Below are 57,671 nucleotides of genomic sequence, written 5' to 3' on the forward strand. Positions count from 1 at the left end.
GCGGTGGCGGAGATGGCCGGCCCGGCCACCAACAGGCTGACGGCGGCGACCAGCACAGCCGCCAGCCGCTGCTGCGGCCCGAGCACCGGAAGGCGCCGGGCGACCCGGCCGCGCACGTGCGCGACCACCTCCCTGACCACCGACACGGCGAACGTCGCCCAGGCCAGCCAGCCGACGACCGCGACAGCGGCGATGAACAGGGTGCCGCTCTCGTCTGGTCTGATCATGGCCTGGCCTGCTTCGGCCAGGGTGGGAAGCCGTTCCGGCACGCCGGCGAGTTGGACCAAGGCGATCGGAATACCGACCAGCAGGGCGATCAGCGTGATCAGCGCTGCAACGCCAGATACGATCTGGCCGGCGCTACGGGCAGGGCCTCGCATCACGCACCTCCTCTTTCACCAAGCGCGAAGACCCTGATCCCACCATCGATCCGCACGGGCGGGAAACCGGGCGCACCCGTTCGCCCGGTTTCACCCGGTGAGCAGTTGCGCCGTGCTCTCTCCGGTCACCGGGAGTTCGCCGATACCGATCAGCGACAGCATCTGGGTTTGGTAGGTGATGGTGACGGTCACCGTCACGCGCTGCCCGTCCGCGCTGGGAATCACCTCGCCGTCCACCCCCGCGCTGGCCAGGTAACTCTCGCCGGCCGCAACGGCCGCTGCGGGGTCCACGACCTTCTCGCCGCCCGGTACGGCGAGCTGGAACTGGATCGACTGCCCTGCTGCCCGGGCGGCCTCCATCGCGATGGAGTCGGCCCGCTTCAGGGCGCGCATCTTGCCCCCGCCGTCCACCGCGAGTCCGATCATCGCGAGAACACCGAACGCCAGGACCAGGACGAGCAGGGCGACCCGGCCGTCATCGCGAGCTGCGGCACGTAGATGGCGTCTCATTGGCGGGCCCGGTACCAGTCGATGGGCGAGGTGAAGGACGCCTCAAGCGTTCTCGATCCTGGCATGCCGGGAGCTGCGATGTCCGCGAAGCTGACGGCGCAGGTGATGTCGACAGTGACGGCGGCCGGCGTGCCGACCTGCCGAGCGAACTGGGTGGTGTTGACCGCGACCACCGGGTCGCACGACAGCCCCTGGTTGGACAGGGATGCGTTCGCGGTGGCGTTGGCGTTGGCCTGCGCCTCGGCCGCCGTCCGCGAGATCGACGCGGCGCGGGCCGCGTCGTGTGCTGCGGCCTCGATCGCGCCGGCGGCGACCTCGATCCGCATGCCGATGACGGCGAACGCGAGGAAGGCCAACAAGGGCGGGGCGAGGATCACCGTCTCCAGTGCCGCCGACCCGTCGTCGGCGGGCCGCCGCGCCCGCCACCAGGTGATAAGGATGCTCATCGGGTGAACCGTTCGACCGGGCCAGTGGCGGTCTGGCTGACGTTCCAACCGGGGATCCAGGGCACCAAGGACGGGCTGAGGCCGGTCACGGTCACGCTGACCTGCTCGGGCCCGGCGTTCACCTGGACGTTGGTGTTGGACAGGCTGCTGCCGGCAGCCTGGTCGACGAAGTCGTTGGCGGCCGCGAACGCCTCGCCAGGGCCGCCGGTGTAGGCCCGGCCGGCGTCGACGCCCTGCTGCGCAGCGGTCAACGCGATCGACCGCGCGTAGGAGTATTCGGCGATCTGGATCGCCAAGAACAGCAGGGCGAGCACCACCGGGGCGACGATCATGAACTCGACTGCGGCTGCTCCGTCGTCGGCGCGCAGCCGCGCGCCGAGCCGCCTGCACCACCGGGGTACGGGCAGGCTCGGCGCGTGGCCATCGTCGCTCATGTTCAGACGATCTGGGGAAGCCGGTTGTTGATGGCCAGGGTGATCGCGCCGGCGACCAGGCCAGCGATCAGAAGGGCCAGGATGGCGAAGATCGCCCATTCGATGGCGGTGGCGCCTCGGTCGTCGCTGACCTCGGCGGCTCGTGCCCGGACGTATCCGACCAGGATCTCGATGAGGGGCATGTTGTTTCTCCTTTCAGGTGGTGACGAGGCGGATGAGGAACGGGTAGCCAGCCACGACGAACAGCACGAGCACGGTCAGGCTGGTCGGTACGTAGAGCCAGGTCGTCGCGGTGTTGGCCCGGTCCTGCTCTGTGGTGCGCAGGGCCACCCGCAGGGACTGGGCCCGGCTGATCAGGGTCTGGTACACCTGGGCTCCCTCCGTCCCGGACAGGCGCATGATGTCGCCGACGTCGCCGAGCTCCGGCACGCCGATTTCCTCGGCGACCTGGCTGAGGCCGTCCCAGGGCGGGATGGAGGCGAACCGGGCGGCGTCGAGAGCGGCCTGGATGCGCTGGAACACCCAGCTGTCGCTGACCCGCGCGGCCCGCTCCAGCGACTCGACCGGCCCGTGGGACGCGGCGCGCTCGAGGGCGACCAGGTCGAGGTACGCCGCGACCGCGCGGGTGAACTGCTCGCGGGCCTCGGCGGCCTTCTGCTTGATGCTGACGTCGACGAGCAGGAAGAGCAGCACCGCGAAGACGATGGACGCGATCGCGGGAATGGCGATCGGCAGGGTGAGGCCGAACATCGCCAGCATGAGGGTCATCAGCGGCGGGAACAGCAGACCGACCGCGGCGTATGCGACCTTCTCCAGCGCGTACCTTTCTACGCTCTGCCCGATGAGCTGTAGTTCCTGATGGGGTGGTCGCAGCCGGGAGCCGAATCGGGTGGCGACCCACTGGGCCAGAAGCCCGTCCGCCCCGCCGGCCGTGGTCGTCGTGCTGACCAGGGGAGGGTGCATGCGTTGCAGGGCCGGACCGAGCGCCGGGACCGCGGGCAGGACGCCTCGAATCACGAGGTAGGCACCGAACCCGGCGAGCCCGCCGAGAACCATCGTGACGGCGATACCCGCGTTCACGCCGCACCTCCGTTGTCCGCCCGAGCGAGCAGACGCGGTACCCGGGTGGGCTGGCTGAGCCGGCGAATCCACACGAGCAGTCCGACGAAGACGGTGATGGACAGCAGCAGCACGAGTTGCCCGAGGATGGTCCCGAACGGCGCCATGTAGGTCCGGTTGGAGAACAACAACACCAGGGTGACCACCGAAAGGATGGTCATGAACTTCGTGGTCAGGCGGGGGTCGGCCCGGTCGGCCCAGATCTCCCGCCGCATCTCGACCTCCTGGGCGATACCGGCGCTGATCCGCTCCAGCACATCGACGAGGCGCGGCCCCCGGTCCGTGGAGTGCAGCTTGAGCCTGACCAACACCTCGTCGGCGCTAGCGTCGGCGAGTTGCGCGCCGAGCCGGTCAAGGGCGTCGGTCGTGGGAACGCCGGCGCGCAGGTTCGCGGCAAGGTCGCTGAGTTCGTCGGCCAGCGCGGGCGGCGCGTCGCGGGTGCTTCGGATGATCGCCTGGGTCAGGCCGACGCCGGTACCGACCAGGTCGTGAAGGCGCCTGGTCCAGACCTCGACCGCAACGAGCCGGTCAATGGCCCGCTGCTCCTCGCGCCCGGCGGTGAACAGCCACGGCACACCGATCACGGCCACACCGGCGATGAACGCGGCCATTGGAATGCCGGTGTAAAACCAGACCGCCACCACCGCCGCGGCGGCGACCAACTGCGTGACGTGGCGCCGTCGACGCCGGCTCGGAGACAGCCCCTCCCCCACCCACACCCGACGCATAGCTTGGCCGAACCGCGACGGTGGGCGGGCTGGTCGTCGGGTACCCACGAGCCCGGTGCCGAGCAGAAGGAGGCCACTGACGAGGGCGGCGGCCGCGAACGAGGCCAACAACTTCAGCATCAGCGGCCGCCCCACTGCTGGTGCCCACCGAGCAGTTGCAGATCGAATCCCCCGTAGGCAAGCGCCTCGGCGACCCGACCGCTGGGCATGACCTGGGTGGGCATCGCAACGGCGCCACGCTGCGGCGGGGCGAACAACTCGCTCCGGGCGATGGTCCCGTTCTCACTGAGCCCGTTGATTTCGAGGACGTGCGAGACGTACCGCAGCGGCGCCATCCCGGGCCGCCGCTCCATGCCGACGAAAACGACCAGATCGAGCGCGTTGGCGACCGTCAGGTAGGCGCCTTCGCGGTTGCGACTGGCACCGTAGCGCATGAGCAACTCGGCCAGCCGGTCGAACACGGCGTGCGGGTGCCGGGCGTGAATCGTGGACAGGGAGCCGTGTGTGGTGTTCATGGCGTCGAACATCGGCACGATCTCCTGGCTGCGGACCTCGCCGACGATCACCCGGGTCATGCTCATCCTCAGCATGTGCGGGAAGAGGTCGCTGAGCGAGATTTCGCCCTGCGGCCGGCCGTCCGGTCCCAGCTCGCCGTGGCCCTCGCGCTCCTCGAACGGCACGACCCACGGATGAGTACCGTGCTCATGCAGGCCGAGTTCGTAGACCGTCTCCAACGTGGCGAACCATTCGTCACGCGGGATGACACTGGCCATGGCGCGCAGGAGGGTTGACTTGCCGGCGTTGGGCAACCCGGCGATCATGATGTTGAGGTAGCCGCGCACCGCTGCGGTGAGGAACTGAGCGAGGTCGTCTGTCATCGCGTGCCGGGCAACCATGTCGTCCAAGGACACCTTGCGGATCCGGTGCCGGCGAATCGCGACCGCCGGCCTCGGCGTGACCACGTAGATCACCGTCAGCCGGGCACCGTCCGGTAGCCGCAGGTGCAGGATCGGCTTGGAGGTGGACAGGGTCCGCTCCGTCGCAGAGGTACGCGAGGCCGCCCGCTGGAAGTGCTCGATGAGTTCGTCGTCGCTGTCGGCAGCCGTGAAGCTCTTCTCATCCACGCGCCCGTCGGCGTACTCGACGCGCACCCGGTCGTGTCCGTTGACCTGGATGTTCTCGATTTCGGGGTCTTCAACCAGTGCTTGCAGCCGCGGCCCGAGCCCGAGCAGGTACGCCACGATCGCCGTGAACAACTGCTCCTCGAACCCGTCGGGCAGCCGTTCGCCCGCACCGTGACGGTTGTCGGCGTGCTCGCGCACCAGACTGCGCGCCGCCTCGATCGTGACCTGGCGCTGCTCCTCGTATCCGGTCTCCCGGCCGCGCAGTTGCGTGCCGACTCGCTCACTTACCAACGCCTGCAAGTCGCGTACCAACGCCTCGTCGATGACCGGGGCCGCCGGCACCTCAGCGGGCGGGGTCCAGATGCGAGGCTCCAGCGAGGTGGCAGCGGGCTCCGGAGTGGGGAGGTTAGCGGGGGTGAGCCGGCGCGGGCGCCGTCCGTTGGCCTGCTGTTCTGGTGTCCAGCCGGACTGGAACACGGGGGTGTTACTGGGCACGTCCGGCCTCCGTGAGCTCGACAGCGGCCTCTCGCCGACCCTGGATGAGTTGGTCGAGGGGCTCCTGCATGGATCGGGCCGCGCGCAGCAGGTCTGCGTTCTGCCGTGGCGTGCCGTCTCCGCTGGTGAGAATTCGGGCCGTCCGCTCGTCATGCGGAAGATCGGCAAGCACGGGCACCTGCAACTGCTCCGCGATCTCCTTGCTGCTGTACGGGCCACGCCCGCGAACCAGCAGGCGCAGTACGCCAACGCCGTGCTGCTCGAGTTCGCGCTGCAGCATCAGTACCCGCGGGCGAGCCGAGGAAATGGACTGCATCGTTCGCTCGACCACGAGCAGGACGACCTCAGCGTGGTAGATCAGCCCGATGGGCGCGTTGAGCGCAGGGATCCGTCCGCAGTCAGCGATGGCGTCGAACGCCGGGTCGCTGTCCTCAAGCCCGGCCAGGTAACCGCCCAGGCGAGTCCACATCGCCGGCGTGACGCTGCCGGCCTGCGCCGGGTCGGTGACTCCGGGCAGCAACCACCGGTGATGCTGTTGGGAGTCGACGCCTAGGTCGACCAGCTGCGCGCCGACGTCGGCGTCCAGGCGCCCATGCCGCTCGGCGATGGCCAGCCGGGCCAGTCCTCTGTCGGCGGTCAACTGGCCGGCCAGGTAGCCGGCTTGGATGGTGCCGCCAGCGGGGTCGCATTCGGCCAGGATGACCGATCGCGGCCACGCCAGGGTGAGGGCGAGGCTGGTGACAGTGACTCCGGGTGCGCCCTTGGCGGACGCGATCGCGATGAGGGCCATGTCTCAGTTCCGGGGCAAGACGGAGAGCGCCAACCGGCTCTGCGCGGACAGCGCCACGAGGTTCGGCCCATCCCGCCGCGGCACGACGACGTCGACCACGACCTGACCGTCGGTCTGCGGGGCGCCGACGTTCGCCACGGTTGCCTCGATGGTCTGCGGTGCCGCCGGCGGCTGATTGGTGGGCTTGGCGTCCGGCACGACGGCCACGCGCGGGTCCGGGGTCACCACCAGAAGCACCTTCTCGCCACGCCGCAGCGGTGTGGCCGGCATCTGCGCAGGTTTGAGCTCGATGCCGAACAGTTGCTGGCCGGGCCCGGGGATCGGCGCGTCGGTGATCTGCTCCGCGGTCAGCAGCGTGCCGGGAACCAGGTCGACCCGCGCATACCGGCCGACGTACTTGCCGCGATCACCTGCGGGAATCGGTTGTAGGCCCGGCGCCTTGTTGACGTCGACCACCCGCAGGTCGTCCTCGCCGATCTGCACGCCTACGGCCACCGGCCGGGCGATCGCGAGGAACGACGCAGGCCCGCTCGCGGCGGTGTACGCGTAGGCGCCGAGCGTGCCCAGCACAGTCAGGACCACGCCGAGGGCGACCAACATGGGGCTGCGGCGGCGGGGCTGAACCCGGGCGACGGTGGGCGCGGTCGGCGCCGTTGGCGCGGTCGCGCTGGCGGCGCCCGGACGGGTGGGGGCGGTCAGGCTCATCGGGTTACCACCTGCAACTCGTCGATCTGAACTGTGGTTTGCGACTGGCGGGTGGCGGTGGCGTCGCCGCGCTCTCCGCCGCCAACGACCCACCACTCGATGGTCCAAGTGGCGGTGGCCGTGACGCCGAACGTGCCGCCGGGCGGAGTGGGGCGCTCGTACCGGTATCCGCAGTCTGGTGACATGCTGCCGCCGAAGGCGGGCTTGTACGCCGTGCCGGGGGTCGTGCAGGTCACGCTTCCGCCGTCACCCATGGTCCAGACGACCTGGGTCACCTCGGCCCGGGCGGTGACGGCCAGCCCAGGGACAGCGGCCGTCCGGCTGACGGGGCCCCAGCTCGTCGGGGTCTGCGCGGTCCACATCCAGACCGGCAGGCCCACGAGGCCCCGGCCGGTGGACTGCGGCGCCATGCTGATCTGGGGTTTGCCCATCGGCAGCGCTCGGATCGCCCGCGCGGCGAGCTGGGCGGGCGTGATCGTGCCGGGCTGCCCGGGCGGGGGCGTCTGCCGCCACAGGGGCGTGCCCATGAAGTCACCGAAGCAGCGTTGGCGGTAGATCGCTCCGTCGCCGGGCGCGTGGCCCTCCCACACCGGGTCTCCAGCGGGCGGCTGCGGGGACTCCAGGATGTAGTAGCAGCCATCGGACTCGTTGAACCACCCGAAGCCCTCTTGGAAGCAGCTCACCCACTGGCCCTGCCACTCGCACGTATTGGTGCTCCCGCCGCCGGGGTCGCCGTCGTCCCCGCCGCCACCGCCACCGGGACCGCCGGGCGTCTCCACCACCAGCCAGCAGTGTTCCCCGTCGGGCGTGCACTGGTAGTAGTCCGCGTAAGCGGGACCGGCCGCGACCAGCGTGAGGGCCGCCGTGGCGATGACGGTCGAGACGACGGCGGCAATCCGGCGGGTCAGCACGACCGGCTCCGATCGCCGTTGGACTCGAAGATGTACCACCGGCTGTTGACGCTCTTCGCCTTGCTGACCACGACGTACTTCTTCGCCTGGTTACTCGGCGCCGGCATCGGCTTGCCCGTCTTGGCGTTGACGGTCACGACTGCGGTGGTGTCCCGGCAGTCCTCGATCGTGACGACCGCCGGGCTGGCCTCCAGGTCGACGTCGACGACCGTCGGATTCCAGATGGACTCGCCGCGGCTGACGACGCCGGCCTTGCTCATCTGGGCGAACGAGTTGACGAGTTGACCGAGCAGCGGCTCGGCGACGTACTTCGGCAGCTCCTTCGACTTGAAGTCCGCCTTGGTGGCGGCAGCCTGGTACGCCTCGCGGTACAAGGCGTAGACGGCCAGGCTGTCCTTCCCGGCCTGAGCCTGGGCTGGGTCCTCCGTGGTGCTGGGCGCCACGACGACCGGCGGATCCGTTGGCTCCGCAGCGGGCTCTTCATCGGAGCAGGCGGTAGAGATGATCAGCAGTGCGCTTGCGGCCGCAACGAGCAGCAACCTGGTGCGTTTGGTCCGTTGGCCCATGATGTCGTCTCCTCCCCCGCGCGGCATCAGGTCACAAGACTCGGTGCGTCGCCGGCTTCGGTCGTCGAGGTGTGCTCGTCGCCGACCCGAGACGCAGTCCACGTCGTCGGTCAGGTCGACGGAAAAGATCAGCGGCAGCGCGATGGCGTTCTGCGCGCCCTACCGTTCCGTGGAGGCGACGCCGCCCATCGCAGGCAAGGCTGTCTATATGCACGTCCGCCCTCCCCCGAAGTGCGGTACCACCGAATCGCAGCGTGCAACTTCCACGACCGGCGTTGATCAGGGAGCCACCATATTCACTGATCAGGTGCTTGTGTCAACAGTATTGCGGACGGTGATCATTGAAAAAGTCTCGCAATTGTGGTCAGGAGCCGCGAATCCCGTCTTGCCGACTGGCAGAAATCTTGGTGCCGCCGACCTCGGGTATCTAAGCTGACCCGTCCGGGGGGTGACGTGAATGACAGTGGAGAATCGAGATGTTTCGCTGGCCAGGCGGCGGTCTCGGGGGCCGGCCTCGTGGTGGCTGGCGGCGGCGATCACGCCACCGCTGCGGGCGGCGGTGGCGTTCTTCGCGGTTCCGACGGGCAACCCCTGGCGCCGCTCCTGCGACCACTGCGCGCACCCATTGACATACCCGTGGCGGTCGACCGCGTTCCTGCCGTCGGCCCGCTGTCCCTCCTGCCGGCAGCGGGTCGGGGCACCCGCCGGATCGGTCGAGTTGGCCACCGTGGCCACTGGCATCGTCGTGGCCCTCTCTCATCGCGCTGGCTGGGAACTCGCGGCCTACGTCTGGTTCGCCGTCGTCGGCGTGGTGCTGGCCTCGGTTGACGCTCTCGTTCGCCGGTTGCCGAATGTGCTGACGGGGCTGGCCGCTGGCGGGTTGGTCGCCGCGTTCGGTGTCGTGGCGCTCATTGAGGACCGCGGCGCCGACTGGACGCGGGGATTGCTGGCCGGCACGCTCGTCACAGGTGTGTTCGGCCTGGTCGCGGTGCTGCGGCCGAGGATGATGGGGTGGGGTGACGTCAAGCTCGCCTTCTCCGCTGGGCTGGTCACCGGCTGGGTCAGCTGGGTGGCGGTCTACGCCAGCGTCTGGCTGGCGTTCCTGCTGGCCGCAGTGTGGGCGTTGGCTCGGCGGCGCCGTCGCGGCGACCAGGTCGTTCTCGGGCCCGGCCTCGTTGCCGGCGCCCTGCTCGCGGCCAGTCTGCTGCCCTGACCGATGCCCAGCATGCCGGGCTGGCTGGGTCGCCGTGTCCGTATCACCGGGCCATGAGGCGGTGCGCTCAGACATTCGGGCCGCTCCGCGCGGTCGCCGTTGATGCGGAACTCGAGTACGCGCTTGATTGCCGAACTGGCGTGACCGGACCGGACGGCGAGGCCGTGGCGGTGTCCAGTCGGGCCAGTCGCGGCGGGGTCGCCGGCGCTGCTGTGGCATCAGCGAGGGTTGGTGGTTGCGGGCGAGGCGCGGGCGGCTCTGGCTGTTCTCCGCGGTGGCTGCTGATCGCGTCTCGGATGTCGGCCCAGCTCATCCCGTAGGGGCGCCGTTCGCTGCGGCTCGGCCGGTAGAGCGGGTCGACCAGTTCGCCCTGCTCGGCCAGAGCCAGGGCCTGGTCGTAGTCCGCCTGCTTGAACGCCGTCAACGCCTGCCGGGAGAACCCTTCTGCCTGCGCCTCCCGTTCGACGCGTGCCTGTTCCCGCTCGTCCCGGGTGCGGTGCAGCACCGTGGTGTCGGAGTCAATCACTGCCGCCACGGCTTCCCAGATGAAGTCCCGGCCGTGCACCTTCTCCAACTCCTCCAGGTGCCCGTCAGCGACGTAGCGGGGCACATCCGAGCGCGGCACCGCGAGCGGGCCACCGTAGTAGCCGGCGGCGTGATCGGCCACAGCGTTGCAGATGATGGCCTGCTCCCGGGCGGTGAGTCGGGCGGGTTCGCTGTCCGCCTCCTCGGGGCGCCGGTCGCCGTTGGGCTGGTCCACCGACACGTCCGAGCTCGGGTTCGTGCCGGCGGTGGGGTTGGCCGGTTCGTCCGGCTGAGAAGCGGCGGGTGGGTCGGTGGGGTCAGGACCTGCCTCGATCAGCTTGTGCCTGCGCTCGGGCAGCGTGCGGCCGCCGAGTAGGTACGCCTTGCCGTCGAGTCCGACCCGGTCGACGGTGACTTCCCTGCCGGACAGCACGACGCGGTCACCGGGATTGAGGTTGGCGGCGAAGATCCCCTTGCCGACCATCGGGGCGTTGCTGGCGGACGGCTTCGGACCGGCGATGATCCGGCCCAGGATGGCCTTGGCCGCGTGGACGTGGTTCGCGGTCACGCCTCGAATCGTCGTCCCCATGCTGGTGCGGTTGCTCGGAATCGTCCGGGTGGCGCCGCTGTCCGCGATCGCCCGTAGATCGGCTTCGATTGCGTCGCGGTGTACCGGCTCCAACGCCGCGTACTCGGCCGCCGACATCCGTCCGTAGGCTTCCACCCGGGCGGAGTCCTTCGCGTGCGAGGTGATCCCGGCCTTCGCCAGCGCTTCCGCCTGGGCCTCGCTGTGCCCGGCATCGACACCCGTCCAGCGGTCGAGCTGCCGGCGTGCGGCGGACCGCTCACGCGGTTCTCCGCTGGTGATGATGCCTTCCAAGTCGGCGAGCAGACCGTTGCGCACCTCGTCGGGCAGCCCGGTCACCTCGCTGGAGGAAATCTGCCAGTAGACGTTCAGTCTCGACTCTGGACGGCTGTAGGGCGTTTGCGCCTGCGCCAGTGTGTTGGCGGCGTAGCGCTGCATCGTGGTCATCTCGGCCGCTTGCGGCTCATCGTTGTCGGGGCCGTCGGACGCCGGCTCACTGGCCCCGGGCGACTCGGGCATGGGTTCGTCGGACGCCGGCTCGCTGGCGCCGGGCGGCTCGGGCATGGGTTCGTCGGATTGCGCGGCCGCTGCCGCCTCCTCGCCTACCCAGATCCGATATGCGGACCACTGGTCGACGTGACTGTAGAGCGGCTCGGCCGCGTCGATGATGTTCAGGGCTTCCTCGAAACGGCCTTCCTCGACCGCCCGGGCGGCGCGCTCGGATAGCGCGTCGGAGGCCGCCCGGTCTCGGGCGTCCAACTCCTCGGGGCGCAGTGGCTTTGCCGTCAGGATGTCGGGGTGCGCGTCGACGTACTCCTTCATCCAACGGCGCTCCGCCTCGGTGACCCCCTCCTTGAGGTGCCCGTCGACAACAAAGCGCACGACTGACCCGTCGCCGAGGTAGCCGTTGGTGTTGTTGCTGGTGTAGCGGGGGCCGAAGTCGTCGAGCGCCTTCGCCAGCCGGGCCTGGCGGGCAGCGCTGACCACATCGTCGGACACGGCAGGCTCGCTGGCCAGATTCGCCGTCGTGTCGGCACCGTCTGCCGGGGCTGCCGCCGGCTCGGTGTCCCGAGGCTCAGGTTCTGCCGTGACCTGAGCCGCTGGCCCGGACCAATCGGCGACCAGACGGCCGGCCGCGGTGGCCTCGTCGATCCGTCGCTGCTGGAACACCGGCCGGGCCCGACCTTCCCAGGAGCCGTAGGTGCCGCCGAACAGCCACCACGCGACCTCTCCACCGATTTGCTCCGGGCAACCCTCGACCTGCCACAGCTCGTTGTGCGGCCCGTCGATGACCTGGACCGACAGCCCGAGCACCGATCGGGCCGCGAGGATCTGCTGCGCCTCGGGCATACGCGTCCATGGCTCGACCTCACCGGCCGGTTTGCCCATCGGCGGCTGTCGTACGGTCAACCGGCCATCCAGATCGGTCTGCACCGTGGTCGCCACCGGGCCATCGGGCACGTCAGCCAGCCGCACCACCACAGCCCGGTCATCGCCCCGGCCACGGATGCCGCCGCGCCAGGGCTTCGCGTCGAGCACGTAGCCCTCGCCGGTGATCGGATTGCCGTTCCCGTCGACACCGTGCACCTGGCCGTAGGTGCCGGTCGCCACAGCGGTGAGCAGCACTGCTGGCTGACCGTCCTGCGTCCTGGTGACGGGGTTCTGGGGCAGCCGGGCGGCGACGCGTTGCAGCAGGCGGGCCTCTGCGCCGTCGTCGAACAGCGATGCCTGACTTGGGCCGGCGCCGGCTGCCGGCGGGCTCAGTCGGGACGCCTCGGCCGGGTGCGGATCAACGACGTCCGGTTCACCGGCCTGGGCGACCGGCGCGGACGCTGCCGGCTGCTCGTTGGCTGCCGGTTCCTGACTGGTCGGGGCGGCGGGCACCGGGTGCGTCTCGCGGCGCGTTGGTCCCCTGCTTGAGGCATCGGCGAGCTCGGGCGGTAGATCACGGATCCAGGACAGCCCGCCGAGCTCAACCGTCTCGCGGGCCCTCGTGGCCGCGACGTACGCGAGCCGCAGTTCCTCCGGGTCGGGCAGGCGCACCTTGCCGTTGCTCTGGTCCTCCTCCGGCGCCGGAAAGTCCTCAGCGATCCGAACTCGCGGCCACTCCCGCCCCTTGCTCTTGTGTACCGTCGAGACGATCACGTCGTACGCCGGAGTGCCGTCCTCCCGGGTCGCCTCTTCCGGCACCAGGTCGCCGGCCATCCGGATCAGTTGGGCGGCGCCGCGCCGGTCGATGAGGCGAACGAACGCGCGCAGCGACTGGGCGTTCTCGTCGTTCTCGACGTAGTCCTGGACGGCTTCCCAGTCGGGGAACCGCGACAACTCGGGGTGTTTGGTGCGGCGACCGTTCTGCAGGTCCTGGGCAGCCTTCGCGATGTCCCGGATCTCGCGGCCGCCGCCGGCGAGGGCGACCTGGCGGCCGTCGTCGAAGGCGTCGAACACCGCGGCGACCGCGCCGGCGTTGGTGCGGGCGAGTACCGCGTCAGGCTGGTGGACGAGCCCGACCGTGCTGGTCATGCCGGGGTTACCCGTCAGCAGGTACGGCGACTTGAGCAGCCGAAGGAAGTCGTTGCCGACGTCGGCGATCTGCGGGCCGAAGCGCCAACTCTGAGTGAGTGGCAGCGTGACGTCGCCGGGCCAGCGGCTCAGCGCGTCGATCGCACCCCTGAAACCGTAGATCGACTGGTTGGAGTCGCCGACCACGACGGTCGGAACAGGCTGGTCCTGGATGACCTTGCGCAGCACGTCGTTGATGTCCTGGGCCTCGTCGAAGAAGATCACCTCGTAGGGCAGCCGAGGGTTGCCCAGCGCCCAGATCTTCAGGTAGTCGTCGTGCTCGAACAGCAACTCGCCGTTGGGATCGGTGATGTCGGTCCAGGCGTGGCGGGCGTACTCGAGGATCGTGTCGGCGAGCGGGCCGGCGCCCGGTTCGCGCAGGTTCCCCGGCAGGTGCTGGGGGCCGAGTGTGTCGGCCGCGCTCTCCCGGAAGTTCCTGATGGTGGCCATCGCCATGCGGGCTTGCGATTCGGCGGCAAGCACGTCGTCGCCGTGTGGGATGTCCCGGATATCGAGGATCCGCGCCCACTCCTCCGGCCAGCGAGCGCCCTGGTTGACGCGCGCCACCTTGTTTCGCAGCGGGCTTGTTTGCAGGCCTGCGCGGGCGAACCCGTGGCTGGTGTCGGCGACCACGTTGCCCGGGAACTTCGCGGCGGCCTCGTTGGCGATGGATCGGTTGAACGCGATGTAGGCGATGCGCGCTGGCCGGGCGGCGGCGAGCATCTGCAGCGTGCTGGTCTTGCCGGTGCCGGCCAGAGCTTGGACCACGATGTTCTGGCCGGCCAGGTAGGCGTCGATGATGCTCTGCTGCTGAGCTGTGGGCGGAAACTGGGCGGCGGGCGCCCGGTTGGCGGCGCCCGATTCGGCCTTGGCCCGTGCGGCCAGCCAGCGCTGGACGTCGGCGATCGCGGCCTCGCGGTCCGCCCGGCGACCGGTGTAGCGCCACTGGCCGCCCCGGTACTGGAACCGGTGCTGCTTCAGTAGGCCGCGCAGGCCATCCTCCCGGGGGTGCCCGGTGGTGCCGGTGACGAGCGTGGGGGGTCCGACCTCAATCTTGATTCGGTCGACCCAGGTGGGCGTTGGAGTCGGTCCGGCCGAAGCGGCTTCCTCGCCCGGCATCGGAGACGCCGCCGCCGACTGCTCGACTGGGGCAACCGGCTCGACCGGAGCAACCGGAGCAACCGGAGCAACCGGAGCAACCGGAGCAACCGGATCGACTGCGGCCGCCGGGACTGGTGCAGGGCTCACCCGGGTCGACTCGGCCGGCATCGCCGGTTTCCGTTCACCGGCGGCTACCGTGTCGTCGCTGTGCTCGGATGCTGGCGCCGGCGCTTCGGGGACGGATGTCGGTTCCGCCGGCGCGGCAGCGGGTTCGTCGTCGGGCGTGACGGTCGGCGCGGTGTCAGCTCGCCAACCGGGCAGGTTTACTTCCCGCGCTGGTCTGGGGGTCCAATACAGGTCGCGCTCGATGATGAGCAGGCCCCTGTTGATCCGTTCGAGTTCGGGCAGGTCGACGTAGCCCCACTCGGCCATGTCGGTGTCGCCGCCCACGCAGGAGTATCCGTAGCCCTCTCCGGTGGCGGGGTCGTACTCCACCAGCCAGAAGTCGTTGCTGCCGCCGAAGTAGTGCAGGTGGACGACCTTGTCGCCGTTGGCCTGCTTCTCGGTGGCGTACAGCGGTGGAATGGTGGCCGCGAGTTCGGCCGGCGGGTAGAAGGGGTGCCCCCGGCGCCGCCGCTGCGTCTCTGGCAGCGCAGCCTCGCTCGTCTCCGGCGGGGCAGGCCGGGCGGCGCCCGGGCCAACCGGCCCGCTTTCGGCTGCTACGGCCGGCTGCGGGTCCGATGGCGCTCCGGACTGGTCGTTCCGGCGTGCTTGGAACTCCGCCAGGGTGTAGTCCAACAGCGACTCGTCATTGGCCGGCAGCTCGGCACCGTCGCTCCAGTCGTACGCACCGCCGTGCTCCTCAACGATCTCCTGAACGCGGTCCCGGATCGCCTGCAACTGCACGTCGCTGCCCGGGTGCGGGTGGGCTACCGTCAGCAGCCACCCGAGTTCGGTGTGCGGGTCGAGCACCGTCGCGACCGGTTGTTCGGCCAGGGTCCGGCTGAGGCGTTCCGAGCACTCGTACGCCGCGTCGTAGCGGGCCCGGTCGAAGGTGGCGTAGTGGGTGTGGTTGCTCGCCCGAGCCTGGTCGGCCTGTGGCGCCGCTGCGGGAGTTGCCTGGGCTTCCGCTGCCGCAGCGGTGGGCGGCGTGGCGCGAGCTCGGTCGTAGAGCGCCCGGCCGGCGGCGGCCAGGAAGTCCGGCCGGAACAGGGCGCTCGTCCCGTCGCCGGGGGCCGAGAAGTACAGCCGTCCCAGATCGGTCATACCCGTGTCGACGGCGTCCATCATCAGGTCGTCGAGATGGGTTTTCACGACCAACGCGAAGTTGTCGTACTCGTTGGCTCGGGCCGCGTCCACGACGCTCTGGGTGGTGACGACCTGGTCGAGTTTCTCGGTGATCCACTCCCGGTCTGCATCGGTCAGGGCAGGATCGGCCAGGACCTGCGTCAGCGATGGCGCGTCGTCGGCCGCTGCCTCTGTGTTCGTCCCGCTGACGTTCTCGCCCGACCGGCCCATGCGCTGCCCGGTTGTCGGTTCTGTCGGCTGGCGGCGGGGTCCTGGTGACGTGCCCGGTCCGCTCCCACGGCCGTAACCCGCCGATCCGCGGGCGCCGACTCCTGGGCTGTGGGCGCGTCCCGGATCCTCCGTTGGTTCCTCGGGCGCCTGCTCGTCGTCGTCCCCGTCATCGCCCGAGGTCGAGTTGGCCTCTGCCTCCGACGCGGCCGCGAGGGCGACGACCTCGATGTCGAGCTGGCGGAACCGGGCGCGCGCCTCGTCCAGCGCGGCTGCGTGCCGGAACGGCTTGGCCAGGTCTTCCTCGGCCCGGCGGATTTCGGCCTCGTACCGGGCGATGTCGGCCTCGGCGCCAGAGCGCACCGTCTCCAGTTTGCCTAGGCGGTTCTCGAGTCGGGCGACGACGTCGCCCTTCTTGAGGTCGTCCTCGGTGATGTTCATTCCGCTGGAAGGGACGTCGGTGATCTGCAGATATACCGCGTCCGTGAGATGGAGGAATCCGTTGCGGCCCTGTCCAGCGGCAACCTTCGTCACGGTCGCGGTGATGGCGAAGCCGCTGATCTCTCCGATGTCGACCGCAGGGCCCTGCCGGCTACGCGGGTCGGCGAGAACCAGGCCCAGCACGTTCCTGAGCCGCTCGTTGGCCTCGGCCCGCTTCGTGTACCGGGTACCGCGCACGGTCATGGCGAACGCGTCGCCGCGGGTGTCGACCCGCCGCGCGATCGCTGCGTCGACCTCGGCGATCGTCGCTCTACTGATTCCGATCTCCTGCTGGTTGTTGGTGATCGTCCAGCGGAGTTGGGACTGGGACCGGTTGTACCCGCGCTCCAGGCGGTCGAGTCGCGTCAGTTCGACCTTCGCCTTGGCGTGGTCGACCAGCAGCGGGTTGCCGGTCGAGGCGGCTTTCATCTCCTCGTAGGACAGGGTGACGTCGCCGATGTCCTCGGTGCGGGGACCGGCGCGCCCGGTTAGGACTCGCTCAGCGAGGGTGGCCTTGTACGCGACCTTCTGCCACTTGAAGGCGTCCAGAGACCGCTCGGTGACGTACCGCTCGATGCGGATTTCGTCGTTCTGGTTGCCTCGCCGATCGATGCGACCCTCACGCTGCTCAAGGTCACATGGCCGGTACGGGGTGTCCAGATGGTGCAGGACGAGCATCCGGTCCTGGGCGTTGACGCCGGTGCCGCCCTTCTCGGTGGACGAGATGAGTACGGCGGTGCGGCCGTCGCGGCAGCTCGCGAACAACTCGGCGCGGGCCCGGTCGTCCTCCGCCTCGTGGATGAAGCGGATTGCCTCGCGGGGTACGTCGCGGTCGACGAGCTTCTGCCGCAGCGCGCCGTACGCCGTCCACCGCGTGGGGTCTTTCTTGCTCGGCGTTCCGAGGTCGCAGAAGACCTGTTGCAGGGCGCCGGGGTTCGGGTGCGGCTGACCGTCGGGGCCGAGGTAGGTCCGGTTCTTGTTGGCGTGGTAGTAGCCGGCGACCCGGTCGGCGGCCACGTCGAGTTTCTGGATCTCTTCGGTGGTCAGTCCGACCAGCCGAAGGTCGAGGGCCGCCGCGGACCCTTCGGCGACGATCTTCAGGATGTTGTCTTCGCCCTTCTCCGGGCGCTTGCCCTTGAGCTTGGCGGCGCGGTCGACCAGCTCGGCAACCTTTTCCAGCAGTTCTTCGCTGGGTGGCACGACCACCATCTCAGGCAGCCTCTGCCCGTCGGCGCGCAATGCCAGTGGGGGGCGCTCCAGGTTGAGGTCGTCCTTGGTCTTGACGTCGGCGAACACGTGCAGCGACGTGACCAGTTTGTCGAGGTTGACGAAGTCCAGCCGGGTCTTGTTGCGCAGTCCACCGCCGTCCGGCGTGACCTCGATGATCACCTTCCCTTCGGCGTAGGTGGCCAGCCACGAGTCGACGTCGGTGATGCCCTGCTGTTCCATCAGGTCCGGACGCAGGAAGCGGAACTCGGTGTACATCTCGACGATCGAGTTGGCCAGCGGGGTGCCGGTGGCCCGGGTGCCCCAGCGCGGGTTCCGGTCGCGCAGCCACCCGAGCTTCATGTCCATCTGGGTGGCCCGCTGGCTTCCCTTGATCGACATGCCGGGGACGTTGGAGACGGTTCGCAGGTTCTTGTCGCGGTGCGACTCGTCCCGGAAGATGTAGTCGATGCCGGTGAGCTCCCACCAGATCCCGGCGTCCTTGTCGTTGTCGAGCCGCTCTTCCAGCCTCTCCTCACGGTTGGCCTTCTTGGTCTCCAGCCGCTTGAGGGTGAGCTCTTGGCCCTTCGCGCGGGCCTCGCTGATCTGCTCGTCGAGTTGGGCCATCTGCTCGTCGATGTACGCCTGCTCGGCGTCTGAGCTCATCGGCAGCATCTCGAACGCGCTCTCGGTGAGGATCACCGCGTCCCAGTCGCCGGTGGCCATCCGCGCGACCATCAGCCGCCGGCGGTCCTTTTCCAGATCCTCGGTGGACGCGGCGAGGATCTTGGCCTGCGGGTACAGGCGCAGGAACTCGCGGGTCCACTGGTCGAGCAGTTGGTTGGGCACGACCACCACGGGCTTGCGCACCAGCCCGAGGCGACGCAGTTCCATCGCGCCCATGATCATGGTGGCGGTCTTGCCGGCGCCGACGGCGTGGTAGAGGCCGACGGCCGGCTCGTGGATGATGCGGGCGACGCCGGCGACCTGGTGCGCGTCGGGCTTGAACGCGTGCGCCAGCCCGGGCAGCGACAGTTGCAGGTCGTCATAGTTGCGCAGCACGTACCGCTGGAAGATGTCGTTGTAGCGGGCTACGAGCGTGGCGGCTCGGGTCGGGTCTTCCCAGACCCAGTCGGCGAATCGCTCCCGCATCTCGACGGCTTTCTCCGTCGCCGCCATCACCGCGTCAAGGTTGACTACCGTCCGCTTGGGCCGGCGGCTGACGGTGTCCTTGATGACGAACTCGCGCTGCTCCAGGATGTGCTGGGCAACCTCGGCGGCCGATCGCCGATCAGTGCCCCAGGTGGAGCGGGCCAGCACGGAGTTGTTGTTGTCGGAGTGGACGGTCCACATCCCGCCGCCGCCGTGCTCGACCTTGACGGTCGGGTCTTCGAGGATCTCCTGCAGGAACTGCTGGACGTACTCGTCACCGATCCACGGGGCGCCCATCTTGACCGCGCCGGTGTCACTGATCTCCCCGGCGGTCAGGTCGGGCGGGACGACCTCGGTGAGGGCCTCGACGTTGACCGCGTACCGGTCGTCCTCGTCGGCGGCGTTGCGCGCGGTGGCGAGCTTGGTCTTGACGTCGCCGGACAGGTACGCGGCGGCTGGCTCAAGCCGGTTGGTGGCCGGGTCGTCGTAGACCAGGGCGCCGAGGGCTCGGCGGGCCTCGTCCTGGTCGACGCCGAGCAGCCATGCCACGGTCGGCAGCCGCACTTCGCCGTACTCATCAAGGCAGATGGCCAGGGCGTCGGCAGGGGTGTCGGCGCCGAGGCGCGCCGGCCGCGGTGACACCACGCGCTGGCGGAAGATGTCGGCTTTCTCGCCGGTCTGCGTCTCCTCGTTGAAGTTCTCCAGCGCCCGCACGACCGGCGCGAACGGGTCATGCCGAAAGCCGCCCTGCGGAGGCCGCTTGCGGTTCATCAACTGCTCGCCGGTCTCCTCATCGAGCGCCGGCACCATCTTCCCGGTGGCCTTGTCCTTGCGCCGCCGAGGCGCGTCCGTGAACCGGTTGATCGGCCCGAACTTCGCCTGGTAGGCGTCGTAGCGGTAGTTGAGTTGGCCCCGGAGCCGGTCGATCTGCGGGGTGTCGTCCAGCGACGCGGCCTCGGCTTCGAGCAGGCTCACGGCGGTGTCGCGCAACCCGATCAACGCCCGCAGTTCGGCGGCCTGGGTTTTCGCCGGGGCGTAGGACTCCCACTCGCCGTCGTCGAGCCGGCTGAACGTGCCGTCGTCGTTGGCGCGCAGATAGCCGTCAGGACGGGAGACGGAGTCGGGAAGCTGGGCGGCGGCGCGTACCTGCACGGGCGCGCTGTAGCCGGGGCTCATGGTCAGGTCGGTGTGGCTGGCCTGCTCGGCGATTTGCGCCAGCGCGTCGCGCAGTTGGGTCGGGGCTGCCGCCGGGTCGCCGCTGACGGAGACCTCGTCTCGGCGGTACAGGCCGTCGCCGACAACGACGCGGCCCAGGATCCGCTCGGGGTGTTCGGTGAAGTACGAGTTGATTCTCACGGTGGTGCCGTCGACGTCGAGCGGGTTGGTGTACTCCCAGTCGAAGGGCGCCGCGGGCCGGTCGTCTTCGCGCCGGCGGAACACCAGCACGTCGGTCAGCGCGTCGGTGCCGGCGGCCCTGGCGTGGGCCTTGCTCGGCAGCCGGACGGCGCCGACCAGGTCGCCCATCTGCTGCATTTCCCGGCGGGCGCCCGGGTTGGTGGCGTCCAAGGTGTACGCCGAGGTGATCACCGCGACAAGACCACCCGGGCGGGTGGCTCGCAGCGCCTTGAGGATGAAGTGGTTGTGGATGGAGTGGTTGCCGAGATTGTCGCGCTTGTCGTGCAGCCGCACGTCGCCGAACGGCACGTTGCCCACCACGGCGTCGAAGCTGCCGGTGGTGACTCGGGTGTCGGCGAAGCTCTCGGCCAGGACGCGGGCCTGCGGGTGCAGCGCGGCGGCGATCGCCGCGGTGGTCGGGTCGAGCTCAACGCCGGTGATCTCGGCCGTATCGGGGGCGCCGGCGATGAAGTTGCCGGCACCGCACCCGGGTTCGAGTACCTGCCCGCCGGCGAAGCCGAGCCGGGCCATGCCGTCCCAGACGGCTTGGACCAGGGCGAGGTCGGTGTAGTGGGCGTTGATGACGGTACGGCGGGCGGCGGCGAGTTCACGCTCGTTGAGCAACTCGCCCAGGGCGTCGCGGACCCAGGCGTACCGCTGGTTGTCCGGGTCGAGAGCGGCGGGAACGGCGCCCCACCCGGACCAGCGCGCGAGCACCGCCTGCTCCGCTGCGGTGGCGGGCCGATCGGCGGCCTGGATTGCGCGCAGGGTACGCAGGGCGTCGAGGTTAGCCCGGATCCGGGCTACCTCCCCGGAGGGCGCCAACTCGTCCTGGCTGGCCGGGCGCCACCGCGATGCCTCGCGCGGTGCCACCTCTGGTTGCGGCGGCTCGGGCGACGTGCCGGCACCGTCCAGCAGCCGTTGCTGCTCGGCGGCGTCGGGGGCGAGTTCGGTGAACGCCTGGTTCTCGGCCTGCGCGGTGGACAGCCCGGACCGCAGCAGTTCGCGGGCTCGATCCTGGTGCTGGTCTGTCTGGTCGCCGAGCACCGTCTCGCGCTCAGCGCGGGCCTTGCCGTCCCAGTCACGGGCGAGGGTGTTGACCTCGGCTTCGGTGTGGGTGTCGCGGGTGGCGGCCAGGTACTGCCGGGCGGCGGCACTGGATGAGATCGTCCCCAGCCGGATCCGGCGCACGTAGTCGTCCGGGGCGGGTGCGAATCCGGTGTCGGCGCGCGCTGGCGGGGGTGGTGCGGACTCGGCGGCGGCGGCGAACAGGTCGGGCGCCCCCGCGGCGCCCGACCGGGCGGGGGACGCGCCTACGCGTCGGCCGGGTCGTCCTCGTTCGGGCTCGCCGACTCCGGCTGCGGCAGCATCTCGCGGAACACTTCGATCTCGGCTTCGTCCTTGGCCCTGTTCAGCCGGCCGAGGTTGGCCATGAAGTCCTGTGTTGAGGGGCTGCGTCTCGCGATCGCCTCCGCCAGGTCCTCGATCTGCTGGGCCAGCGTCTGCCCCATCTCGTCGAAGAACGCCGTCGGATCCTCGATCTGCGCGTACTGGCTCGGCAGGTGCTGCTGCCAGTACCTCTGCGCCCTGCGGCCGTACTGGTTCATCCGGTTCTGGTTTCCTCTCGTCTCGGGGCAGTTGCTCGGGTTCGGCTCCCCACAGGAAGTCCAGCGAGAGCTGGTTCGGGTTCTCCTCGCGGCGGCGCCGTGCCATTACAGAGCCCCCTTCATACTCGTGGTCTGCGACGCCCAGCCCGGACCGGCCCGCCTACCGGCGTCCGTGGGGTTGGTGGTACCGGCGATCCAGGGCGTGGAGGCGGCGGCCTGATTGGCGGCGATAAGGACGGCGGCCGCCCATTCGGCGGCGGGTAGGTGCGCCACGCGGGTACGGCCCAGGGTGCGGACTCCGACCTGGGCTCGAAAGTCGATGAGGATGTCCGTGGCGGCCGTGGTGATGCCCGCCAGAGCGCCGGCCCGCAGCGCCTGCGACCACACGACGGTGCTGCACGGCGACGATGCCGGACTCGCACCGGCGTCGGTGGTGGCCTCGGCTGCCGCAAGGATGTCGGCTGGTGTCGGCGGGGTGCGCGGCGCGCACCGCTCGGCCACCTCGGCGGCAGCGCGGATGAGCGCGGCGACGCATCGGCGTGGGTCTCCGGTCGGCGTCCGCTCGGCCACCGCGCGGACGGACGCGTGAACCTGCTGGGTGACGAGGTGGTGGGCGGCGCGGTAGCCAGCGGCGTAGCCGACCGTCCAGATCGCGTCGACGGCCAGAGTGAAGCGGTCGGCCGGGGCGAGGTGCGAACGGCGTGACCAGTCGCGGGCCGCCACGTTGCGGGCGGTGGCGTAAGCCGTGGGGAAGGTCTGCGGTGCCGTCATGGGCGTCGCTCCTGCCGGCGTAGCTAGGAAGAACCGGATGGTGGTCGTGGTCCTCATGGCCGCAGTCCGGCCTTGCGGAGGAAGGTGATCGGGTTTTCGGCGTTGTCGTTGTTCGCCGGTGGGGCGCTGTGGTGGACCTCGAAATGGAGGTGTGGTCCCGACGAGTGGCCGGTGGAGCCGACCCAGGCGATGAGTTGTCCGGCGGCGACTCGCTGGCCCGCGCGGACGTTGAGCCGCACGGCGTGGCAGTAGCGGGTGACGATCCGCCCGGCGTGGCCGAGGTTGATGCGCAGGCCGCAGCCGGGCAGGTTGAGGCTGCCGGGGCGGTCGCAGTAGGCGCTGGTGCATCCGGCGTCGAGAACGGTGCCGGCGGCGGCGGCGTAGATCGGGGTGCCGGTCTTGGCCATCAGGTCCACGCCGGCGTGCAGCCTGCCCCAGCGGTTGCCGAAACCGCTACCGACGCTGTAGGTGCCGGGCTTGAGAGGAAGGGTCCAGCCGCCCGGTCCGACCGGGACTCCACCGGTATTGGGCGCGCCATACTTCGCCAGTCGCTCCCGGACCTTGGCCGGGTAGTCGTGAGCGAGGCCGGCGGCCGGCACACCCCCGGCGGCGAGCACGCAACCGCGGCCGCAGAAGTAGCCGGCCCACGCCAGGTCGAGTACGTCTCCGCGCAGCCGCTGCGCCTCGACGTTCTGGGTAGCCCATTCGACCAGGTCGCACATGAGGTGCCCCATCGCGAGGATCGCGTCTTCGGCGTCGAAGGGGGAGTTTCGTCCGTCCTCATCCCGGTCCCCGCCCCAGGTTTCCCAGGTGCCTTGCTGGAACTGGGCGATGCCCATGGCGTCGCCGCCCCGGCTGGCCGGGTTGTGGGCGACGGCGTTGGGGTTCCAGCTGGACTCGAGGTCGATCTGTGCGGCGATTTCGGCTGGGCCGATCCTTGGGCACAGCGCGCCCGCCTTCAGCACCCAGCTCAGGTACTGAGGTGGGACCGGGGCGTCCGGCCGCAGGGGTGTGCCCTGGGTTGCCGGTGGTGTGGCCGTCAGGCCGCCACCGACCGCGCCACCGATGACGAGCAGGCCCGAGCAGCAGACCATGACCACCACCAGCGCGCCGATGGCGAGGAGCATCGGAGTCCGGGAGCGGCCGGCTCCACCGTCGCCGCTCATCGGGCTACCTGACCGAGGTCGTCAAGGTCGTAGTGAGCGACCCGCCAGCCACCATCGTCGCGGTGCAGCACGCAGTAGACGACCTGGGCCTCGGTGGGGCCGCGCCATCCGTCGGCGCCGACCGGGGTGAAGGTGACCCGGGCCGCTCGGTAGGCATCGACGGGACCGTCTGCGGGTTGCTCGTCGGCGTCGATCACGTTTGCGACCGCCGGTTCGGTCGCGGCGCGGTGTGTTCGCCAGGTCGACCACTGGGCGTCGGCTCGGTCCGGCTGGGCATCGACAGCGGACGCCAGCCGTCCTGTCGTGTACGCCGTGGCGCGCCGGTGTGCGGCCTGAGCGCTGGCATCGATGCCGGTGTCGTGGCGGTACAAGGCGCCGGCGAACCGCAGGCACACCTGAGTCGGGTCCTGGTAGTCGGTGCCGGGGTCGGTCGGTGGGCTTACTGACGGCGTTGGCGACGGGCCGGTCGCGTCCGTCGGCGGACGTTCGTCGCCGCCTCCGGGCCGGAGCAACAGGGCCAGCGCCGCGATAACCGCCACCACGGTCGCGACCGCGGCCGCACGGGGCAGCGCGCGCATACCTACCTCCTTGCGGATCGTGATCGCCTCACGAAACCCGGCAAGGGTGGGCGGCAGCGCTACCCGCAACGCCAGCAGCGCCAGCACCTACGTCGTCGCCAACTCCCCCGCTATTGACCAGCGGACATCGTCCAGGTCACAGGCTCGCCGCAGAGCGGGCCTGCCACCTGGATTGAAGGAGTGCGGAATGTTGATCGCGCAGGTTGTCGACGTGGCGCTGACCTATCTGGCCGCGCCGAATCCCGGCGACGCCCCCAACCCGGCGCCCTCGGAGATCCCGGGGCTTGGGCCGGTCGCCAACATGTTCCTCGGCTGGGGCAAGTGGGCGCTGTTGGTCGGTGGCGTGCTGGGCATGTTCATCTGCGGCGGCATGATGATCCTCGGCCGACGCAACCGGTCCGCCACGGCGGTGGACGGCGCCACCGGCATCCCCTGGGTCCTCGGCGGGCTGACCATCGCCGCGATCGGGGCGACCGTCGTGTCCCAGGTGCTGTGACGCGATGACCGACGACATCGCGCTGCGCGCCCGCCGCCGCACCCGGGCCATCGTGGTCGTGGCCAGCGCCGCGCTGCTGACCATCACCGCCGGTGTGACCGGGCTGGTCGTCGCGCTGGACAGCCGGACCGCGCCGGCCGCAAAGCAGGGCAGCGCAGTCCCAGCCGAGAGCGACGAGCCGGACGTCAAGACGGGGCTGGCAGGGCCGGTGCCGATGTCGCCGGGGCCTTCCAGCGAGGTGGCCTGGACCACGGTCGCGGGGGCCGGCGTGCCGGTCTCCGCGACCGCGGGCCCGGCCGACACTGCCGGCGGCCGGGCCCGCGGCTTCGCCCGGACACCGCTGGGTGCGGTCCTCGCCGCAGCGCACATCAGCGTGCGGCTGAGTCCGCAGGCCGGGCCCGCAGTGTTCGAGTCGACCCTGCGCGATCAGGTCGTCGGCCCGGATGCCGCAGCCCTTGCGGACCGAGTGGAGGACGACTACCAGCAAGCGCGGGCACAGCTCGGGCTGCCACACGGCGAGCCAGCCGGCCGGCTCTACTCCACGATCCGCGGTTACCGCATCGACGTCGAGTCCACGGACCGAACCACGGTACGGCTGCTCATTGAGGGCCCGGGCGGATCCGGCGGCTCCGTGCTGGTGTCCCTGGTCGCCGAGTTGCAGTGGGTCGACGGCGACTGGTCGCTGGTCGCTCCGGCCGATGGCGACTGGTCGACCGCGACATCGGTGGTCACCGACGCCGCCGGATTCAAACGATTCTCAGACGGGGGCTGACATGTGCACCCCTTGGGACACAACGTGCATCGCCGCAGAGGTCGCCAACACCGTCGCCAACGGCATCTTCGGGCAGGTGGGTCAGATGCTCGTCGCCGCGGCGCAGTGGCTGATCAACATCTCCGCGAGCTGGTGGGTGATGGTGCCCTCGATCAGCCTGTACCCCGATCGCGGCAACACCGACCCCTACGCGGCCACCATCGACTCGGTCGCGAACCTGCGGGCGCTCATCCTGCCGATCACCATCGTCATCGCGACCGGCGGCATGCTCTGGAACGGCCTGCTGATGGTGCTGTCGCGCAAGCCAGCCCCCTTGGTCAACGTGCTACGCGGCTTGTGGAACACCGCACTGTGGTCGGCCGTCGGGGTCTTCGGCACGAATCTGCTGCTCGCCGGCACCGACGGGTTCGCCACCTACGTGATCAACCTCGCGCTCGGATCGGTCGGCGAACCGAGCCTCGGCAAACGACTCGGGAGCCTGCTCCTGCCGGCTTTCCTTCCCAGCGGTCTGCCAGTCGGCGGCATGCCGATCGGGTTGGTCATCCTGATCAGCTTCATCGCGATGATCTGCGCCTTCATCCAGGCGATCCTCATGCTCTTCCGCGACGGGGCGGTCCTGATCCTCGCCGCGGTGACTCCGCTGGCCGCATCGGGCAGCTTCACCAACGCCACAAACGGCTGGTTGCCCAAGGTCATGGCCTGGATGCTGACCTTGATCTTTTACAAGGACTTCGCTGCCATCACCTACGCGGTGATGATCTGGATGACGGGCGAGAACAACTCCAACGACCCGCGCATCCTCCTGTTCGGCCTGGCGATGATGGTCGCCGCCCTGGTGGCGCTCCCGGTGCTGCTGAGGTTCTTCAACTGGACCGTCGGCTCGCTGCAGAACGGTGGTGGCGGCCTGGGCATGCTCGCCTCTGCCGGCGCGGCCGGTATGCACGCCGCCGCGTCCCTGCGCGGCTCTGGTGGCGGCTCGGGTGTCAACGAGCACGCCCGCTACCTGAGCGACACCTTCGACCGGGGCCAGGGCCCGGGTCCCGGTTCGCCGTCCGCCCCGAGCCCTGGCCCGGGTCCTGGTCCTGGCCCTGGCCCGGGGCCGTCCTCTGGACCGAGCGGTGATGTGAAACCGCCGATGTTCCGGGGGGACGTCAGCTCCGGGCAGGTCGCCAACGTCACGTCCGCCAGCGGCTCAAGCACCGCCGCTGCGGGTGCCACGACGGGTGCCACGACCGGCGCCGCGACCACCGCCAGCGCGGGAGCGACGACCGGCGCCGCGACCAGCGCGGGCGTCGCGGCTTCCGCCGCGACAGGTCCGGCGGCCCCGATCGTTGCCGGGGCGGTCGTCGCGGTCAGCACGGCCGCCAACACAGCTCGCGCCGCCGCCAACAGCGCCGCCGGCGCGATGTCCACCTCCACGAAGGACGGGTGAGGATCCGATGACGCCTACTGAGAGCCAGGTACGCACGTACGGCGGGTGGCGGCGTAGCCGGGGCATGGGGCTGATGGGCCTGGGCTCCGGGCAGACGCTGATGGTGCTCGTCGCGCTCACCGTACTGATCATCTCGGCGTCGCTGGGCCCGACCGCAATGGCGATCGCGGCCGGGCCCGCGCTGGTGATCATCGGAGGAACCGTACTTCGCTGGGATGGCGTACCGCTGCTGCACGGAGTGCTGCAGCGAGTGCGCTGGGGGTGGGGGTCAGCACGTGGCTACACGTCGTACCGATCCGGTGTGACGGTGGCCCATGCCCAGGCTTGGCGGCTACCAGGGCTGCTGGCCCCCACCACTTTGCTCGCCGTCACCGACCCGGCCGGGGACTTCGGGCTGGTCTGGCACAAGCGGGTCGGCACGATGACGGCCACGGTACGGACGGCCGCGACGTCGACCTGGCTGGTCGACCGAGATCAGGCGACCTCGTGGGTGTCCAACTGGGGTGGGTGGCTGTCCTCGCTTGGATATCTGCCGATCGTGCGCTGGGTGACCATCACGGTGGACACCGCGCCAGCGTCCGGCTCGCGGCTGGCTGACTACGTCGCCCGGCGCGTCGCGCCGAACGCGCCGGCGTCCGCCCGACGGGTGCTCACGCAACTGGTCGAGACGAGCCCGGCGGCCGCCGCCGACGTCGAGACCCGGGTGAGTATCACCTTCGACCCTGCCCACTCCCCTGCCCGGCCCCGGAATCTCGACGAGTCCGTCGCGGAGATCGGCCGCACCCTGCCGGGCCTGATGGACTCACTCGGCAGCTGCGGGGTGACCGTGCTGGGTCGGACCACCGCCCAAGACCTCACCGCGACCGTGCGTAGCGCCTACGACCCGCTGGCGCGTGGCGACGTGGCACGGCTCATCAGCGGAGACGACCCCGATCCGGACCGTTGGCTGGACTGGGACACGGCCGGGCCGGTCGCCGCCGAGGAGCACTACGACCACTACCAGCACGACTCGGGCTGGAGCGTGTCGTGGGCGTGGCACGAGGCCCCGCGGGCGCAGGTACACGCCGACGTGCTGTCCCGGTTGCTTGCCCCTGGTCCGTATCCCAAACGGGTCAGCCTGGTCTACCGCCCGTTCTCTGCCGGGCAGGCGGCCAACATCGTGGAACGGGAGGTCAACGCCGCGGCGTTCCGCGACGCACTACGAGCGGCCCAGAAGCGCGACGAAAACGCCCGCGACCGCGCGGACAAGGAACGCGCACTGCGCGCGGCCCAAGAGGAAGCCGCTGGCTCCGGCGTCGGGTTGATGTCGATGTTCGTCACGGTGACCGTGACCGACAAGGCCGAACTCGGTCGAGCCATCGCCGACGTCGAGTCCCGCGCCGAGGTCGCCAAGATCCGACTGAGGCGCCTATGGGCCAGCCAGGCGGCCGGCTTCGTGACCACTCTGCCGTGCGGAATCTGCCCCCCGCAGATGGCCACCCAGTGGCCGCGCTGACCGGGACGGAATGAGGAATCCCTTATGGACAAGGATGACTACGCGCAGGTGGCCGACGCTATCAGGAAGGCCAGAGCGGAACTGATCAGCCCGAATGGCCCACTGGGAGACAGCGCCAGCCCTCGGACAACGGCCACCATCGCAGACGCACGCGCGGTCCTCGACGTCTTCGTCCAGCAGTTCGCCGATCACTTAGCGTCGACCACAGGCCCCGCAGGGCTTGACCGTGACCGATTCGTCGCCGCTTGTGTCGCAGCGCTCGACCAGCCCATGGTTCTGGACCCGATCGACGAGTTCAAGGTCTGGGAGCGCGAGCACTTCAAGACCCGCTACGAGCAGAGCCGGATCCCGGTGGCGCAGTTAGCCCGCGAGATCGGGGTGAGGGAAAAGCACCTGCGTGACGTGCTGCGGGAGGCCGGAGTGCGGCTAGGACGTCGCGGCCGACCACCAGCCACCACAGCATCCCCACCGGCGGACGGTCAGGCCCATAGCAGCGGCGCGGCCGGCAACACCGCTCATCCCCCTGCGCTGGCCAAAGCATTCCACCCACCCGGACCGCTCACCGGGACCAGCACACTCCCAGCGGCCACCGCGCATCCCACCCACCCGCCGCAGCCGACCACTCCCACGCGCCGGACCCGCTAACCGGGACGGGGACCGCCTCCATGAGCGCTACGACACCCTCACTAACCGGCCGAGACGACAACAACGCCGCCGCGGCGATCAGCAGTCCGGACACCAGACGACAAGTGTCCCGCGCGCGAGACGACATCTTCGGATGATTCCTACAAGTGAGGAGCTACCGATGACCAACCACGACTCCACGGTGGACGCGCATACCGGCGGGACGGTCGCCCCGTCCTGGGGATTCCGCATTCCCGGTGCCGGCCGGGTCAGCCACCTCGCGCCGGGAATGGAGTACCAGGGAACGACCGTGCAGTTGTGCGGGATGTATCCCTTCGTGGCCGGATCCGGGTCGCCGATGCTCGGCGTGCCGATCGGCCGGCACATGCTGTGGGGCGAGGTCCTCTGCCTCGACCCGCTGGCCTGGCTGAACGCCGGCTTGGTGACCAACCCCGGCATGTTCCTTCTCGGCCAGCCGGGCGTGGGCAAGAGCTCGTTGGCCAAGCGCCTCATCACGGGTCTGGTCGGATACGGCACGCAGGCCCTGGTCCTCGGCGACACCAAGCCCGACTACACCCGCTTGGTCAGCCACCTGGGCGGGCAAGTGATCCGGGTCGGCCGCGGGCTGGACCGGATCAACCCGCTGGACTCCGGGCCGCTGGGACGCGCGCTGGCGCGGATGAGCGGTCCGGACGCCGACCGGCTGCGCCTGGAGATCCGAGGCCGCCGGCTGTCACTGCTGCTCGCGCTGTGCACCCTGGTGCGCGCCGGCCGGGTCACCAACCCGGAGGAGGTGATTCTGGGCCGCACCGTGGACGTGCTTACCGCCCGGCTGGACCGTGAGCCCACGGTGCCCGACGTTCTCGGGCTCCTCGAGGAAGGACCGGACGAGCTTCGCGCCGCCGCCCGGGCCGGTTCGCCGGAGGAGTACCAGCGGCGGGTCGCCGAGTTGATCCCCACCCTGGCGCTGCTGTGCGAGGGTTCGCTCAAGGGCGTGTTCGACGCCGAGACCACGACCCCGATCGACCTGGACGCGCCGGCGGTGTCGGTGGACATCTCTCACGTCGCCGCCGCCGGTGACCAACTCGTCGCGGCGGCGATGCTGTGCACCTGGGCGTACTCGTTCGGCGTGGTCGACGCGGCCGCAGTTCTCGCCGATCAGGGCCTCGCGCCACGGCGGCAGTTCTTCGGCGTCATGGACGAACTCTGGAGAGCGCTGCGCGGCGCCCCCGGCCTCGTCGACCACGCCGACGCCCTGACCCGGCTCAACCGCCAGCGCGGCATGGCCTCGCTCATGATCACGCACAGCCTGGACGACCTCGACGCGTTGCCCACCGAGGAGGACCGAGCCAAGGCCAGGGGCTTCTTCGAGAGAGCCGCGATCAAGGTCATGGCCGCGCTGCCCGGCCGGGAGTTGGACCGGATCAACCAGATCACCCGCCTGTCCGCTCCGGAGCGGGAAATGGTGTCCTCCTGGGCCGCACCGGAGGCGCTGTTCGCCGGCAGCGTCCACCCGGGCCGCGGCAAATACTTGATCAAGACCGGGGAAAGGCCAGGGCTTCCGGTCGCGCTGACACTGGTCGGCGACGAGTGGGACCTATACGACACGGACATGGCGGTACGGGGGACCGATGTGCGGTCGGTGGCGCGGGCGGGGGGTCGGCGATGAGCCTGTCCCAACACCCGGTGCAGCCGCGCTCCAGCGCCGGCACCATGCCGCTGACTCCGTTCGTGCTGCTCGGCGCGGTGTGGGGGGCGATCGCGCTGGCATGGCTGGCGTGGGCAGCCGGGGCGCTGACCTCGGCGATGACGAACCGTCCCGGCGGGCCGGCTTTCGGCGCTCCGTTCGTCGATGGGCTGCTGCATGGCCAGTGGGCCGTGCTGTATCCGCACGTCAATCACACTGCCGTCGCGGTCGTCTACGGCGTGCTGGTGGCGGCCGCCGCGGTACCGGTGACGGCTGGCTGGATCATCTGGGAGCGTCGGCGCACGCACGCCGGCGACCCGCTGCCGTCGATGGCCCGTCCAAACGAGGTTGCCGACCTCACGCCCGCCGGGGTGACCAAGCGGGCGTTGCAGCTGCGGCCCAGTCTCGGCGGCACCCCGGTCAAGAAGATCGCCGGCGCCGACCTCGGCGTTGCGCTGGGCACGATGTTGCTGCCCGGCCGGCGCGGTCCGATGCTGCGGGCCTCCTGGGAGGACGGGGTGCTCGCGGTGATGGGCCCGCGCGCCGGAAAGACGACCTCGCTGGCGGTGCCGTTGATCCTCGACGCCCCCGGGGCGGTGGTGGCCACCTCCAACCGGGCTGACGTGTGGGCAACGACCCGCGCCGCCCGGGCCCGCGTGGGCCGGAACTGGGTGTTCGACCCGCAGGGCATCACCCGCACCGGACAAGGCTGGTGGTGGAACCCGCTGAGCAGCATCAGTTCGGTCGAGGACGCCTCGCGGATGGCGTCGCACTTCGTGCAGCCGATCAAGCGGGACAAGGGTGAGGACTTCTGGCTGTTGGCCGCCGAGGATCTGCTGACCAGCTTCTTCCTCGCCGCTTCGGCGAGCGGTGGGGGCATGGCCGACGTGCAGGCGTGGCTGGCCGACGCCGGCGACGACGAACCCATCGGACTCCTGTTCGACGGCGGCTTCCCCGAGGTGGCACGGGCACTGCGGGGCAGGCAGAACGGTGCGCCGGAGACCAGGGACGGCATCTACGAGACCGCCCGTACGGCGGCAAAGTGCCTGCAAGACCCGCGCATCATGGCCTGGGTCAACCAACCCGGGCCCGAGGCGGGTCTCGACCAGTTCAACCCGGACCTGTTCCCGGTCAGCCGCGACACCCTGTACCTGCTGTCCAAGGACGGCGCCGGCTCCAGCGGACCGCTGGTGGCGGCCCTGACCGACCAGGTCATGCGCCACGGTGTGCGTCGCGCCGAAGCGCGCGGCGGCCGTCTCGACCCGCCCATGCTGTGCATGCTCGACGAGGCGGCGAACATCTGCCCCCTGGCCGACCTGCCGCAGCTCTACAGCCATTACGGCGGCCGGGGCATCATCCTGGTCACCATCCTGCAGACCTATCAGCAGGGCACCACGGTGTGGGGCGACCGGGGCATGGGCACCTTGTGGGGAGCCGCCACGGTCAAGCTCATCGGCGCCGGCGCGGACGATCCCCGGTTCGCCGCCGACGTGTCCGCGCTGGTCGGAGAGCACGACGTCGCGACCCTGTCGATGACCCGAGATGGCTCCGGCCACATGTCGCGCCAGGTCAGCGTCCGCCGGCAGCGCATCCTGGGCCCCGAGGACATTCGGGCGCTCAAACGCGGCAACGCGATCCTGCTCGCCTCCGGCGCGCGGCCGGCGATGCTGGAGCTCAGCCCTTGGTACCGCCAGCCGGCCGCGACCACGCTCACCGCCGAAACCGCCGCGGCGATCGCCCAGATCTCCGACGCGGCCGAGCGGGAACGGCTCGTCGGCGACCTGGCCGCCGAGGGAGTGAAGCTACCTCCGCTGCCCGCCCCGGCCGTCATCGGGCGCGCACCTCAGCCGGGCACCGGGGCCCCGGGTGGCGTTGGGACTGAGGCGGGGCGGGAGCACCCGGGCGGAGGCGCGACCGGCGATGCCGACGGCTCTGGCGGGACCACCAACTCGATTCGCTCGACCACGTCGCGGGTGCCGCACTTCCGTGGCTCGGCACGGCGACCATGAGCGGCCGGGACGACCCCGATCCGCGGCGGCTGATCGCCGCGCACGAGCTGGCCAACGAGTTCTACCGCTCCCACCTGACCGACGAACCTCGGGCGCTGGCGTACCTTCGCAGCCGCGGCATCGTGGCGGCGACCGCCCAGGACAAGCCGTGGACCATCGGCTACGCGCCACGCGGCTGGGTGGTCCTGCGAGAGCATCTGCGGGCTGCCGGGTTCAGTGACGCGGAGTTGCTCGCCGCCGGGCTGGTCACCACCGCCCGCAACGGCAACCTGATCGATGTGTTCCGCGACCGGGTCATGTTCCCGATCCGCGATGGCGACGGTCAGGTCGTCGCGTTCACCGGCCGTGACCTGTCCGGCCGGCCCGGCACGCCGAAGTACCGCAACACCACCAGCACGGCGATCTACTCCAAGAAGAGCGTGCTGTACGGGCTCGCGGAGCAACTCCGCGACGGAGGAGTCCAGCCCGACCTGGTCATGATCGTGGAAGGTCCCGCGGACGTGGTCGCCGTAGCCGGGCTGCGCCACTCGCTGCCCGATCACAACCACCCGTATGTCGCGGTCGCCCCGTGCGGCACCGCGCTGACCGCCGAGCAGGTCGCGCTGCTGGCCGACGCGGTCCCGTCCGGCACCCCGATCGCTGCCGCGTTCGACGCCGACGCGGCGGGGCAGGGCGCGATCGACAAGTCCTACCAACTGCTCCGCGGCTGGTCAGGGCCGGTCGAGGCCATGTCACTTCCGGCCGGGTCGGATCCGGCGTCGCTGATCGCCGACGGGCCGGTGGCCGCGGCCGCCGCTCTCGCCTTGGCTCGCATGCCGCTGGTCGACCTGGTCGCCGAGCACCGGATGACCCCGCACCTGAACCGGCTCCAGGAACGACTGGACGAACTGGCGCGCTTCGGTAGGGATCCGTCCTCGGAGTCGTTCCAGATCCGCCTGGACGCCCTGCACGCGGTGGCGCCGCTGCTGGCGGAGGTAGGCGACCGGGATGCGGAGGCGGCGGCACGGCTCACCCACCAGGTGACGCTACGACTGGACCTCAACCCGTTGACCGTCTTCGAGGCGATCTACCCGCCTGCGGACGACGAACTGGTCGACCTGATCGGCGATCCGGAGCAGGAACCCACGCTCGATCCGGCTGCGCTCGAGTCAGCCGCCGGGCCAGCCGAGGCTGGACCGGCCACACCGATGAGCGGCGCGGGGTTTCCCGACCCGCAGGTCGTGGGCCACCAGTACGCCCGGACCAGTCCGACGGGCGCGGCCGCGACCTGGGTCCAGCACGATCCGAGCACCGGCCACACCGCCTGGGTGATCGCCGAGGGCGCGGGCGACACCGCCGCTGACCGCGACGCCGCCGCGCTGGCTGGCGAGATCGCCGGGCGGGTCGCGGTCCTGGTCGGCGCACAGCGGGCCGTCGAGATCGCCCGCACCGCGGTCAACGCCCACTTCGCCGCGCTCGGCCCGGCGCAACAGGGCAACGCCAGCATCGTGGTTCTCACCTCGTTCGACGGCAACCGACCGGTCGCGGGGCGCGAGAGGTTCACCGTCGCGTGGGCCGGAGACGCCCGCGCCTACGCCATGACGCCCCGGTGGATAGGCCCGCTGACAATTGACCACACCCTGCGCGGGCAGGCCGGTCCCGGTGCCCCGCCACGCGCGGGGGACGGCGCGTTGACCGCATCGGTCCGCGGCGGGGCGATCGGCGTCAACCGGATCGACGTGCCGGTGACTCGGATCGTGCTGTCCGGCCGGTCGCTGTCCGCCGCGACCCCGGCGCAGTTGCGCGAGGCGCTGGAACGCCATCAGCCCGCTGCCGGGGCCGCCGCCCTCGGCCGGCTCGGTGGCCCGTCGGCTGTCGCGCTCGTGGTGAGGCCTCGTCCGGACCGTGTCCGCGACACCATGACCGCCGCGCGCCTGGCGCGCCAGGACCAGGGGCCGACGACGGCGCCCGGGCCGGGCAAGGCGCAGTCGCGGGAGCGGGCTCGCCGGGTTGCGCTGCCCGCCGCTCCGGCGGCCCGCCGCGCCAGCTGAGCCACCACCAGTGAATCGTGGGAGGTGGCTCAGCGTCGTCTGATCTGCGGCGCTGTCGGCTGCTGAGCCGCCCGGCTCCGGGTTCGGCTCGCCTGCCCGACCGGCTCCGCCGGGTTCTGCGGATACCACTGCCCGGCCAGCTTCGCCGGGTTCGTCGGACCACCAGCGGCGGCCGCTGCCCTCACACCGGGCCGTTCCGCGACGTCGGCGCGGGCCGCAAGGGCGCGGGTCGCGGTGCCAGCCGCCCGCAGCCCGCCGAGCAACTCGGTGAACCTGGGGTGCTCCGGCGGGGCGGTCACCCAGTGCGTGGTGCGGATCAGCTGGCCGGGCTGGCGGATCAGGCGCCCGGTCGCGGTGAGCACCCCGCCGCGGCCGTGAGCACGCAGCATCGCGTCGTGGAGTTGGTCGGCCAAATCCGGCATCCGAGAGAGGACCTGCGCCGTGCCGGTGCGCCACGCCGAGCGAGTCGCCTCGTCTGCGGTCCAGGGGGCCGGGTCGACCCACCGGCCCGCCGGCCGCAGGTGAACCTGCAACCACGTCGCCACCCCGGACATGGCAGCGGTCAACGTACTCGAGTTGCCGCGATCCGGCACAGGGCTGCGCAACTCGCCGGCGAACTCGAGTACGCCCCGCCACGGTCGGGCCGTCGTCGCGGCCAACTCGTCAAGGACGGGTGTCCCGGTGGTGTCCGCCTGCACGTGCCCAACAAACCGAGTGATGGCCACCGCCGCGGCGGCGGCACGGACCACCTGCTGCACGGTCAGTTCGTCGCCGCGTCGGGTCAACCACGCGCGGGCGGCGTCTACCGCTGCCACGCACTCCTGCAGGGAAGCCGGGGCTGCCCACCGTTGCGGGTCGTCGACCGCAGGCCCGATGGCCAGGGCGCGGACCGGTGCCTGAGCTCCGTGACCGAGGCCGACGACGGTGCGCGCGTCGTTGCGCAAGGCGCCGTTCTTCGTCCTCCAGGCGTCTTGCTCGGCGGCGGCCAGCAACCTTCCCAGCGGGGCTGGCGCCTCCTCCGGCCACAGCCAGCGGACCAGGCGCACGTCCATGTCTACGGCGGCATCCGCGAGGCGCGCGACAGCGGCGAGGTTGTTCTCGCGGCCGACGCCGGCGAGCAGGGCGATGCCGTCTGCGGTGTTCGGCTGGTAGGCGTCGCCGGGCCCGGTGTACGGCCCGGTGTTGCTGATCAGGATGTCGCCGGCGGTCTGTAGTGCCTGGTGGGCGTTGTGCAACGCGACGGCGACGGGTCCGATGGGCGGGATGTTCCCGGCGCCCGCGCTTGCCGTGACCGAGTGCGCGGTCGCGTAGCGCAGCGCCGTCGCCAGGTTCGCCGCTGCCGTCTGGTTTCCGCCGGGCCGCTGTCGGTCATCCGGGACGACACCGCGTTGCGGCAGGTCGGCCTCCCGCACTCCGCCGACGGCCACGACCTGCCGCTCCACGCTGCGGTAGAGCTGGATCCTGGCCAGTGCGGCGGATGCGCGGACGGTGGCGTCGGGCGGGGGCGGCTGGCGCAGGGTGGCATGGGCGCGCGCCAGTTGCGCCGCTGCGGTTTCGAGGTAGTCGCCGTAGTCCATGTCAGGTCAGCTCCGCGACGGCGTCGTCGAGCCGGTGCGCGACCTGGGCCCAGGTCAGCCGACGCCACCCCGGGCCTGCCTCGCCGCTGGCCGCGGTGGCGTACAGATCGGCCAGCCGGCGCACGGCGGTGGTGACCCCCTCCCGCAGGCCCGGGTCGCCGGGTGCGGGCAGGACAGGACGGGCCGCGAGGGTGAACTGCTCGGAAAGGTCGAGGCCCTCCTGGAGTTGGCCGATGGCGTCGGTCATCGCCACGGTGTAGAAGTCCCAGTCGGCGGGCATGGCCGCACCGGGGGCGACGCCGGCGTACCCGGCGAGCAGCAGGGCCTGCTGCGCGTCGGGCCCGTCGAGGTTGGTCGCGCTGTTCAGCCGGGCGGTCGCGTCCATCAGTGCGGTGAGGTAGTTGTTCATGGGCGGCACTGTCCGCCTCCTCCTGTGCTTGGGCAAGCGAAGTGTGGTCGGTCTGTGGATAGGCGGAGCGGCGTCGAGGCTGTGGACAACCGCGACAGCGGTCCCCCGCCGGTCAGTCCCACCAGCCGTCCGGGGCCGGATCAACGGCGGCGTCCGGCGGCGATTCGTGCTTGCCGGCTCGGTTGCCCTCCGGGTGGCGGCAGTTGCGGAACGGTCCGTCGATGCCGAGCAGGATCGGCAGGTGGTGATCGAGGTCGAGCCACCACCCGGATTTGGCGGCCGGCTCCCACCGGGCACCCTCCCAGGTGTTCCACAGCAGCGTGAGCCGGGCGATCGCTTCGGCGTGCTGCCACCACTGCGAACACCACCGGATGCGGGGGTTGCCGGGCACCCTGTGCAGGAACATCGGGGCGAAGTAGCCGCCCACCCAGGCTTCCACGCTCGGATACAGCGGCGGCTGAGCCTGCGGCTCCTCGGCCAACTCGGCGGCGTCCGGGTCCTCGAGTACGGAGTAGGTCATCGCGTCCTCCCTGCCGCGCGCGTCTGGCTCTGCGTGCTGGTGGTGGTGGCCGGGCGTTTGCCGGCCACGTGAGGGGGCAGCGCCCCGGGGTGGTTGAGGCCCTCCGGGTACCACTCCCCGGCGAGTTGCGCGGCGTTACGGGTGCCGGCGGCGGCGCTGTACCGCTCGCCGTCTCCGGTGGCGACCTTGTTGTCGACCAGGCCGGTCGTGTGTTCGTTGACGGCGGTGGCCGGGTTGTCGGGCGCAGCGGCGTCCGTGCGGCCGTCGGCGAGTTCCTGGCCGGCTTGAGCGGCAAGGGTTTCGCGCAGCGCCTGCGCGGCAGCGGCGCCGCCTGCGCCGAGCCGGTTCAGTTGTTCGGCGTAGTCGCTGGGGTCGACGCCGGTGGCCAACCGGATCTGCTCGTCGGTAACGGCGGCGGCGAAAGCCGCGTCTCCGATCACCTCGTCGCCGGCGTGCAAGGCCCCTGCGCGTCCGCCCCCATGGGCGCGCATCACCGGCGTGCGGGCCATCTCCTGCGCCGCGGTGCGCATCGCGTCGGCGCGTGGCACACCCGCGCGCACCGCCTCGTCGTAGAGGTCCATCGGCCGCGGGTACATCTCCCGCAACCGATCCTCGACGCGCTCGGCGGCCTGGGCGTACTCGGGCGCCTCGTGCTCGCGTGCCCGCGCCGTGCGCCAGACCGTGGCGAGGTCCAGCAGATCCGCTCGGGCCAGCCAATCCGGATCGGCTACCTGCCCGACGACCCGTTGGTCGTGCTCCGCGCGCTGCCGGGCCGCGTACTGGGCAAGCTTGTCGCTCTCGCCGCCCAGTTTCTGCGCTTCCCGATCTCGCCTCGCCTCGTCGGTGTGCTGTTGCTCCTCGCGTCGTGCCCGGCGGCGCATTTCCTCGGCGGCCAGCCGAGCGCTGGCCTCCGTGAGCGTCGAGAGCACGGCGATGCCCTGGCCGACTCGCTGGCCAAGCTCAGCGGCCAGGTCAGCATGTTGGTCTTGCCCAATCCGATCCATCCACCCCTCCCCGGGGTCGCGTCACCTGCTGCGGCCCGTGTTGGTGGACCGGGCCTGACGTCGACGATCGTGGGCTGCGGTTGGTGGAGGGGTTGACGGTGGCGTTGGTTGCGGCGTTACCCCCGCGTCCGCCACGGTCGGCGACGTCGCGCCATGCCGGGTGCCGGCCGTACGCAGCAGGCGGGCGGCGGTGCGCGCGGCGCGCACCTGGTGCAGTCGCTGCTGGCTTTCGCGCATGTCCGCGAGGGCGTCGGCCAGCAGCGACATCTGCATGACGAGACGGAGCGCCTCGAACACGGCCTTGTTGTCGCTGAGGTGGCCGGCCAGTTTCATCAGCCGCGACATGGAACGTAGACCCTCGGCTCGGCGAGTACGCGGAAGTGGACGCCGGTACGGCTCGCGGGTGGCTCGGTCGAGCGCACGGGCCGCGCGGTGCAGCGGCCCTCGCGGGTTGTCACCTTCCATCATCCGAGCGGTGACGGTGAGAGCGTCGGCGGCCGCGTACGCGGCCGCGCCGGCGGCACCCTGGCCACCGGCGGTGCGCTGGCGGATGTCCTCGGCAGCGGCGCGCACCTGCTCGGCGGCCTGCTGGTAGACCTCGGCCTGCTCGACGAGTGGCGGGGCCGCCTCGCCGGTCCGGGTCTCGTCCCAGCGGGTCCGCAGCTGAGGCAGGGTCAGGTCGGGCGCCAACCGGCCGCCGCCGTACCAGACCGGCTTGCCATCGGCGGTGGTGTGCCCGTCCAGCGCGACCGCGTAGCCGGTGACCTGTTCGGGGTCGGCGCTGCTGTGCCGCAGCCGGACCTGCAAGCCAGCCGCGCGGAGCAAGTCGAAGAACTCGGCGCTGGTTCCTGCGGCGGCCGCGGCGAAGCGCACCTCCCGGCGCAGCCGGTCTCGCGCGGGTTCGCGCCTACCGGTGCGCCGGGCCTTGTTGACCTCGACCCGGTGCGCCCGGGTGTCGGCGGTGCGGTCGGCAGGCCCCACCCGGTGCAGACCGTAGCGCTCCTCCAGGTCTCGGGCGGTCTGCTGGCAGCGCCAACGGTCGTTGCGTCCCCACTCGGTGCGACGGTCCTGACGGACCAGGGTCGCGACGATGTGGATGTGGTCGTCGGCGTGGCGCACCGCGATCCACCGCACTGCCCGGGCGTCGCCGTGCGGCGCCAGACCGGAGCCGGCGACCATCTCCCGGGCGATGTGTGCCCACTGCGGGTCGCTCAGCATCCGGTCGGAGGCGTGGTTGCGCACCGAGGTGTGCCACACCGTGCGCTGCGGCGGGTTGCGCCCCGCCCGCACAGGTTGTTCGAGCAGATCGACGAGTTGCTGGAAGTCGAGCTTGCCACCCGGGCCCGCCGTCGGCTCGAGTCGGGACAGCGGTCCGGCGCCATCCCACGCGGCCACCAACCGAGGGTCGCGGTGCTCTTCTCGCCGGCCGGGCCCGTACAGGTAGCGGATGAGCCCGCCGACCCGGGTCCCGCGCTTGTGGATCGAGGGGATCACTGGAGCCGCCGGTCGACCATCGCGATCACCTCATCAAGGGCCTGCATCCTGCGCTCGCACACCGCGACGGCTTGCATCAACCAGTCCGGGGCCGCCCCGGTGGCGTTCAGGGCGGCCACGGCCTGGTTCAGGTTGGTACCTATCCGCCCGACGGCGACCCGCGCGTCGAACAACTCAGATTGCAGCTGCGCCAGGCCCTCGCGGCCTCGGTCGAGTGACGCCGGCGGGGTGCCCCTGGCGGCGGCCAAGCCGGCCTCGGCCAGAAATCCCGTCGGTGTCAGACCGGCCTCGTCCGCCGCTTTCTGGAGGTCGACCATCTCCTGCTCGGTGAAGGTCGGGGCGATCCGCCGCGGCCGGCCCGGATACAGGTGGGTCCGGTCACGGCCACGACCCTCTCGCAGCCGAGTGTCGCCATGCGCCATGTCGCCGAGCGTGGCCGTCAGCCGTTGCTGCCACCGTTAGCGGACTCGCTGACGGTCCATGAGCGGAACGCTCTCTCAGGCTCCGACCGCGCCCGGTCGGACCAGCTCCTGTTACAGGAGCTATAACTTGCTCCCCCGCCCAGCCGGCTACGTCGGACGGCTCGGCCACCACTGTGGTCAATCCGAAGGCGCGGCGAGGAAGCCGGGCGGGTCGCCTAGTTGATCTAGCCGCGCCGCGAGCGGTCCCCGCCGGTCGGGCCGACGAACCTCGCCCGCTGACCAGCATCGGGGCTCGACGCAGTGGCGGTCGCCAACCGCCCACACCCCATGACATTGGGGTATCATTATAGTTGTCAGGCGTTGGTCGGCAACCACGCCCGGCACCCAGAAGCCCACCGGCACGGAGGAGAACCATGTCCCGCACCGAACACCTCCGCAGGGGCGCACCGCTGCCGGTGCCGCCGGAGTGGGCGAGCCCGGCCGGATGCGAGTTGTGTGGGCGATTCCACCCCGGCGGCTGCCTCAACCCGGTGACCGGGCCGCCGGCCGGGCTGCTGACCACCGACGACGCGCTCACCCCGCTCGGAGAGGTCGTGGACGCCGCCGCCGAGCATCTGGCCGTTCGTCACAGCTACCTCGACCCCGAGGCGGACGAGTGGCCGGACTGGGTCCTCGCCCAGCTCATCGCGCTGTGGCAGGAGGGACCGTGCGCAGACTGCCCGGTCTGGAACTGGAAGGAGTTGGCCCACCACTTCATGGGCTGGTGGCAGCGCGAGTACGAACGGGCGCTGCCCACGTGGGTCTGCATGTGCGGCGCGGCCTTCAAGGTGTGCGCCACGTGGGGCCGGGCCTGGGACCTGCACCGACCGACCGACGACGGACTGCTCGGCGACGGGGTCGGCGCCGTCCGACTCGACAGCAAGGGGCGGGTGAAGCACAGTGACGCCTGCCCGGACTGCCGCCGCAGCTTCGGCGGCACCGTCGCCCAGCAGGCCGACCCGCAGGGGTCGCTGTTCTGAAAGGACGAGCCGGGGGCGGCGCGAACCCACCCAAACCCTCGCAACATAGGGTATCATTATAGGTGTCGGGCTTGGTCGGCACCCACGCCCGGCACCCAGAAGCCCACCGGCGCGGAGGAGAACCATGTCCCGTACCGAACACCTCCAGACGCTCAGGTCGTGACGCGATGATCACGAACGGAAGCGTCCTGATCGATCCGAACCGCGACCATCCGCGCACGGCCAGCGGCTGGGAACGCTCACCTCTCGGCCTGATGGTCCCCACCCGAGCCCGCCGCCGCTACGCCCTGCCCGTGGCGGTCGATTTGTTCTCGGGTGCGGGCGGTTTCGGCCTCGGGCTACACCAGGCCGGGTTCCACGTCGCGGCGGCGAGCGACGCCTGGGACAAGGCCGCGATCACCTACATGGTCAACCTCGCCCGACCCGGCGTGAAGATCCACTTCGACACCCCGGAGCGGGAGCTGGAGTTCGAGGCCCACCTCAGCCAGCGCTTCGGCCTGGACAAGCCGGGTCGGGCGAAGAAGGCGAGCAGGACCGCGCCCGACTGGACCGGGCACTCCGTGGCCGGCTCCGGCTGGATCGCCGGCCAGCCGCCGCACCACCCGGGGTGTGAGCACTACTTCCTGTACGACGTCCGCAAGCTCACCGGCCGGGCCATCCTCGACGCCCTGGAACTGGAACCCGGCGACGTGACCGTCGTGACCGGCGGCCCACCGTGCCAGGGATACAGCAAAGCCGGCCGGCAGAACGTCATGGACCCCCGCAACAGCCTGCTCTTCGAGTTCGCCCGACTGGTCTGCGAGATCCAACCACAGACCTTCATCATGGAGAACGTCCCGGGCCTGCTGTCCATGAGCACACCCGAGGGCATCCCCGTCATCGACGCGTTCTGCCAGGCAGTGGCCGGCGGCGGGTACGGCGACTACGAGGCCCTGCGTCGGGCTCTCGGTGCCGCTGGGCCGCAGGCCCGCGCCGGCCTGCGCAAGGCAGCGCAACCGACCAAGAAGCGCAAGACCACCCCCGAGCCAGACGGGGACACGCTGTTCGACCTGGACGACTGGGCCTGAGCCGAAACCTACGAACGACACCTACCGAACGCCGCCCGCGATGGGCGGCGTTCGGCGCTCCCGCACCGCGTTTTCGCAGCTCACGAGCAATTTGCTCTACCCTCCACAATGGCTATAGGGTATCATTATAGGTGCGCGGGTTGGTCGGCAACCGGCCCGCTGCGCCAGAAGCCCGACGCGGAAGGAACGACCATTGATCACGACGATTCTGTCTATACCTGCCACCGCAGAGCAGCATCGACCCGCGCCCGCCGACGCCGAGGTGGAGTTCACCGGCTGGTGCTACAACGAGCACAACAACGACTTGGGCGACTGGTGCCCCTCATCGGGCAAGCCCGCGCCGGAGGACAGCGACGAAGGCGACGACTGCCCGCAGATGTGCCGGCGTGGTCGCGTCGTGGAGGCGTGCCGCACCTGCGGTGGAGAGAGGGACTACGAGGGCTGGGACGGCGAGTGCGGCAACTGCGCCGACCGCACTGAGAACGCCCGCAACCGCGTCGACATGATCGCGTTGCAGCAGGCGATTGCCGCCGCCGGGCACGTCGCGCTAGTCGCCAAGACCAGCGGGAACACAGCGACCCTCTTCGCCGGGCGGCTCGTCGCTGGCGACGAGGAGCGGGAGGTGCGCTGGTCGGTGTCGGCCGGATCCGGTTGGTTCGAGCCCACGGGTGAGGCGATCTCTGACCGCTACTCGTTCGGGTACGGGCACGACAGCAACGACGAGGACGCGCCGTCAGTGTCCCTGGAGGACCACACCGACCTCAGCGGCCTAGCCGGAGCGATCGTGCGGATGATCACGCGAGTCGAGCGGCAACGCGCGGCGGCGGGGGTGCCGTCGGCGAGTCGGGACCTGGTCGTCCGGGTGTACGGCGAGGGCGTCGCCGACGCCCAGTCGCGCGTGTACGGACAACCGGCGGCGATCGCAGCGGCGGCCCAACAACGCCCGCCGCTGCGCGACAGCGAGGTTGACGGGCACTGAACCACCCGCCTTGGCCGGGTCGCCCCCGGCGCGGCCAAGGCGGGTCGCCCACCCTCGCCCGCCATCCCCCATTTCATCGACACGGAGGAAACTCGTGCCACCCTGCCTCGACCCGGCCGCCATCGACGCGGCCCGGACGGCCGTGCACGCCGCGGCCCGGCGCGCCGAGCGGACCGCCGCCGCGCACGCCAACGAGCGCTGCCGACTGGTCGCCCTGCTGCTGCTCGGACTGCCCGCGTTGGCCACGGCCGCGACGGTGGTCTTCGACCACGACGAGAAGGTCGTCACCGCCGAAACCGTACTCACCCTGTGCCACGTCCGCGACGCCGACGGCACCCTGCTCTGGTACGACGACTGCGGCCCGTTCGCGGCCGACCCTGACGCGGTCGCCCTCGGCGACCCGCCCACCCTCGATGCCAAGACGATCGACGAGGTTCACCTGCACCTGATCGCGGCCTATGACGCTGACCCGGGCCACTTCAACACCAGTGACGACGGTGCCGACGTCATGCCTCACGCCAACCTGCTGGAGATGCACCTTCCGAGCGCGCTTGGCCAGTCCCTCTCGCCGCGCACCGGGCGGGAAGTCGTCATCGAGGCGTCCGGGCGGCAACCCGACCGGCTCGTGCTGCGAGGGGACGACACCCTGACCGTACTGGTTGACGGTCGTCCCTCCGTCGGGGTCGACGTCGGTGGCCCTGGGCACTGGCCCGACGGTGAAAGCTGGGAGCGGCTGCCGATCGGCGGTGTCACGACCGAGCGTGACGTCATGGTCATGAACATGAGCGAGGACCAGTTCCGAGGGTTGGCCCCGTTGCTCGGCCTGCCCGATTCCTGGTTCGGGCGATGGAAGGGTGCCCCGGGCGAGCTGCGTGACATCCTCCTGGACAAAGGCCAGTGGAGTTGTGTCACCAACGCCGGCCTTGACGCGGTGATCCAGCACATCCGCGACCTCGGTCTGACCTTCGAGGAGACCCGCACCACCTGGTACGCCGCCAACGTCGTCGTTCCGGCCGACACGCGGCACGGGGAGTCCGCTCGATGACCGGCGGTCGCTCGGCCAGGGTCAGCGGCCTCTACTGCTTCAGTTTGGGCAACGAGTTCTACGAGCGGTGGCGCGACGGGCGACCAATCACCCTGGCCGACTGCCTCGACGCCTGCTACGGCGTTCTCTCCGCCCGGATCTGGCGGATCAACACCGACGACACGCTCACGCTGGTGGTCGTCGACGCCGGCAGCGCCACCGAGATCACCCACGTGCCCACCGGCCGTCGCATCCGTCGCCGCCGACCGTACGGCGCGCAGCGACCCAGCGCCCGCGCCGCCTAGCCACTCGCGCCGAACGCCGCCCGACCGTCCTCGGTCCGGGCGGCGTTCGGCGTTCTGGAGCGCCACGTTTTCCCAGTCCGGAGCCACTTTCCGACTGGCGTCCACATAGGATATGGGGTATCATTATAAGTGGGAGTGAGGGGCGGCACCCGACCTCCCGACCAGAAGCCCGCAAGCCAAGGAGTGCGAATGTCCAACCAACCCAACCCACCCGCAACCGGGGAGGCGACCGCACCGGCGGACGCGCTACCGGCCGGCATCGCCGTCGGTGCCACGGTCATCTCGTGGCACGACTACAGCCCGGTCATCTATGGCGGTCCCACCGATGACCCGGCGGTCAACAGGTTGAAGATCGGTGTCGGTACGGGCGGTCTCGCCGTCCGGTACTGCGGCCCGGACCTGGTCGCCCCGGCCGATACGCCGATCCCCGAGCGCGACGGCCGGATCGGCGTGGAGAAGCGGCCTCGGGCCGAGATGCCGTACGGGCAGCCGGGAGCCTGGCGCCTGACCCTGCCCCAGACCGACCACCTGTCCTGGCACCGGCTCAAGCGCGACGCCGTCAGCACCGGCCTGCGCCGGCTGGCCATCCTGGACTGGCACGCCGGCCGGATCCAGACCGGGCCGATCGTGCTGCCGCACACCGGCATCACCGTGCCGCACACCCGGCTCACGCTGCGCAAGCTCCAGGCAATGAACACCTCCGACGGCGAGGCGTACACGGCGGAACTGCTGTGGGACGGCAAGCCGGCCGGCTCGATCGAGAACAGCGGCCAGGGCGGGGCCACCTTCTGGTACCCGTTCGACCTCGACGTTCTCAACCGCGCCCAGATGGACGCGTTCGTCGCCGCCTGCCGAGACGAGCACGACAAGCCGATGGACGAGGAGTTCGTGCTCGCCTGGCTGTTCGAGGAGACTCGCACCGCCCGCGATGTCGCCCGGTTCGCGCGGGCCGGCGAGCTGCCGGTGCGCACCCTCGCGGCCATCACCAGCGGGGATGACGAGGTGGTCGACACCTTCGCCAACGCCTACTACGGCGTACGCGGCGCGTCGCCGGACGACCGCGCGGATGTGGCCGCCCGGATGTGGCGGAAGTGCCCGGACGCCCACGCGATCGAGGTGTGGACGGGCGAGCGCTGGGAGTCACTGCCGCGACCGGACGGCACGCCGGGCCTGATCCGGGTCACCCTGCCCACCACCGGCTACGTCGTGCTCCAGACCTCCCAACGCGACGGCGGGGAGCCGAGGGAGGCGACGACCTACATCGACGCGGCCGGGCGCATGGACGACGACGCCGCGATCACCCACGTCACGGCGGAGTTGGCCGAACTGGCCGTCCACGCCCCGTCGAACGTCCTGCACACCTGGCGCCTGGTGCACCGCACCGCCGACGGGGGCGACCGGGAGCTGATGGCGCCGGACCCGGTGCGCGGAGCCGGTCAGCCGCTGCTCGACGAACCGGCCCGCTGACCACCCGCCGGCCTCGGACCTGGCGTCATCGGGTCCGGGGCCGGCACTCGGCGAGCTGAACATCGAGCGGGAACCCCTCTCCGCACACCGCCGCCGTACCTCTTCCGGCGCGCGGGCCGGTCGGCAGCCGGCCCGCGCGCCCGCCCCGAACCAGAAGCCCGACATGGGAGGCAAAATGCGCGACCGACCGAACCGGCACATCGTGGCAGCCGTCGGCGAGCGGTGGACCCGGGTGATCAGCCCGGACGACGACGGACCATACCCGGCGCTGGTCCGCCCGGACACCACCGACCGGGGCCTGATCGCCCTGTTCACCCGCGACACGATGGCCGAGATGGTCCGCGACATGGACCAGGCGACCGGCACCTACGGGGGCCTGTCCTGGGCCACCGGCGAGCCGGACATCCTGCTGGTCCACCAGGATGCCGACGACGACGACCCGACCGTGGTGCGCCCGGACGCGCGCGGCCTGTACGACCCCGCCCTGGGCATCGACTTCTGGCGCGAGCACCGTTCCGAGAAGCCGGCGGTCGTCCGCGGGCGCCACGACAGCCCGCACAACGAGCAGTCGACGTGCGACACCTGCGGGCGGCCCATCCAGCGGCGCGCGGGCCGGTCCCGCTGGTGGCACGTGACCGGGGACGATGCGGTCCTGGGCTGCGGCTGGCCCGGTGAGCACTACGTCGCCACCCCGACCCGGCCCGGCTCGACGCTGCGCGTGCTGGTGCTGGCCCTGCTCGCCGCCGGGGTCAGCGAGGTCACCCTGTACGACGACGGGTTCGAGATCGACGGCCCGGACGACGTCCAGTTGGTGTTCGTGCGCGGCTCCTTCACCCCGCAGGAGGTCGGCGCGCTGCTGGGCCTACCGGCCGACGCCATCGACGACGAGCGCACCGACGCGCCGCCGCCCGGTCCGGCCGACAACCCCTCGTTCCTGCGGCACAGCCTCACCACCGTCGGCGACGCGCTGGCGTGGCGGTACGACGCCGAATCGGGGGTGCCCGAAGACCCGTCCGACCACTACTGGCTCAGCGCGCTCGGCGTCGACGTGATGATCCGGCGCCGGCCCGGCGGGGTGTACGTGAGCGTCGAAGACGAGGGCATCGCCCCCGACGACCTGCCGCTGACCGTGGAGGTCAACCAGAGCGGCGCCGTCACCTACGGCGAGTAGCAGAGCCCGCCCGGACCGCCCCGGCGGTCCGGGCGGCGTCGGCCCACCCGGCGGCCCGAAGCCGGTTCATCACCCCGCGCCCCGCGCGGGGACCACGGAGCGAGGGACGGCAACCCGAGCTCCGACCAGAAGCCCGCACGCGGAAATGAGGACGTCCCATGGCCGGTGGCCGACCTGTAACCCTGACCACGGCGGCCCGCGCCGCCCTCGACGGCGCGACCGTCACCGGCAACGCCGTGCTCGTCACCGAGCGAGTCACCACCCCGGCCTGGCGGACGGTGAAGAAGGTGCTGGAAACCGCCGGGGGTATCTACATCCCGCGCAAGTCCGGGTGGGTGTTCCCTGGTCCGGCCGACCCCGTCGTGCGTCGCATCCTCGCTGAGGGCAAGGCGGTCGCCAACCGGCACAGCGAGGGGTACGTGCCGACCCCGGCGGCGCTCGCCAAACGGATCTGCGGGCCGGAGTTCGCCGACCTGGCGTCACTGCCCGCCGGCGCCCGGGTGCTCGAACCCTCAGCCGGCGACGGATCGATCGTGCGCGAGGTCCTGCGCGCGAACCGGGAGCTGGACGTCCTGGCGCTGGAGCCGGACCCGGCCCGCTACGACATGCTGCTCGGCACCGGTGCCGGCTGCCGGCGCACCACCCTGGAGGAGTACGCGCAGCAGCGGGCGACCCGGTTCGACGGCGTGGTGATGAACCCGCCGTTCAACATCACCGGCGCGGACTCGATCTGGGTCGAGCACGTCACGCTGGCCTACGGGCTGCTGGCACCGGGCGGCCGGCTGGTCGCCATCATCCCCACCGGATTCACCGACCGAAGGGGCGCCCGGTTCGACGCGCTGCGCGCGCTCGCCGCCGACCACGGCGGTTTCCGCCCGCTGACCTGGGACGACTTCCCCGGCATCGGGGTCGGCGTGGGCGTTCTGTGGCTGGACAAACCGCCGGCCGGCGACGACCGGCCAACCTGGCTGCTGCGCCGGTACACCGGAGACGAGGTGCCGGTGCGCGTGGAGCAGCCCCAGACCAGCCTGGGCGCCGGACGCGCCATGCCCGTGCAGGTGCGCTACGACGCGTGGCACGGGGCGGACCGCGTCGTACGGTTCGCCGGCCGATGCATGGTGTGCCCCCGCCTGGTCTGGGGCTACGCCGACGGCGACAACGACGCCCGCGGCGTGTTCGGGGCGCACACCTACTGCTGGCCGCTGCTTCCGGACAGCCACGGCATGGAAGGCGACCCGGCTGTCCTGTGCATGCAGTGCGGCAACGAGGGCGACCTGGTCGCCAAGGCGCTCCCGGTGGCGCGCCGGGCATGGACCCTCCCGGCCGCCGAGGAGGACCCCGACGACTCCGTTGTCGACGAGCTGGCCGCCGACGCGACGGACGAGGTCGCTCCCGGCCCGGCCACGGTCATCCAGCTCGATCTGCTGGACCTGATGCGCTGACCGCCCGGACCGGCACAGCGCCGCAACAATCCGTCCTGACGCTGGTCAACGGGTTCCACCCAGCGACTATATGGGGTATCATTATAGACGAGTGAGGGACGGCAACCCGAACTCCGACCAGAAGTCCGACCCCTGGAGGTTTCACATGCCCGGCACCGCCTCAGCGCACGAGACGCGGTTCGCTCGCACCCGGCCGACGCTGCTCGTCCTGCGCCGGCAGATCCTGGACGCCATCGACACCGCGCACCCGAACGCCAGGGCCTGCCTGCCGATGCCGGACATGGACCTGCCCCGCACGTACACCCTGCCGAAGATCTGCCGCGACCTGCACGCGAACCTGTTCGGCCCGCGCAAGGGGTCGCTGCTGTCCGACGAGTGGCGGCGGGCGTTCGACACCTGCACGCACGGCGGCAAGGAGACCGTGATCACCGTGAAGGAGTTGACCTACCTCTGGTACCAAGCCGTATGCGCCGGCAAGTACCGGGTGGAAGCCACTGAAGGCTGGGTCAACTGGATCGACGGCGAGAAGGAGCGGATCCCGCTGCGGATCGCCCACCTGCTCGCGCCCCCCACCCCGGCGCCCGCCCCCGTCGGGCCGCCGCCGCCGTTCTGATGCCGATCTGACCACGACGGCCCGCGCCCGGCACTCCCGGGCGCGGGCCGCCGCCATTTCGGCAGGTCAAGGGCGGTCATCGCTTCCATCCACACAGGACGTAGGGTATCATTATAGGTGGAGCGAGGGGCGGCAACCCGGACTCCACCCAGAAGCCCGAACCCCGGAAGGAACCGATGATCACCCACTACTCCGAGTTCTCCGGCCTTGGAGGCACGGACCACGGCGCCCACTTCGTGGGGACCGGTGTCGGCGAGCGGTTCACGTCGTGGATCGAGACGACCGACGCCGCCAACCACGACCCGGACGCCTGCGCCCAGCACGCGCTGAACTTCCCGAAGGCCCGCCACTACCAGGAGGACGTCACCAAACTCGTCATGGAGAAGATGCCGCGCGTCGACTTCTTCTCCGCGTCCCCGGCCTGCCCGGCCTGGACGGACGCCAACGGCATCCGCCGCGACTTCGACAAGGTCAACGCCGAGCAGGGCGCGCTGTTCGAGTTGCCCGACATCAAGAAGGACGACCCCAAGCTGCAACGGCGCATCAAGCAGTACAAGCGCTCCCGGCTGCTGATGCACGAGATCCCCCGCTACCTGCGCGCCATGATCGACCGAGACCCGCGCAACCCCGTGCTCATCGGCCTGGTCGAGAACGTCATCCAGTGCCGGTTGTGGTCCGAGTGGGACGCCTGGATCGGCGAGTTCGACAAGATGAACTACGACGTGCGGGTGATCGCACTCAACGCGATGCACGCCCGGCCGGTCCGCGCACCCTGGGCCGCTCAGTCGCGCAACCGGCTGTTCGTCGCCTTCTGGCACCGCTCGATCGGCCGCCAGCCCGACTGGGACAAGTGGCTGCGCCCCAAGGCGTGGTGCAGCAACTGCTGCCAGGTCGTCGACGCCGTGCAGGTGTTCAAGAAGCGCGGCGCGGACATGGGCAGCTACGGCACCCAGTACGTCTACCAGTGCCCGCAGTTGCGCTGCCGGGGCCGGGAGGTGGTCCCGGAGGTGGTACCCGCGCTGTCCGCGATCGACCTGTCCAACCGCGGCGTGCGGATCGGGGACCGGGAGCGGCTGGGCATGAAGCCGCTCGCCGACGCGACGTGCTCACGGATCGAGGCCGGGAAGGTCAAGCACTGGGGTCCGCTGCTGGTGCCGACCGGCGGCACGTGGCGCGGCCGGGGCGACCAGGGCGCCGCGCCGCTGTCCAGCCCGGTTCCCGCCCGAACCACCCGCGAGTGCGACGGAGTGGCGCTGCCGCCCCTGCTGGTGCCGGTCGAGGGCCGCCCGGACAAGGTCGCCTCCCCGGCGACCAACCCGGTCCGCACCCAGACCACCCGCAACGAGACCGGCGTGGTCCTGCCCTTCATCACCCCGTTGCGCGGTGGCGGCAGCAAGACCGCGTCCTACCCGGCGAGCCAGCCGGCCGGCACGGTGACCGCGTCCGGCAACCACCACGGGCTGGTGATGCACCCGACCCTGCTGATGCGCAACAACACCGGCGGCGGCGAGATGTGCACGCCGGTGGAAGAACCGGCCCGCACCGTGACGACGCTGGGCGCCCAGTCCCTGTTGACCTGGGACAGCGCGCTGCTGGTCCCGTACTACGGCGCCACCGAGTCGGCGATCCCGGCCGCCGGGCCGTCCGGCGCGCTCACCACCCGCGACCGGTACGGCCTGGCCGTCGCCCCGCAAGAGCTGCTCACCGAGTTGCCCGACCTGGACGACATCCTGTTCCGGATGCTGGAGGACTACGAGATCGGCCGGCTGATGGGCTTCGCGGCCTCCTACCGCAACGAGGCCAAGGCCAAGCGGACCCGGGTGCGGCTCTACGGCAACGCCGTCGTCCCGTCCTGCTCCGAGCTCATCACCTCGGCCCTCGTCGAGTGCCTGACCGGCGCGCAGCTCGACCGGGAACTCGTCGCGGCCTGACACTCCCCCGGCCCCGCCTCGACCGGTTCGAGGCGGGGCCGCCTGCGGCTCCACGAAGGCTCAACCCCGTCGCCCTTTACCCAGCTCAGCAGCCAATCAGGGCTACCACCACAGGACGACATAGGGTATCATTATAGGTGGAGCGAGGGACGGCAACCCGGACTCCGACCAGAGGCCCGACCACCCCAGGAGCGTCCGTGTCTACTCACGACCTGCCGGCCGTCTCCCGGCCCGCCGCAACGGCTCGGCGACCGGGCGGGCAAGCCCGATGACCGGGGCGACCACGCCGTACGTGCGCGCGCTGGCCGGTGCCAACCTGCCCGACTGGCTCGGCTGCAAGGTCGAGATCAAGCCCCGCCGCAAGGCGATCGGCCTGGTGGTCGAGCCGCGCATGGTGACGATCGCGGTACCGCCGACGACCACGCCCGAGGAACTCACCGCGGCCGTGACGCGCAAGCTGGCGCTGATCCAGCAGGCCGCGAGCGCGCCCGGCCCCGACTCGCCGGGCTGGCTGGGCTGGTACGACGTGATCATCATTCACACCAGCGGGGGCAAGGATAGTCAGACTGCCGTCCGTCGCGTACTGCGGATCCTCGCCGCCGCTGGCGTGCTCGACCGGGTCGCGGTGCTGCACCTGGTGCTCGACAAGGACCCGCGGACCAGCAGCGACGAACCGCGCATCGAGTGGCAGCAGGTCCCCGAGCTGGCCGCCGAGCAGGCGGCACGCGCCGGGATCCCGCTGTCCGGGGCGGACGGCTGGGCACTGTGGGACGCCCACCGGGCCGGCGCGAAACTCACCGACCGGGAGCAGTGGGCGGGGCTGATGCACTACGCCCGTCGCGACGTCGACGGCGACCTGCTCGACGACTTCGCCACCCGCCGCAAGCGGGACGGGTCGCCGCGCAGTTGGGCCACAATGTGGACGCGCTTCTGCACGTCCGACTGGAAGACGGCCATCGGCCGGGCGTTCACCGAGGCCATCTGCGAGCAGGTACGCACCGAGCGGGGCCTGTCGCGCCCGGTGCGGGTCTTGCAGGTCATGGGGTTCCGGGCCGAGGAGTCCGACGACCGGGCCGCCCGCCCGCCGTTCTCGTTCAGCTTCAAGGCATCCGCCGCCGCCAGTCGGCACGTCTGGGAGTGGCTGCCCATCCACGACATGACCGCGCGCGAGGTCTGGGCCGACATCCGCGAGTCCGGTGTGCCGTACCACCCGGCCTACTCCGAGGGCCTTTCGCGGCTGAGCTGCCGGCTGTGCATCATGGGTTCCAAGAGGGACCTGGCCATCTCCAAGCGCATGGCGCCGGCGACGGCCGCCGCCTACGAGCGGGTCGAGGTCGACCTGGATGACCCGTTCCAGCACGGGCGGGCGCTCGCCTCCATCGCGCCCGCGCCGGGGCCGGTCGGGTTCGAGGTGCAGTGGACGACCTGCCCGACCTGCCACGTCCCGGTGCTCGCCAACACCCGCCAGCCGCAGCGACACTGTCCGGCGCACGCGCCCACCGGCCCGTGGCGCCTGCTCGGGGCCGCGCCGGCCGCGACGCCGTGCGCCGAGCAGGGCTCGCTCTTCGACGCGCTGGAGCTGTCGTGACCGCCCGGGTGACGGTCGGCCAGTTGTGGTCCGAAGGCTGCAACTGGGACTCCGCCGCGCACCGGGTCGTGCGCTGGTTCATCGTCGTCGCCCTCGACGGCGACCAGGTCACCACCATGGACGTCGACCACGACCTCTGGCAGTGGCGGCCCGCGCTGCGGAGCTGGGGCGTGGGCGACGTCGCCCAGGTGCAACTGACCGGCCGGTACGGGCTGACCACCGTGGCGGCGCTGGGCCACCAGCACTACGTCCTGGTCGCCGACCCGAGCAACGTGGGCTGCGTCCTGCCGGCCGACGCCCCGGTACAGGCCACGCTGTTCGACCTGCCTCCGGCGGTGGCGTGATGCGGGTGACCCAAACCCACGGCATGGGCGCCGACTCCGCGGCCTGGCTGACCGGGGTGCTGCTCGGCGAGCTGCCGTTCCCCCACGACCTAGCCGACCTCACCGTGGTCACCGCGATGGTCGGTGACGAGTCCGAGGCCACCCGCGATGCCATGACCGCGCACATGCTCCCGTTGATGCAGGCCCACGGCGTCCGGTACGTCCAGGTCGCGCGGGCCAGCATGAGCGACGAGGACGGGATCGTGATCCTGTCCGACACCCGGCCCAGCGACCCGAACCGCAAGCCTGACCCGTACCGGATGGTGATGCGCGGCGCCGTCGCCCTCTCCGACGAGATGTTCGCCGCCGGCACCATCCCCCAGACCTCCAGCCGCAAGTGCTCCCACAAGTGGAAGGGCTGGGTGTTGGACCGCTGGGCCGAGCAGGAGTACGGCAGCGCGGCCAGGCTGCACGTGGTCGGCTTCGCCGCCGAAGAGACCGACCGTCGTGACCGGGACGAGGGCTACTCGCTGGCCACCCCGGGCAAGCAGCCCTGGTACCCGCTGATCGACGCCGGGTGGGACCGCGACCGGTGCCTCACCGAACTGCACCGCTGGTACGGCTTCGAGTGGCCGCGCTCGTGCTGCGGATTCTGTCCCTACCAGGCCGGTCCGGACATCGCCCGGATGATCCGCCGGTGGTCCGCCGAGCCGCAGCAGGTCCGCACGGCCATCGGACTGGAGCGCAACGCCCGCTCGCTCAACCCTCGGATGACGCTGTTCCGAGACCGGTCCGCCGCGGACATCGCCCGCCGGGCCGGCCTCGGCGAGCTGGTCGACCAGGCCGCCGCCGAACTGGACGCCCGCCCGGCCGAGTTGTACGAGGTGCGGCGCATCTACCGACGCCGCGGCGACCGACGCGACAGCAGCGGGCGCGGCTGGCTACTCGGTCCCGACCCATCCGACAAGGGCACAGACGTGTGGCGGTCGCTGCGCGCGATCGCCACCGGCACCCGCGCGGGCATGCTGGAACTCCTCGCGGCAGAGCAGGTCACCCGGGGCGGCACGATCGAGACGGTCGACGGCGTGCCGCGTCTGGTCATCGAGCGCGCGGCGCCGCCGTACCCGACGACGGAGTTCTACCTCACGGTGGCCGTGGCCGGCGCCACGAAGGAACGTCCGGCGTTCGACGAGCTGTGGCGGTTCGTCCACCGGCTCGACCTACCCCGCCAACTCGACGCGCTCAGCCCTACCGGGTAGGCCCGCCCGACGACGCCCACCAGCTCGACCACGCCGCGCCCGGACCCCGTTCCCTCGGGTCCGGGCGCGCTCATTTACCCAGGCCAACCCCCGATCAGGACTACCAACCACTATGGATATAGGGTATCATTATAGGTGAGTGAGGGTCGGCAACCCGAACTCGTCCAGAAGCCCGACGCGCATCGTCAGGAGCACCCCTGTGTCCGAGCACCCCACCGCCACCAGCGGATCCGCCCAGGTCGTGACCCGATGACCACCTCCCGCTGGTGCCAGCGCTGGCCCGAACGCGACCAATCCCGGCCAGGGCAGCCGATGCCGACCTGGGCGTACGCCGACGCCGACGACCGGTTCGACGCACGCGGCTACGAGGTACGGCCGATCGAGGAGCGCGTCGGGAAACCCTTCGTCACCGAGCGCCACTACCTGCGCTCGTACCCGGCCGCCGTGCACCAGTTCGGCCTGTTCCGGCGCGGCGAGCTGATCGGCGTGGCGGTCTACGGCAACCCGCCCCAGGACAGGGTGCTGACGAATCACCTGCCCGATCTGGAGCCGAACCGCCAGTCGCTGGTGCTACAGCGGCTGGTGCTGGGGCCAACCGAGGGCAACGCAGAGACCTGGACGCTTGGGCAGTGCCGGGCGCTGCTGCTCGACAAGGGCGTACATGCGGTGATCACCTTCGCCGACCCGAGCTGGGGCCACGTCGGCATCATCTACCAGGCATTCAACTGCATCTACCTCGATACCACTGACGACAGAACGACGCTCTGGTTGCCCGACGGCACCTGCCTTGATGATCGAACGCTGCAGAAGGTTCGGGCGCAGGAGCGTGGACACGCGGCGGCTGAGCGGCGACTCGTGTCCTTTGGAGCTCGCCCGATGCGCGCCGGGGAAAAGCCGAACCTCTGGCTTCGTCAGGCCCTGGCCGACGTGAAGGTGACCCGACGCCGCACGCCCGGCAAGCACCGCTACGCGATGCCGCTGCGCAAGGACGTCAAGGTCTACAAGCGCGACCGCAACGGCCGACCGGTGCGGGTCTACCGCGACCCGTCGAAGTACCCCAAGCCATCTCCGGATCTGTTCGCCGCGATGGGGGTGCCGCTGTGACCGGGCAGGCCGGCACCGGAGTACGTCCGCTGCGAACGGCCGCAGACCTGCTGCGCACGCTGGAGTCCGGCTGCTACACCCTGCCAGAGCTGTACCAACTCGCCGAGCGGGTGGGGCTGGCCGACCGGGCCGACGGGCGCCGCATCATCCAGGACGGGCAGGAGCAGTACAAGCGCCGGATCCGCTCGGCCCTGCAATCCCTTCGCCGCCAGGGCCGAGCCCGCCAGGACGACGACCAGCGCGCGGCCTGGCTGATCCAGGGCACCACCGTCCGGCCGCGCCGGGCGCTGCTGCTCTGGCTGCCCGGCGACCCGGGCCAGGCCGAGTTGGTGCTCGGCGCGGCGGCCACCGTACTGGCACAGGCGGACGAGCCGATCGACCTGATCGTCGCGGACCCGCCCTACGCGCTGGGCCGCGGCGACCACCGCACGGCGTACCGGCGCACCTACGGCCGGGACCACGCGCAGGTACTCGGCGGGTACGTCGACGTCGACCCGGCCGAGTACGCGGACTGGACCGCCGAGTGGATCGCCGCCGCCGGCGCCGCGCTTCGCCCCGGCGGCTACCTCGCCGTGGTCACCGGCGCCCAACAGGCGGCCCGGGTCCAGGTCGCCGCCGAGGACATCGCCGGTCTGACCTACGTCAACTCGATCGCGGTCCGCCGGCCGTTCGGGCTCTACAGCACCCGCCGCTACGTGCACGCCCACCATCGGGTCACCCTGATGACCCGCGGCCCGCTCGACTCGCCGCAACGGTTCTTCGACCGGCCGGCGGAGATGCCGCGCGGCCGGACCGGCCAGATCTACGCCGTCGACGTCTGGGCCGACATCCCGGACGAGCGCCGGCCTGGCCTGCTGCGCTACGACAACGCCTTGCACCCGGCACTGGTGTCCCGACTGGTCCGGTCCACCACCCGCCGTGGCGAGCTGGTCTGCGACCCCTTCCTCGGAAGCGGCACCACCCTGGTCGCCTGCCTGACCGAAGGGCGCCGCTTTCTGGGCGCCGATCTCAACCCCGAGGCCCTGCGCTTCGCGATGGGCCGGGTCCTCGCCGAGGTCATCCCGGTTCTTCGCCCGCCGGTCGAGCAACTCGCCCTCTTCGACACCTCGCAGGTGCCGGCATGAGCATCGAGGACCTGGACACGGTCCGGCGCAGCAACATCGCCTCGTACGGCGTCGACCCGCAGCGGGCCGCGCGGCTGCTCGAGTTCATGCGCCGCGACGGCGTGACCGAGTGGCCGCCGCCACCGCCGACCGTCGAGCAGCGCCGGGCCCGCTGGGACGCGCACGTCGCCCGCTACGGCCTCGGCCCGGACCGCTGGCACACCCAGTGGGGGCCGGTCACCCCCTACACCCGCAGCGAGTTCCACCCCGACCCCGCCCGGCGGATGACCTTCTACCTGGGCGTCGGGCACCCGCACCACCTGCGCACCTCCCCCCGTGCCGCTGTTCATCTCCGCGACCACCCTGGCCCGGTACGCGAGCCGGTACGAGCAGCAGGGCGACGACTGGCCCGTGCAGACGTTCGGCACGCCCTGGGCTGGCGACTCGGGCGCCTACGCGGCCCTGATGCTCAACACCCGCGGCCGCCGCGACCACCCCTGGTACCTGTGGCCCGACGCCTACGGCGCGATGTGGGTCCGCTTCGCCGAGGCGGTCGGGCACTCCTCCCGGGAGCTGATGCCGGACTTCGTCGGCGTGCAGGACTGGCCTTGCGAGCCGGACGTCCGGCGGCGCACCGGCAAGACCACCCGCGAGCACCAGGAGCTGACCCTGGAGTCCTACCTCTACCTCGCCGAAGAGTTTCCGATGATCGACTGGCTACCGACGCTGCAGGGCTGGTGGCCGTGGGAGTACGTCGAGCACGTCGAGATGTACTCCCGGGCCGGGATCGACCTCACCGGCCGGCGGGTCGGCATCGGCAGCATCTGCCGGCGCGGATCCCAGAAGGGCGTAGCCCGCGTCCTGGGCACCCTTACCGAACTCGGCCTGGACATGCGCATGCACGGCTTCGGGGTGTCCATCAACGCGTTGCGGGTCGCCGGCCACCTGCTCGACAGCTCCGACAGCCAGGCGTGGTCCAAGTCCGCCCGCGACGAGCACCTGATGCTGCCCGGCTGCAACCACCTCAGCCGGCCCGACCCGGTCACCGGCGCCCGCCGCCCGACGGACTGCCGCAACTGCTTCACCTACGCCCTGCACTGGCGGGAGGAGGCCCTGGACGCCGTCCGGGTCTGCGCCCGCGACCGCGCCAACGGCCAACAGCCCACCGAGCACCCGGAGCCGGCTCGCCCCGCCACCGCGGCGTCGCGCCGCGCCCGCCGGCCGCGACCGAACCCGGATCAAC

At 71.0% G+C, this 57,671-nt stretch carries 48 protein-coding genes (2 of these 48 cut by a window edge); 25 read left to right on the top strand and 23 right to left on the bottom strand.

Annotation, left to right across the window (positions count from 1 at the left end; translation table 11 throughout):
• The 12 genes from AB0J36_RS13775 to AB0J36_RS13830 form a co-directional block, all read right to left on the bottom strand.
• Window positions 1–380 carry the 5' end (the start) of a LysM peptidoglycan-binding domain-containing protein gene (locus tag AB0J36_RS13775; RefSeq protein WP_363660608.1) on the bottom strand. It extends 2,902 nt beyond the left edge of the window, so only the first 380 of its 3,282 coding nucleotides appear in the window; it begins with the start codon at window positions 378–380; its stop codon lies off the left edge, out of view.
• A 90-nt stretch (window positions 381–470) separates the two neighbouring features.
• Window positions 471–890, bottom strand: coding sequence for a hypothetical protein (locus tag AB0J36_RS13780; protein ID WP_363660609.1), 420 nt, complete (start codon window positions 888–890; stop codon window positions 471–473).
• Window positions 887–1,336 (bottom strand): pilus assembly protein, encoded by a 450-nt coding sequence (locus AB0J36_RS13785; RefSeq protein ID WP_363660610.1) that lies wholly within the window; start codon window positions 1,334–1,336, stop codon window positions 887–889. The genes AB0J36_RS13780 and AB0J36_RS13785 overlap by 4 nt, the downstream gene beginning before the upstream one ends.
• Window positions 1,333–1,770 (bottom strand): TadE/TadG family type IV pilus assembly protein, encoded by a 438-nt coding sequence (locus AB0J36_RS13790; protein WP_363660611.1) that lies wholly within the window; start codon window positions 1,768–1,770, stop codon window positions 1,333–1,335. Before AB0J36_RS13790 ends, AB0J36_RS13785 begins: the two co-directional genes overlap by 4 nt.
• Before the next feature lie 2 nt (window positions 1,771–1,772).
• The gene (locus tag AB0J36_RS13795) at window positions 1,773–1,952 is read right to left on the bottom strand and encodes a hypothetical protein (protein ID WP_363660612.1); all 180 of its coding nucleotides are present in this window, start codon (window positions 1,950–1,952) and stop codon (window positions 1,773–1,775) included.
• 13 nt (window positions 1,953–1,965) lie between these two features.
• A complete protein-coding gene (locus AB0J36_RS13800) occupies window positions 1,966–2,850 on the bottom strand; it encodes a type II secretion system F family protein (protein ID WP_363660613.1) in 885 nt (294 codons plus the stop codon).
• Entirely contained in the window at window positions 2,847–3,737 is an 891-nt protein-coding gene (locus AB0J36_RS13805) for a type II secretion system F family protein (protein WP_363660614.1), read from the bottom strand. The genes AB0J36_RS13800 and AB0J36_RS13805 overlap by 4 nt, the downstream gene beginning before the upstream one ends.
• Window positions 3,737–5,236, bottom strand: coding sequence for an ATPase, T2SS/T4P/T4SS family (locus AB0J36_RS13810; protein ID WP_363660615.1), 1,500 nt, complete (start codon window positions 5,234–5,236; stop codon window positions 3,737–3,739). The genes AB0J36_RS13805 and AB0J36_RS13810 overlap by 1 nt, the downstream gene beginning before the upstream one ends.
• On the bottom strand, window positions 5,226–6,026 hold the full coding sequence (locus tag AB0J36_RS13815; RefSeq protein ID WP_363660616.1) for a ParA family protein: 801 nt from the start codon (window positions 6,024–6,026) through the stop codon (window positions 5,226–5,228). Before AB0J36_RS13815 ends, AB0J36_RS13810 begins: the two co-directional genes overlap by 11 nt.
• 3 nt (window positions 6,027–6,029) lie before the next feature.
• The gene (locus AB0J36_RS13820) at window positions 6,030–6,731 is read right to left on the bottom strand and encodes an SAF domain-containing protein (RefSeq protein ID WP_363660617.1); all 702 of its coding nucleotides are present in this window, start codon (window positions 6,729–6,731) and stop codon (window positions 6,030–6,032) included.
• Complete coding sequence (locus AB0J36_RS13825; protein WP_363660618.1) at window positions 6,728–7,642, bottom strand: hypothetical protein; 915 nt, start codon at window positions 7,640–7,642, stop codon at window positions 6,728–6,730. Before AB0J36_RS13825 ends, AB0J36_RS13820 begins: the two co-directional genes overlap by 4 nt.
• The gene (locus AB0J36_RS13830) at window positions 7,636–8,208 is read right to left on the bottom strand and encodes a hypothetical protein (protein ID WP_363660619.1); all 573 of its coding nucleotides are present in this window, start codon (window positions 8,206–8,208) and stop codon (window positions 7,636–7,638) included. Before AB0J36_RS13830 ends, AB0J36_RS13825 begins: the two co-directional genes overlap by 7 nt.
• A gap of 457 nt (window positions 8,209–8,665) precedes the next feature.
• Between AB0J36_RS13830 and AB0J36_RS13835 the strand changes: the two genes are divergently transcribed.
• Window positions 8,666–9,421 carry an A24 family peptidase gene (locus tag AB0J36_RS13835; RefSeq protein ID WP_363660620.1) on the top strand — a complete coding sequence of 252 codons (756 nt, stop codon included), beginning with the start codon at window positions 8,666–8,668 and terminating at the stop codon, window positions 9,419–9,421.
• A gap of 67 nt (window positions 9,422–9,488) precedes the next feature.
• On the opposite strand, the gene AB0J36_RS13840 is transcribed toward AB0J36_RS13835, so the two are convergent.
• From AB0J36_RS13840 to AB0J36_RS13860, 5 genes are all read right to left on the bottom strand, one after another.
• Window positions 9,489–21,131, bottom strand: coding sequence for a UvrD-helicase domain-containing protein (locus tag AB0J36_RS13840; RefSeq protein ID WP_363660621.1), 11,643 nt, complete (start codon window positions 21,129–21,131; stop codon window positions 9,489–9,491).
• A gap of 122 nt (window positions 21,132–21,253) precedes the next feature.
• Window positions 21,254–21,547 (bottom strand): hypothetical protein, encoded by a 294-nt coding sequence (locus tag AB0J36_RS13845; RefSeq protein ID WP_363660622.1) that lies wholly within the window; start codon window positions 21,545–21,547, stop codon window positions 21,254–21,256.
• 105 nt (window positions 21,548–21,652) lie between these two features.
• Window positions 21,653–22,318, bottom strand: coding sequence for a hypothetical protein (locus AB0J36_RS13850; protein WP_363660623.1), 666 nt, complete (start codon window positions 22,316–22,318; stop codon window positions 21,653–21,655).
• Between the two features lie 53 nt (window positions 22,319–22,371).
• A complete protein-coding gene (locus AB0J36_RS13855) occupies window positions 22,372–23,484 on the bottom strand; it encodes a peptidoglycan DD-metalloendopeptidase family protein (RefSeq protein WP_363660624.1) in 1,113 nt (370 codons plus the stop codon).
• A complete protein-coding gene (locus AB0J36_RS13860) occupies window positions 23,481–24,062 on the bottom strand; it encodes a hypothetical protein (RefSeq protein WP_363660625.1) in 582 nt (193 codons plus the stop codon). Before AB0J36_RS13860 ends, AB0J36_RS13855 begins: the two co-directional genes overlap by 4 nt.
• 187 nt (window positions 24,063–24,249) lie before the next feature.
• Between AB0J36_RS13860 and AB0J36_RS13865 the strand changes: the two genes are divergently transcribed.
• From AB0J36_RS13865 to AB0J36_RS13900, 8 genes are all read left to right on the top strand, one after another.
• Window positions 24,250–24,558, top strand: coding sequence for a hypothetical protein (locus tag AB0J36_RS13865; protein WP_363660626.1), 309 nt, complete (start codon window positions 24,250–24,252; stop codon window positions 24,556–24,558).
• 4 nt (window positions 24,559–24,562) lie between these two features.
• A complete protein-coding gene (locus AB0J36_RS13870) occupies window positions 24,563–25,330 on the top strand; it encodes a hypothetical protein (RefSeq protein WP_363660627.1) in 768 nt (255 codons plus the stop codon).
• Window positions 25,257–26,762 (top strand): hypothetical protein, encoded by a 1,506-nt coding sequence (locus tag AB0J36_RS13875; protein ID WP_363660628.1) that lies wholly within the window; start codon window positions 25,257–25,259, stop codon window positions 26,760–26,762. The genes AB0J36_RS13870 and AB0J36_RS13875 overlap by 74 nt, the downstream gene beginning before the upstream one ends.
• A 7-nt stretch (window positions 26,763–26,769) precedes the next feature.
• Window positions 26,770–28,257: an SCO6880 family protein gene (locus AB0J36_RS13880; RefSeq protein WP_363660629.1), complete on the top strand. Its 1,488-nt coding sequence runs from the start codon at window positions 26,770–26,772 to the stop codon at window positions 28,255–28,257.
• 24 nt (window positions 28,258–28,281) lie between these two features.
• The gene (locus AB0J36_RS13885) at window positions 28,282–28,902 is read left to right on the top strand and encodes a hypothetical protein (RefSeq protein WP_363660630.1); all 621 of its coding nucleotides are present in this window, start codon (window positions 28,282–28,284) and stop codon (window positions 28,900–28,902) included.
• 160 nt (window positions 28,903–29,062) lie between these two features.
• The gene (locus AB0J36_RS13890) at window positions 29,063–30,550 is read left to right on the top strand and encodes a hypothetical protein (protein WP_363660631.1); all 1,488 of its coding nucleotides are present in this window, start codon (window positions 29,063–29,065) and stop codon (window positions 30,548–30,550) included.
• Window positions 30,547–32,577, top strand: coding sequence for a TraM recognition domain-containing protein (locus tag AB0J36_RS13895; RefSeq protein ID WP_363660632.1), 2,031 nt, complete (start codon window positions 30,547–30,549; stop codon window positions 32,575–32,577). The genes AB0J36_RS13890 and AB0J36_RS13895 overlap by 4 nt, the downstream gene beginning before the upstream one ends.
• Entirely contained in the window at window positions 32,574–34,607 is a 2,034-nt protein-coding gene (locus AB0J36_RS13900) for a toprim domain-containing protein (protein ID WP_363660633.1), read from the top strand. The genes AB0J36_RS13895 and AB0J36_RS13900 overlap by 4 nt, the downstream gene beginning before the upstream one ends.
• Before the next feature lie 29 nt (window positions 34,608–34,636).
• On the opposite strand, the gene AB0J36_RS13905 is transcribed toward AB0J36_RS13900, so the two are convergent.
• From AB0J36_RS13905 to AB0J36_RS13930, 6 genes are all read right to left on the bottom strand, one after another.
• Complete coding sequence (locus tag AB0J36_RS13905) at window positions 34,637–36,184, bottom strand: hypothetical protein (RefSeq protein WP_363660634.1); 1,548 nt, start codon at window positions 36,182–36,184, stop codon at window positions 34,637–34,639.
• 1 nt (window position 36,185) lies between these two features.
• Window positions 36,186–36,593, bottom strand: a complete 408-nt coding sequence (locus AB0J36_RS13910; protein ID WP_363660635.1) for a hypothetical protein — start codon at window positions 36,591–36,593, stop codon at window positions 36,186–36,188.
• A gap of 112 nt (window positions 36,594–36,705) precedes the next feature.
• A complete protein-coding gene (locus tag AB0J36_RS13915; protein ID WP_363660636.1) occupies window positions 36,706–37,113 on the bottom strand; it encodes a DUF4913 domain-containing protein in 408 nt (135 codons plus the stop codon).
• The gene (locus tag AB0J36_RS13920) at window positions 37,110–38,117 is read right to left on the bottom strand and encodes a hypothetical protein (protein ID WP_363660637.1); all 1,008 of its coding nucleotides are present in this window, start codon (window positions 38,115–38,117) and stop codon (window positions 37,110–37,112) included. Before AB0J36_RS13920 ends, AB0J36_RS13915 begins: the two co-directional genes overlap by 4 nt.
• A gap of 21 nt (window positions 38,118–38,138) precedes the next feature.
• Window positions 38,139–39,512, bottom strand: a complete 1,374-nt coding sequence (locus tag AB0J36_RS13925; RefSeq protein WP_363660638.1) for a relaxase — start codon at window positions 39,510–39,512, stop codon at window positions 38,139–38,141.
• Between the two features lie 95 nt (window positions 39,513–39,607).
• Complete coding sequence (locus tag AB0J36_RS13930) at window positions 39,608–40,033, bottom strand: hypothetical protein (protein ID WP_363660639.1); 426 nt, start codon at window positions 40,031–40,033, stop codon at window positions 39,608–39,610.
• 413 nt (window positions 40,034–40,446) lie between these two features.
• Here AB0J36_RS13930 and AB0J36_RS13935 point away from each other — a divergent pair, with 413 nt between their 5' ends.
• The 16 genes from AB0J36_RS13935 to AB0J36_RS14010 form a co-directional block, all read left to right on the top strand.
• Window positions 40,447–41,052, top strand: a complete 606-nt coding sequence (locus tag AB0J36_RS13935; RefSeq protein WP_363660640.1) for a hypothetical protein — start codon at window positions 40,447–40,449, stop codon at window positions 41,050–41,052.
• Between the two features lie 167 nt (window positions 41,053–41,219).
• Entirely contained in the window at window positions 41,220–42,119 is a 900-nt protein-coding gene (locus AB0J36_RS13940; RefSeq protein WP_363660641.1) for a DNA cytosine methyltransferase, read from the top strand.
• A 193-nt stretch (window positions 42,120–42,312) separates the two neighbouring features.
• A complete protein-coding gene (locus AB0J36_RS13945) occupies window positions 42,313–43,098 on the top strand; it encodes a hypothetical protein (protein WP_363660642.1) in 786 nt (261 codons plus the stop codon).
• A 94-nt stretch (window positions 43,099–43,192) separates the two neighbouring features.
• Entirely contained in the window at window positions 43,193–44,143 is a 951-nt protein-coding gene (locus AB0J36_RS13950) for a hypothetical protein (protein WP_363660643.1), read from the top strand.
• Window positions 44,140–44,427 carry a hypothetical protein gene (locus AB0J36_RS13955; RefSeq protein ID WP_363660644.1) on the top strand — a complete coding sequence of 96 codons (288 nt, stop codon included), beginning with the start codon at window positions 44,140–44,142 and terminating at the stop codon, window positions 44,425–44,427. Before AB0J36_RS13950 ends, AB0J36_RS13955 begins: the two co-directional genes overlap by 4 nt.
• Before the next feature lie 189 nt (window positions 44,428–44,616).
• Window positions 44,617–45,894 (top strand): hypothetical protein, encoded by a 1,278-nt coding sequence (locus tag AB0J36_RS13960; protein WP_363660645.1) that lies wholly within the window; start codon window positions 44,617–44,619, stop codon window positions 45,892–45,894.
• A 175-nt stretch (window positions 45,895–46,069) separates the two neighbouring features.
• Complete coding sequence (locus tag AB0J36_RS13965) at window positions 46,070–47,065, top strand: hypothetical protein (RefSeq protein ID WP_363660646.1); 996 nt, start codon at window positions 46,070–46,072, stop codon at window positions 47,063–47,065.
• Window positions 47,066–47,223: 158 nt separating this feature from the next.
• Entirely contained in the window at window positions 47,224–48,507 is a 1,284-nt protein-coding gene (locus AB0J36_RS13970; RefSeq protein WP_363660647.1) for a hypothetical protein, read from the top strand.
• Between the two features lie 91 nt (window positions 48,508–48,598).
• The gene (locus AB0J36_RS13975) at window positions 48,599–49,120 is read left to right on the top strand and encodes a hypothetical protein (protein WP_363660648.1); all 522 of its coding nucleotides are present in this window, start codon (window positions 48,599–48,601) and stop codon (window positions 49,118–49,120) included.
• A 176-nt stretch (window positions 49,121–49,296) separates the two neighbouring features.
• Entirely contained in the window at window positions 49,297–51,051 is a 1,755-nt protein-coding gene (locus AB0J36_RS13980; RefSeq protein WP_363660649.1) for a DNA cytosine methyltransferase, read from the top strand.
• A 268-nt stretch (window positions 51,052–51,319) separates the two neighbouring features.
• Window positions 51,320–52,639 carry a phosphoadenosine phosphosulfate reductase family protein gene (locus AB0J36_RS13985; RefSeq protein WP_363660650.1) on the top strand — a complete coding sequence of 440 codons (1,320 nt, stop codon included), beginning with the start codon at window positions 51,320–51,322 and terminating at the stop codon, window positions 52,637–52,639.
• On the top strand, window positions 52,636–52,983 hold the full coding sequence (locus AB0J36_RS13990) for a hypothetical protein (protein WP_363660651.1): 348 nt from the start codon (window positions 52,636–52,638) through the stop codon (window positions 52,981–52,983). The genes AB0J36_RS13985 and AB0J36_RS13990 overlap by 4 nt, the downstream gene beginning before the upstream one ends.
• Window positions 52,983–54,221 carry a hypothetical protein gene (locus AB0J36_RS13995; protein WP_363660652.1) on the top strand — a complete coding sequence of 413 codons (1,239 nt, stop codon included), beginning with the start codon at window positions 52,983–52,985 and terminating at the stop codon, window positions 54,219–54,221. Before AB0J36_RS13990 ends, AB0J36_RS13995 begins: the two co-directional genes overlap by 1 nt.
• A 249-nt stretch (window positions 54,222–54,470) precedes the next feature.
• Window positions 54,471–55,325 carry a hypothetical protein gene (locus AB0J36_RS14000; RefSeq protein ID WP_363660653.1) on the top strand — a complete coding sequence of 285 codons (855 nt, stop codon included), beginning with the start codon at window positions 54,471–54,473 and terminating at the stop codon, window positions 55,323–55,325.
• Window positions 55,322–56,449 (top strand): site-specific DNA-methyltransferase, encoded by a 1,128-nt coding sequence (locus tag AB0J36_RS14005; protein ID WP_363660654.1) that lies wholly within the window; start codon window positions 55,322–55,324, stop codon window positions 56,447–56,449. Before AB0J36_RS14000 ends, AB0J36_RS14005 begins: the two co-directional genes overlap by 4 nt.
• 315 nt (window positions 56,450–56,764) lie before the next feature.
• On the top strand, window positions 56,765–57,671 hold the 5' portion of the coding sequence (locus tag AB0J36_RS14010; protein WP_363660655.1) for a hypothetical protein. It continues 20 nt past the right edge of the window; the window shows 907 of its 927 coding nt (coding positions 1–907); it begins with the start codon at window positions 56,765–56,767; its stop codon lies beyond the right edge, outside the window.

The organism is Micromonospora sp. NPDC049662 (assembly GCF_040675055.1).
Classification (GTDB): Bacteria; Actinomycetota; Actinomycetes; order Mycobacteriales; family Micromonosporaceae; genus Micromonospora.

What these genes read in the sequence shown, in the direction of transcription:
- AB0J36_RS13910 (WP_363660635.1), bottom strand. Translation starts at nt 36,593, where the DNA reads ATGAACAACTACCTCACCGCACTGATGGACGCGACCGCCCGGCTGAAC.
- AB0J36_RS13880 (WP_363660629.1), top strand. Translation starts at nt 26,770, where the DNA reads ATGACGCCTACTGAGAGCCAGGTACGCACGTACGGCGGGTGGCGGCGT.
- AB0J36_RS13885 (WP_363660630.1), top strand. Translation starts at nt 28,282, where the DNA reads ATGGACAAGGATGACTACGCGCAGGTGGCCGACGCTATCAGGAAGGCC.
- AB0J36_RS13865 (WP_363660626.1), top strand. Translation starts at nt 24,250, where the DNA reads ATGTTGATCGCGCAGGTTGTCGACGTGGCGCTGACCTATCTGGCCGCG.
- AB0J36_RS13960 (WP_363660645.1), top strand. Translation starts at nt 44,617, where the DNA reads ATGTCCAACCAACCCAACCCACCCGCAACCGGGGAGGCGACCGCACCG.
- AB0J36_RS14000 (WP_363660653.1), top strand. Translation starts at nt 54,471, where the DNA reads ATGACCACCTCCCGCTGGTGCCAGCGCTGGCCCGAACGCGACCAATCC.
- AB0J36_RS13875 (WP_363660628.1), top strand. Translation starts at nt 25,257, where the DNA reads ATGGCGACTGGTCGACCGCGACATCGGTGGTCACCGACGCCGCCGGAT.
- AB0J36_RS13830 (WP_363660619.1), bottom strand. Translation starts at nt 8,208, where the DNA reads ATGGGCCAACGGACCAAACGCACCAGGTTGCTGCTCGTTGCGGCCGCA.
- AB0J36_RS13835 (WP_363660620.1), top strand. Translation starts at nt 8,666, where the DNA reads ATGACAGTGGAGAATCGAGATGTTTCGCTGGCCAGGCGGCGGTCTCGG.
- AB0J36_RS13970 (WP_363660647.1), top strand. Translation starts at nt 47,224, where the DNA reads ATGGCCGGTGGCCGACCTGTAACCCTGACCACGGCGGCCCGCGCCGCC.
- AB0J36_RS13965 (WP_363660646.1), top strand. Translation starts at nt 46,070, where the DNA reads ATGCGCGACCGACCGAACCGGCACATCGTGGCAGCCGTCGGCGAGCGG.
- AB0J36_RS13935 (WP_363660640.1), top strand. Translation starts at nt 40,447, where the DNA reads ATGTCCCGCACCGAACACCTCCGCAGGGGCGCACCGCTGCCGGTGCCG.
- AB0J36_RS13850 (WP_363660623.1), bottom strand. Translation starts at nt 22,318, where the DNA reads ATGACGGCACCGCAGACCTTCCCCACGGCTTACGCCACCGCCCGCAAC.
- AB0J36_RS13795 (WP_363660612.1), bottom strand. Translation starts at nt 1,952, where the DNA reads ATGCCCCTCATCGAGATCCTGGTCGGATACGTCCGGGCACGAGCCGCC.
- AB0J36_RS13860 (WP_363660625.1), bottom strand. Translation starts at nt 24,062, where the DNA reads ATGCGCGCGCTGCCCCGTGCGGCCGCGGTCGCGACCGTGGTGGCGGTT.
- AB0J36_RS13955 (WP_363660644.1), top strand. Translation starts at nt 44,140, where the DNA reads ATGACCGGCGGTCGCTCGGCCAGGGTCAGCGGCCTCTACTGCTTCAGT.
- AB0J36_RS13900 (WP_363660633.1), top strand. Translation starts at nt 32,574, where the DNA reads ATGAGCGGCCGGGACGACCCCGATCCGCGGCGGCTGATCGCCGCGCAC.
- AB0J36_RS13995 (WP_363660652.1), top strand. Translation starts at nt 52,983, where the DNA reads ATGCGGGTGACCCAAACCCACGGCATGGGCGCCGACTCCGCGGCCTGG.
- AB0J36_RS13930 (WP_363660639.1), bottom strand. Translation starts at nt 40,033, where the DNA reads ATGGCGCATGGCGACACTCGGCTGCGAGAGGGTCGTGGCCGTGACCGG.
- AB0J36_RS13915 (WP_363660636.1), bottom strand. Translation starts at nt 37,113, where the DNA reads ATGACCTACTCCGTACTCGAGGACCCGGACGCCGCCGAGTTGGCCGAG.
- AB0J36_RS13820 (WP_363660617.1), bottom strand. Translation starts at nt 6,731, where the DNA reads ATGAGCCTGACCGCCCCCACCCGTCCGGGCGCCGCCAGCGCGACCGCG.
- AB0J36_RS13920 (WP_363660637.1), bottom strand. Translation starts at nt 38,117, where the DNA reads ATGGATCGGATTGGGCAAGACCAACATGCTGACCTGGCCGCTGAGCTT.
- AB0J36_RS13905 (WP_363660634.1), bottom strand. Translation starts at nt 36,184, where the DNA reads ATGGACTACGGCGACTACCTCGAAACCGCAGCGGCGCAACTGGCGCGC.
- AB0J36_RS13845 (WP_363660622.1), bottom strand. Translation starts at nt 21,547, where the DNA reads ATGAACCAGTACGGCCGCAGGGCGCAGAGGTACTGGCAGCAGCACCTG.
- AB0J36_RS13780 (WP_363660609.1), bottom strand. Translation starts at nt 890, where the DNA reads ATGAGACGCCATCTACGTGCCGCAGCTCGCGATGACGGCCGGGTCGCC.
- AB0J36_RS13940 (WP_363660641.1), top strand. Translation starts at nt 41,220, where the DNA reads ATGATCACGAACGGAAGCGTCCTGATCGATCCGAACCGCGACCATCCG.
- AB0J36_RS13805 (WP_363660614.1), bottom strand. Translation starts at nt 3,737, where the DNA reads ATGCTGAAGTTGTTGGCCTCGTTCGCGGCCGCCGCCCTCGTCAGTGGC.
- AB0J36_RS13870 (WP_363660627.1), top strand. Translation starts at nt 24,563, where the DNA reads ATGACCGACGACATCGCGCTGCGCGCCCGCCGCCGCACCCGGGCCATC.
- AB0J36_RS13855 (WP_363660624.1), bottom strand. Translation starts at nt 23,484, where the DNA reads ATGAGCGGCGACGGTGGAGCCGGCCGCTCCCGGACTCCGATGCTCCTC.
- AB0J36_RS13790 (WP_363660611.1), bottom strand. Translation starts at nt 1,770, where the DNA reads ATGAGCGACGATGGCCACGCGCCGAGCCTGCCCGTACCCCGGTGGTGC.
- AB0J36_RS13890 (WP_363660631.1), top strand. Translation starts at nt 29,063, where the DNA reads ATGACCAACCACGACTCCACGGTGGACGCGCATACCGGCGGGACGGTC.
- AB0J36_RS13815 (WP_363660616.1), bottom strand. Translation starts at nt 6,026, where the DNA reads ATGGCCCTCATCGCGATCGCGTCCGCCAAGGGCGCACCCGGAGTCACT.
- AB0J36_RS13785 (WP_363660610.1), bottom strand. Translation starts at nt 1,336, where the DNA reads ATGAGCATCCTTATCACCTGGTGGCGGGCGCGGCGGCCCGCCGACGAC.
- AB0J36_RS13985 (WP_363660650.1), top strand. Translation starts at nt 51,320, where the DNA reads ATGACCGGGGCGACCACGCCGTACGTGCGCGCGCTGGCCGGTGCCAAC.
- AB0J36_RS13980 (WP_363660649.1), top strand. Translation starts at nt 49,297, where the DNA reads ATGATCACCCACTACTCCGAGTTCTCCGGCCTTGGAGGCACGGACCAC.
- AB0J36_RS13895 (WP_363660632.1), top strand. Translation starts at nt 30,547, where the DNA reads ATGAGCCTGTCCCAACACCCGGTGCAGCCGCGCTCCAGCGCCGGCACC.